The sequence below is a fragment of the Pleurocapsa sp. PCC 7319 genome, assembly GCF_000332195.1.
GTDB lineage: Bacteria > Cyanobacteriota > Cyanobacteriia > Cyanobacteriales > Xenococcaceae > Waterburya.
Genome location: NZ_KB235924.1, coordinates 20,167 through 77,837 on the forward strand (window position 1 = coordinate 20,167; position 57,671 = coordinate 77,837).

The 57,671-nt window shown below is 40.5% G+C and carries 38 protein-coding genes and 1 pseudogene (1 of these 39 running past the window's edge); 18 read left to right on the forward strand and 21 right to left on the reverse strand.

The genetic code is table 11. The features are described from left to right. Positions 1 to 164: 164 nt before the first annotated feature. The 3 genes and pseudogenes from PLEUR7319_RS41120 to PLEUR7319_RS0133240 all read left to right on the forward strand — a co-directional run. A pseudogene (locus PLEUR7319_RS41120) lies at positions 165 to 386 on the forward strand (ABC transporter ATP-binding protein); the annotation flags it as partial. Continuing rightward, positions 373 to 1,074: an urea ABC transporter ATP-binding subunit UrtE gene (gene urtE, locus PLEUR7319_RS0133235; protein WP_019509562.1), complete on the forward strand. Its 702-nt coding sequence runs from the start codon at positions 373 to 375 to the stop codon at positions 1,072 to 1,074. The pseudogene PLEUR7319_RS41120 and the gene urtE, both read left to right, overlap by 14 nt. Positions 1,075 to 1,129: 55 nt before the next feature. Next, positions 1,130 to 2,095: a sll0787 family AIR synthase-like protein gene (locus tag PLEUR7319_RS0133240; RefSeq protein ID WP_019509563.1), complete on the forward strand. Its 966-nt coding sequence runs from the start codon at positions 1,130 to 1,132 to the stop codon at positions 2,093 to 2,095. 92 nt (positions 2,096 to 2,187) lie between these two features. On the opposite strand, the gene PLEUR7319_RS0133245 is transcribed toward PLEUR7319_RS0133240, so the two are convergent. Further along, complete coding sequence (locus tag PLEUR7319_RS0133245) at positions 2,188 to 2,475, reverse strand: MSMEG_0570 family nitrogen starvation response protein (RefSeq protein ID WP_019509564.1); 288 nt, start codon at positions 2,473 to 2,475, stop codon at positions 2,188 to 2,190. Positions 2,476 to 2,517: 42 nt separating this feature from the next. Continuing rightward, positions 2,518 to 3,735: an MSMEG_0565 family glycosyltransferase gene (locus tag PLEUR7319_RS0133250; RefSeq protein ID WP_019509565.1), complete on the reverse strand. Its 1,218-nt coding sequence runs from the start codon at positions 3,733 to 3,735 to the stop codon at positions 2,518 to 2,520. Between the two features lie 179 nt (positions 3,736 to 3,914). Here PLEUR7319_RS0133250 and PLEUR7319_RS0133255 point away from each other — a divergent pair, with 179 nt between their 5' ends. Further along, positions 3,915 to 5,030, forward strand: coding sequence for a LuxR C-terminal-related transcriptional regulator (locus PLEUR7319_RS0133255; RefSeq protein WP_019509566.1), 1,116 nt, complete (start codon positions 3,915 to 3,917; stop codon positions 5,028 to 5,030). A 353-nt stretch (positions 5,031 to 5,383) separates the two neighbouring features. On the opposite strand, the gene PLEUR7319_RS0133260 is transcribed toward PLEUR7319_RS0133255, so the two are convergent. From PLEUR7319_RS0133260 to PLEUR7319_RS0133270, 3 genes are all read right to left on the reverse strand, one after another. Next, the gene (locus tag PLEUR7319_RS0133260; RefSeq protein ID WP_019509568.1) at positions 5,384 to 5,581 is read right to left on the reverse strand and encodes a hypothetical protein; all 198 of its coding nucleotides are present in this window, start codon (positions 5,579 to 5,581) and stop codon (positions 5,384 to 5,386) included. A gap of 567 nt (positions 5,582 to 6,148) precedes the next feature. Next, positions 6,149 to 7,057 carry a 30S ribosomal protein S6--L-glutamate ligase gene (gene rimK, locus PLEUR7319_RS0133265; protein WP_019509569.1) on the reverse strand — a complete coding sequence of 303 codons (909 nt, stop codon included), beginning with the start codon at positions 7,055 to 7,057 and terminating at the stop codon, positions 6,149 to 6,151. Positions 7,058 to 7,090: 33 nt separating this feature from the next. After that, on the reverse strand, positions 7,091 to 7,570 hold the full coding sequence (locus tag PLEUR7319_RS0133270; RefSeq protein WP_019509570.1) for a RimK/LysX family protein: 480 nt from the start codon (positions 7,568 to 7,570) through the stop codon (positions 7,091 to 7,093). Positions 7,571 to 7,627: 57 nt separating this feature from the next. On the opposite strand from PLEUR7319_RS0133270, the gene PLEUR7319_RS43020 reads away from it, so the two are divergent. Together PLEUR7319_RS43020 and PLEUR7319_RS0133280 are read left to right on the forward strand one after the other, a co-directional pair. Next, the gene (locus tag PLEUR7319_RS43020) at positions 7,628 to 7,816 is read left to right on the forward strand and encodes a hypothetical protein (protein ID WP_144054519.1); all 189 of its coding nucleotides are present in this window, start codon (positions 7,628 to 7,630) and stop codon (positions 7,814 to 7,816) included. 27 nt (positions 7,817 to 7,843) lie between these two features. Beyond that, positions 7,844 to 8,629, forward strand: a complete 786-nt coding sequence (locus PLEUR7319_RS0133280) for an RNA-guided endonuclease TnpB family protein (RefSeq protein WP_019509572.1) — start codon at positions 7,844 to 7,846, stop codon at positions 8,627 to 8,629. An 88-nt stretch (positions 8,630 to 8,717) separates the two neighbouring features. Here the strand turns inward: PLEUR7319_RS0133280 and PLEUR7319_RS37530 are convergent, their stop codons facing one another. From PLEUR7319_RS37530 to PLEUR7319_RS0133345, 13 genes are all read right to left on the reverse strand, one after another. Then, positions 8,718 to 9,965, reverse strand: a complete 1,248-nt coding sequence (locus PLEUR7319_RS37530) for a WD40 repeat domain-containing protein (RefSeq protein ID WP_019509573.1) — start codon at positions 9,963 to 9,965, stop codon at positions 8,718 to 8,720. 166 nt (positions 9,966 to 10,131) lie between these two features. Continuing rightward, positions 10,132 to 10,668: a ferric reductase-like transmembrane domain-containing protein gene (locus PLEUR7319_RS0133290; protein WP_019509574.1), complete on the reverse strand. Its 537-nt coding sequence runs from the start codon at positions 10,666 to 10,668 to the stop codon at positions 10,132 to 10,134. A gap of 95 nt (positions 10,669 to 10,763) precedes the next feature. Beyond that, complete coding sequence (locus tag PLEUR7319_RS0133295) at positions 10,764 to 12,854, reverse strand: DUF6851 domain-containing protein (RefSeq protein WP_019509575.1); 2,091 nt, start codon at positions 12,852 to 12,854, stop codon at positions 10,764 to 10,766. A gap of 508 nt (positions 12,855 to 13,362) precedes the next feature. Then, positions 13,363 to 14,220 carry an alpha/beta hydrolase gene (locus tag PLEUR7319_RS0133300; protein ID WP_019509576.1) on the reverse strand — a complete coding sequence of 286 codons (858 nt, stop codon included), beginning with the start codon at positions 14,218 to 14,220 and terminating at the stop codon, positions 13,363 to 13,365. Between the two features lie 317 nt (positions 14,221 to 14,537). Further along, positions 14,538 to 17,984 (reverse strand): FG-GAP-like repeat-containing protein, encoded by a 3,447-nt coding sequence (locus PLEUR7319_RS0133305; protein WP_019509577.1) that lies wholly within the window; start codon positions 17,982 to 17,984, stop codon positions 14,538 to 14,540. A gap of 30 nt (positions 17,985 to 18,014) precedes the next feature. Further along, positions 18,015 to 20,132: a calcium-binding protein gene (locus PLEUR7319_RS0133310; RefSeq protein WP_019509578.1), complete on the reverse strand. Its 2,118-nt coding sequence runs from the start codon at positions 20,130 to 20,132 to the stop codon at positions 18,015 to 18,017. Between the two features lie 81 nt (positions 20,133 to 20,213). Then, entirely contained in the window at positions 20,214 to 22,355 is a 2,142-nt protein-coding gene (locus PLEUR7319_RS0133315; RefSeq protein ID WP_019509579.1) for a calcium-binding protein, read from the reverse strand. Positions 22,356 to 22,496: 141 nt separating this feature from the next. Next, a complete protein-coding gene (locus tag PLEUR7319_RS0133320; RefSeq protein WP_019509580.1) occupies positions 22,497 to 23,477 on the reverse strand; it encodes a DUF6208 family protein in 981 nt (326 codons plus the stop codon). 39 nt (positions 23,478 to 23,516) lie between these two features. Next, positions 23,517 to 30,191, reverse strand: coding sequence for a type I polyketide synthase (locus PLEUR7319_RS0133325; protein WP_019509581.1), 6,675 nt, complete (start codon positions 30,189 to 30,191; stop codon positions 23,517 to 23,519). Next, positions 30,192 to 33,647, reverse strand: coding sequence for a type I polyketide synthase (locus tag PLEUR7319_RS0133330; protein ID WP_019509582.1), 3,456 nt, complete (start codon positions 33,645 to 33,647; stop codon positions 30,192 to 30,194). It abuts the gene before it with no gap. A gap of 63 nt (positions 33,648 to 33,710) precedes the next feature. Next, positions 33,711 to 37,736: an AMP-binding protein gene (locus PLEUR7319_RS37535; RefSeq protein WP_019509583.1), complete on the reverse strand. Its 4,026-nt coding sequence runs from the start codon at positions 37,734 to 37,736 to the stop codon at positions 33,711 to 33,713. A 196-nt stretch (positions 37,737 to 37,932) separates the two neighbouring features. Next, complete coding sequence (locus tag PLEUR7319_RS43025) at positions 37,933 to 38,112, reverse strand: hypothetical protein (protein WP_019509584.1); 180 nt, start codon at positions 38,110 to 38,112, stop codon at positions 37,933 to 37,935. A gap of 234 nt (positions 38,113 to 38,346) precedes the next feature. After that, the gene (locus PLEUR7319_RS0133345; protein ID WP_019509585.1) at positions 38,347 to 38,865 is read right to left on the reverse strand and encodes a hypothetical protein; all 519 of its coding nucleotides are present in this window, start codon (positions 38,863 to 38,865) and stop codon (positions 38,347 to 38,349) included. A gap of 667 nt (positions 38,866 to 39,532) precedes the next feature. Here PLEUR7319_RS0133345 and PLEUR7319_RS37540 point away from each other — a divergent pair. The 12 genes from PLEUR7319_RS37540 to PLEUR7319_RS0133400 all read left to right on the forward strand — a co-directional run bounded on the left by PLEUR7319_RS37540 (position 39,533) and on the right by PLEUR7319_RS0133400 (position 54,651). Further along, positions 39,533 to 40,195: a hypothetical protein gene (locus tag PLEUR7319_RS37540; RefSeq protein ID WP_019509586.1), complete on the forward strand. Its 663-nt coding sequence runs from the start codon at positions 39,533 to 39,535 to the stop codon at positions 40,193 to 40,195. A 59-nt stretch (positions 40,196 to 40,254) separates the two neighbouring features. Further along, the gene (locus PLEUR7319_RS41130; RefSeq protein WP_063822291.1) at positions 40,255 to 41,061 is read left to right on the forward strand and encodes a DUF4388 domain-containing protein; all 807 of its coding nucleotides are present in this window, start codon (positions 40,255 to 40,257) and stop codon (positions 41,059 to 41,061) included. Next, positions 41,055 to 41,519, forward strand: coding sequence for a response regulator (locus tag PLEUR7319_RS41135; protein ID WP_063822292.1), 465 nt, complete (start codon positions 41,055 to 41,057; stop codon positions 41,517 to 41,519). Before PLEUR7319_RS41130 ends, PLEUR7319_RS41135 begins: the two co-directional genes overlap by 7 nt. Before the next feature lie 44 nt (positions 41,520 to 41,563). Further along, positions 41,564 to 41,842: a Mo-dependent nitrogenase C-terminal domain-containing protein gene (locus PLEUR7319_RS39825; RefSeq protein WP_026102942.1), complete on the forward strand. Its 279-nt coding sequence runs from the start codon at positions 41,564 to 41,566 to the stop codon at positions 41,840 to 41,842. Positions 41,843 to 41,946: 104 nt separating this feature from the next. After that, on the forward strand, positions 41,947 to 42,336 hold the full coding sequence (locus PLEUR7319_RS0133365; RefSeq protein WP_019509588.1) for a response regulator transcription factor: 390 nt from the start codon (positions 41,947 to 41,949) through the stop codon (positions 42,334 to 42,336). Then, complete coding sequence (locus PLEUR7319_RS37550) at positions 42,336 to 42,884, forward strand: chemotaxis protein CheW (RefSeq protein WP_019509589.1); 549 nt, start codon at positions 42,336 to 42,338, stop codon at positions 42,882 to 42,884. Before PLEUR7319_RS0133365 ends, PLEUR7319_RS37550 begins: the two co-directional genes overlap by 1 nt. Positions 42,885 to 43,092: 208 nt before the next feature. Then, a complete protein-coding gene (locus PLEUR7319_RS37555) occupies positions 43,093 to 45,894 on the forward strand; it encodes a methyl-accepting chemotaxis protein (protein WP_019509590.1) in 2,802 nt (933 codons plus the stop codon). A 160-nt stretch (positions 45,895 to 46,054) separates the two neighbouring features. Next, positions 46,055 to 46,255 carry a hypothetical protein gene (locus tag PLEUR7319_RS0133380; protein ID WP_019509591.1) on the forward strand — a complete coding sequence of 67 codons (201 nt, stop codon included), beginning with the start codon at positions 46,055 to 46,057 and terminating at the stop codon, positions 46,253 to 46,255. A gap of 499 nt (positions 46,256 to 46,754) precedes the next feature. Then, positions 46,755 to 50,021, forward strand: coding sequence for a hybrid sensor histidine kinase/response regulator (locus PLEUR7319_RS0133385; protein WP_019509592.1), 3,267 nt, complete (start codon positions 46,755 to 46,757; stop codon positions 50,019 to 50,021). A gap of 125 nt (positions 50,022 to 50,146) precedes the next feature. Further along, the gene (gene clpX, locus PLEUR7319_RS0133390; RefSeq protein WP_019509593.1) at positions 50,147 to 51,454 is read left to right on the forward strand and encodes an ATP-dependent protease ATP-binding subunit ClpX; all 1,308 of its coding nucleotides are present in this window, start codon (positions 50,147 to 50,149) and stop codon (positions 51,452 to 51,454) included. 280 nt (positions 51,455 to 51,734) lie between these two features. Then, positions 51,735 to 52,337, forward strand: coding sequence for a DUF1003 domain-containing protein (locus tag PLEUR7319_RS0133395; RefSeq protein WP_019509594.1), 603 nt, complete (start codon positions 51,735 to 51,737; stop codon positions 52,335 to 52,337). Between the two features lie 955 nt (positions 52,338 to 53,292). After that, positions 53,293 to 54,651: a DUF2382 domain-containing protein gene (locus tag PLEUR7319_RS0133400; RefSeq protein ID WP_019509595.1), complete on the forward strand. Its 1,359-nt coding sequence runs from the start codon at positions 53,293 to 53,295 to the stop codon at positions 54,649 to 54,651. Positions 54,652 to 54,914: 263 nt separating this feature from the next. On the opposite strand, the gene PLEUR7319_RS0133410 is transcribed toward PLEUR7319_RS0133400, so the two are convergent. From PLEUR7319_RS0133410 to PLEUR7319_RS0133420, 3 genes are all read right to left on the reverse strand, one after another. Further along, positions 54,915 to 55,559, reverse strand: coding sequence for a cyclase family protein (locus PLEUR7319_RS0133410; protein ID WP_019509597.1), 645 nt, complete (start codon positions 55,557 to 55,559; stop codon positions 54,915 to 54,917). A gap of 26 nt (positions 55,560 to 55,585) precedes the next feature. Further along, positions 55,586 to 56,653, reverse strand: a complete 1,068-nt coding sequence (locus tag PLEUR7319_RS0133415; protein WP_019509598.1) for a potassium channel family protein — start codon at positions 56,651 to 56,653, stop codon at positions 55,586 to 55,588. A 334-nt stretch (positions 56,654 to 56,987) separates the two neighbouring features. After that, on the reverse strand, positions 56,988 to 57,671 hold the end of the coding sequence (locus PLEUR7319_RS0133420) for a catalase (RefSeq protein ID WP_019509599.1). The gene runs 795 nt beyond the window's last position; the window shows 684 of its 1,479 coding nt (coding positions 796-1,479); the start codon falls outside the window, past its right edge; the stop codon is at positions 56,988 to 56,990.

Genomic DNA, 57,671 nt, shown 5'->3' on the forward strand with positions numbered 1-57,671 from the left:
CATTTTTCGGTTATTAAATTTTTGGTCTGATTCATTCACCACTCAAAATCTGCTCAATTATTTTGCTCTATCGAGAGGGCAGATTTCTCGAAATGGATAAAATTGTTAGCGAATATTGTTACACAACTTATATACCCTTCAAAAGATGCCGTGAAAAGTCAGCAGAAGAAACATATGCTACGGGAGAAATTATTAAAACTTTGGCACAAAATCATGCAGTAGTAGCAATTGAACATGATATGGAATTTGTTAAACAAATCGCTGAGAGAATTGTCGTATTGCATCAAGGGGAAAAGCTCGCTGAAGGTTCAGTACAGGAAATTCAAAATAATCGCCAGGTAATTGAAGTTTATTTAGGAAGAGAAAAAATCGATGTCGCTGCTTGAACTTAATAATCTCACCGCTGGATATGGACAAACTCCTGTCTTGTTTAATGTTGACATGACCATTAATAAAGGAGATATGGTTGGTCTTTTGGGACGTAATGGAGTGGGTAAAACTACTCTACTACGCAGCATTATTGGCTTAAATAAGCTCAGCAAAGGAAGTCTTTCTTTTAATAATAAAAATATTACTAAAACTCCTACCTATAAGCGATCGCGTTCTGGCATAGCTTACATTCCCCAGGGAAGAGAAATTATTCCCTATCTTTCGGTATTAGATAATCTCAAGTTGGGCTTTTCTGCGAGCGGAAAAAGTAGTAAAAGAATCCCTTCGGAAATCTTTGAATTCTTCCCGATGCTTAAAGAACACTTACCCCGTCAGGGAGGATTACTTAGTGGCGGACAACAACAACAACTAGCGATCGCGCGCGGCTTAATGTGCAATCCTAAAATTATGCTTCTGGATGAGCCCACCGAAGGTATTCAGCCCTCTATTGTCCAAGAAATTGAGGATGCTTTAAGGAGAATTAATCAAGAAAAAGGGATTACAGTAATTGTAGTAGAACAGAAAATTGATTTTATCCGACAGCTAGCCAAGAGGTTTTTTATTATGGATAAAGGGGCGATCGTCGCTAAAGGAACAACTTCTGAATTAACTGATTCTTTAGTACATCGGTATTTAACAGTTTAATGAATCAAATACTGTATATGTTATTTGAGAAATCACTATAGTTATCTCAAAATATATGAGCGATCGCCCTGCAATCAATCTCGAACAGCTAGCAGCAAAACTCAAACAATCATTAGGGATAATTCAAAAGCAAGATATCCAGGTTGTCAGTCAAATTTTAGGTTTACAAGCAAATAATCAGATTCGAGTTGGAGATGATTGCGCTGCTATCCCCGATGGAGATGGTTATTTACTGTTGGCGGCCGAAGGTATGTGGCACGTATTGGTAAAGGAAGATCCTTGGTTTGCGGGGTGGTGTGCAGTAATGGTCAACGTAAGCGATATTGCAGCAATGGGAGGACGAGCGATCGCTATTGTGGACACAATTTGGACAGAGAATACTACCAAAGCTATACCATTACTAGAAGGAATGAAAGCTGCTGCTCAAGCTTTTAATGTGCCAGTTGTAGGAGGACATACAAATTTTAAAAGTGGCTACAATGCTTTAAGTGTATCTATTTTAGGACGTGCGCAAAAGTTAATCAGTAGTTTTGCAGCCCAACCTGGAGATTTATTAGTTGCTGTCGTAGATCTTCAGGGAGAGATGCACCCGAAATTTCCTTTTTGGAATGCTGCAACCAAGGCCGCTCCCAATAGATTACAGGAAAATATAAAAATTCTTCCTTACTTGGCGGAGAATAATTTATGTAATGCAGGAAAAGATATCAGTATGGGGGGAATTGTTGGCACATTATTAATGTTAATTGAAGCTTCTCAATGCGGAGCAATTTTAAATTTAGATAGTATTATTGGTCCTGATAAAATAGCTTTTGATATTTGGCTTTTATGCTTTCCTAGTTATGGATTTTTGCTATCAATTCATCCCCAGCATATAGATATAGTGAAGAGACAATTTGCAGAAAAATCAATCTCTTGTAATGTAGTAGGAGAAATCACTCTAGGCTCTGAGTTAATACTTAAATCTAAAAAGCAATCCTATATATTTTGGAATTTCAATACAAATAAATTTTTCCAATTATAATTGATTGTTGATTAGAGCAAATGTTCTAATTAATAAGTTGATATTTGGTAAAACTGTTACCATCGGTTGAACTTCGCCGTATTTTTAAATCATCACTCCGTAAAATCTATAAACAGTACTTTGGGTTGGGAAAGTTTTTTGTATTCAGCTGCTTTAGATTCTATTTGTTTGAGCTGTCCCAAGGCTCTACTACAGGGAAAACCATAGGCTTCTTGAACGCGATCGCTGGCAATATTTAGGGCGGTACGAGATTGGGCAACAAACTCAGTTAATTCGTATGTTTCACCAGGTGTAAAGTATTTTTTTACGACTAAAGAGGGAGAATAGCAGCTTTGTTGTGTACCATCTGGCCATTGGATATTAAAGTTTATTTCAGGCATGGTTTTTAAAAGATGAAGGATAAGGGATGAGAGGAGAAATAGTTAATTGTTGGGGAAAAGTTTAAGGTAGTGCTTTAAATGGAGTTGTGCTGATTGTTGCCAGGAGTATTGAGCAGGAATGGCTACGCTATTTTCGATTAGTTTTTGAGTAAGGTTTTTATTTAATATATCAAGCATAGCGATCGCGATCGCTTGACTGGAGTTAGAATCTACAAGCAAAGCTGACTTATGGCTGAGAAATTCAGTGAAGGGAAGAATATTGGAGGTAATTATCGGTAATCCTGATGCGATCGCTTCAAGTAATACTAGCCCCCATCCTTCTTTCACAGATGGAAAGACAAAGGCATCAACACAGCGATATAAAACTGGAATATCTCGATCTGCCATCACTCCAGGTAAAATTAGAGACTCTCCAATCTTAATTTTATTTTGTTGAGCAAGATCAAAGAATTTTAGGCGATAGGGTTCGTAATCAAACAAAGTTTCCCCACCAGCGATAATTAGCTGAGCTTGAGGATGAGTTTTCAATACTTGAATAAAAGCCTGTAATAGTTTTAAGGAGTTTTTTCGGGGTTCAATTCCACCTATGGTTAAATAAACAGGATTGCCACTAATTCCCAGTTGCTGTTTTAATCTCGACTCTTGACCATTAAACTTACTAGAAAATTTACTAGTATCAACGCCATTAATAATTATTGGTGCCTCTACTTGATATTGTTTTATTAGTTGCTGCTGCCAATATCGAGAAACACATAAACATAAGTCTGGCTCTACAATGGAACGATCGTGACACTCTTGTAGATAAGGACTATTAAATTCATCGATGTGATGTACAGTGCGGATAAAATGAGGAATCATTCCCCGTTCGCGTAGGACTTGTAAGGCATTAGCGCTAATGCAGTCTTGAGAATGATAAATATCGTACTGCTCTGATTCTTGGTTTAAATAAGCAATAAACTCCTGGATTCTTTGCTTTATTAGTTTATCAACTGGATCTAAATTTTTGTTATCTATTTCACTGTTGAGATAATTCTGTTTTCTCTGTAACAATAATTGGTGATCTGCTGCTGGTTTCGTAGGAATTAATCTACTAGGACAACTTAGAGGGCGATAAAAGCCAATATTATCTTTATTCAAAGCATAGATGCAAACTTGATGTCCTTCTGCTTGCAATGCTTCAGCTAATTCTATTGTATGGATTACTCCACCTCTAGGTTTTGTCGAGTAAGTAAATAGAGCAATATTTAATGATTTCTTCATGCGATATTTTTGTAGAGCTCAAACCTCGCTTTATCTTTAAAATGAGCATTAAAAATAAATTAAGAGTGTAGCTATTAATTGTCCCTGAATAATTGTCGATTGATTTGTAACTTTAAATACAGGATAAAAATGTTACTTGCACCTCAATAAACTTACTGAGCTAATTATTTATTTCTCTTGTGTTTAATGACAATAATGACCTAATCAATCCAACTCGACTATTATTTGAACTACAAAACATTGAGTGCCTAAATCAAAGTTTGTCTGGCTGTCTTCAAGCTGAAGCGATCGCAACTAAGATCACAGATGGTTTAGTGGATAGATTCAACTGTTCTTTTGTGCGTATTTGGCTAGTAGAAAACGATTGTACTGCACTAAGGCTAGTAGCATCCTCTGGGTTGTACACTCGTTTGGATGGTGATTTTGCTAGAGTACCAATGGGTGCTTATAAAGTAGGGAAAATTGCCCAGCATTGTATTCCATTTTTGAGCAATCAATTAGCAGAAGAATCTTGGGTAAAGGATCGTCAGTGGGCGATAAAGAACAAGATTTGTGGCTTTGCCGGTTTACCTCTAGCTATTGCAGGTAAGGCAATTGGGGTGCTAGCTGTATTTAGTCATCAACCAATGGAAGCCGAGTTTTTAGAAGCATTAAGAATACTTTGTAGTTCGGTAGCTGTAGCTTTAAATAATGCTCAAATATATCAACAGAAATCCCAAGCGCAAGTGAATAGCCTTAACTCAGAATTATCGATCTGTACTCCTCTTTCCGAGCAAATATCAATTGTCTTGACGAATGTTCGTTTAATCTTGGTTGGCACAGAAAAACCTTTAAATACTTCTCATAACTACATTTTATTAAAAACTGCAGAAACTCTCAAAGTTAACAACTGTAGCTATTGTCGTTTAACTTATGAGAGCGATCACCTCTATTTAGAAGCAATGTTAGTCTTAGATCCCCATATAGAACCAGAAGCTATCTTTAGCGATATGAATTTTGCTATTAATAACCTTGATGGTCAATTACATACTGATTTTTCCGCCAATAATATAATGCAAATTAAACTATCTCTTCCCTATGAACCTCAACCCAAAACTCATCCCAATCTTTCTCATCGAGAACAGGAAGTCATCCAACTTTTAGCAGAGGGCTTACGCGATCGCGAAATTGCCCAAAAACTATATATTAGCGATCGCACTGTCAAGTTTCACATTAACAACGTCGTAACTAAATTAAATGCCCGCACTCGTATCCAAGCCATACACAAAGCATATTCTCAGGGTCATTTAAATTAAAAATCGGCGTAGTTCAAAAATGGGGTATTTTGGGTAAAATTTGAGTCCCGTTAACTACATTCTTAGATTCTATGATAGAAAGGCAAAAACTGTATTAAAATATCGGCTCAAAGAGCGATCGCTAGTGGCTATCAAGTTACCGTGGTGCCAGATGGGGTAGCTGCCTACAGGTGCGAAGACTTTTTCAAGTCACTGAATACTTTAGCTTCAAAAGATGTTGCGGTTGTAGAAACAGCAAAAATGAGATGTTTTCCAACTGGAATCACATCTCATTTCGCACTAATGCTAATTGCTGAGAATTGATTTGCATTTGCTTTTGATTGATTCAATTTTCGATTAGGTTAATTAAGCTCTTAGCTCATAGCTGCATTAGAGCGGTCATAGATATTACCAAAACTATTAATGGTTTTACCTTGAATATGGGTATGAAATTTGGGATCGACGTCCACGCCAATTTCCGCAGCAGTACGAGCCAACATCGATTTTTCCCGGTTCATTACCATTTTATGATGACGCATTAACAAAGAGCGAGCTTGAGTTTGAATAGACATTTTTATTTTTCCTTATTATCTCTACAATAAATATATCATAAATTCTGTATAAATGAATACTTTTTGAGATTTATAGAGAATAACAAAAAAGAGCAAAAATCTCTGAGATAGACTATGCGATTACGCCCACAGCCCCTCCAGGGGCAACGCATCTGGTTGAGCTATTACAACCTAGCTACGTTCATAGTAAAATCAGATCATGAGACAATTACGCGGATTTAAGTACAGATTTTACCCGACCTCGGCGAGCAGAACCAGTGCGTTGGCGGTCGGACAGACTGTGACTGCTTCTGGACTAGGCACTGGCGGGGAGATAGATCTTCTATCTCTAGCTATCCTGGGATGAATGAAGAATCCCCCGCATTCTATGCGTGGGGAGTGTCAATTTCTGAACTTAGTTTCATGATTCAGTTGTTTTTAACAGGCTGAATTGTTTTCTGATGATTATTTTTAGTCTAAACCACAGTTATTGACTGACCTTCGTTTAAATCAAAAGCTAAGAGCTAAGAGCTGAGAGCTAAAAACTGAGAATCACCCTTTCGTTTACGGCGGTGGGCAGTCAATGTTTTAGTACTTGATTAGTTCTTTGGTATCATCAGTTTTGGAAGCATTTTGCACCACATATTCAATAATTTTTCCTGCCACATCGACTTTAGTAGCTTTTTCAATTCCCTGCAAACCTGGAGAAGAATTTACCTCCATGACTACAGGACCATGATTAGAACGGAGTAAATCTACCCCTGCCACATTTAATCCCATGGCTGTAGCTGCTTTAATTGCCGTTGTTCTTTCTTCGATAGAAAGCTTGATTTTTTCTGCTTCACCACCACGATGTAAATTAGAACGAAATTCTCCTTTTACCCCTTGACGTTTCATAGCAGCGACTACTTCATTTCCAATCACAAAGCAACGTAAATCTGCCCCTCCAGCTTCCTTAATATATTCTTGCACTAAAATATTGGCATCCAAGCCTCGAAATGCCTCAATTACTGACTTGGCAGCTTGATAAGTTTCTGCTAAAACTACCCCTATTCCTTGAGTTCCTTCTAAAAGTTTAATCACTAATGGTGCTCCTCCCACTGTCTCAATTAAACCATCTATATCTTGGGTGGCATGAGCAAAGCCAGTTACGGGTAGGCCAACTCCTTCTCGAGCGAGAATTTGTAAACAGCGTAGCTTATCGCGACTGCGGGAAATAGCTTGAGATTCATTGGCACTGAAAACGTTCATAACTTCAAACTGACGTACCACAGCAGTACCGTAAAAGGTTCTAGATGCGCCGATGCGAGGAATAATAGCGTCGAAATTTTCTAGCGGATTACCATTAAAAATAATACTAGGTTTACTAGAAGTAATATTCATATAGCAACGTAAATAGGGAATTACTCGCATTTGATGTCCTTGTTCTTTCCCTGCTTCTGCCAATCTTCTGGTGGAATATAGAGAAGCATCTTGGGACAAAATGGCAATTTTCATTGGTATTATTTCCTAAATAGAAATTTAACTATATTAATATTGATTTACAGAATATGGGTTAGCATATTCACTTTGCAAAAAGGATTTACCAGGATTAACTAAAAAGCGATTGCGTACCGCTTGTCTTCCTAACAACATCCTAAACCCCATAACATCACGATTGGTTAAAGTTAATTCCACTTGCCATTGATGCTCTCCTAATTTGATTGGAGTCAAAATTACTGGTCTAATTTGGGCTTGTCCCCCAGAATTACGAACTTTACGATATTCGAGTAATTCTGCTTCAGCCAAGATAGTTTGTTGGTTGTTGTGTTGAATGGGATGAATTTGAAAGCGAATCATCGATCTATCTTGCAATTTAAATTCTTGGCAATGGAAGGCATGTAGTGCAGAAGAACGTGCTCCTGTATCAATTTTGGCTTTAACATGATCGACATTTAGCTCTGGCAATGATAGTATTTCTCGCCAACCAATAATTGGTAATTGTTGAGTTCTATCTTTAGCTTTTTTCATATTTAGCATTCAAAGCAATATTAGATTCTCGATTGTAATTTTGTTTCCATAGAAAATGTGAATGACTACGACCAATGTGACTATAAGCTAGTCTTAACAATTGTACTTCGAGCATTGCCAGAGCCAGTCGCATTATCCCAACACAATTTTATTGACGCTAATGAAGCGATCTTGTCAGGAAAGATTACCGAATACGAGCGTAAAGCCCCTCGAGTAAGCGAGTCGATAACTACGCAGTTTTGTTAGTATTTGATTCATGATACAATATTAACCATGAAGACCTACAAATTTAAGTTATACCAACATAAAAAAAATAAATATTTGCATTATTCAATTAATGCTAGTGCCAGTATTTATAATCACTGTATAGCGTTGCACAAACGCTACTACAAAATGTTTGGCAAGCATTTAAATCAGTATCGTCTCATGAAGCATATAGCCAAGTTAAGAAAGCGTATAAGATACTGGCAACAGCTAGGTTTACAAGCAGTACAAGATATAATTCAACATATTGAGAAGGCGTACAAATTATTCTTCAAGCAGCATCAAAAAGGAACTAGACCTCCCAACTTTAAAAAGCGTAGAAAGTATAAATCTTTCACTTTAAAACAAGCTAGCTACAAATTTTTATCGGAAAACAAGCGTAGAATTAATAAGCAAGTATTCAAGTTTTCTCTTTCTCAAAAAATAGAAGGTAAAATTAAAACCTTGACTGTTAAAAGAAATAATTTAGGCGAACTGTTTTTGCTGGTAGTAACTGATTATCAACCAGAACATATTCCAGTCGTGACGGGTAAAATCGCAGGTTGGGATTTTGGCTTAAAGACATTTTTAACTAATAGTGATGGCAAGAGTATTGAATCTCCACTATTTTTTAACCAATTAAGGAATAAATTAAAAGCTGCTAATCGTTCTTTGTCTAGGAAGAAAAAAGGTTCTCATAATTGGTATCGAGCTAAAGACCATCTCAATCGAGTTTATGAGGAAATATCTAACAAGCGTCGCGATTGGTTCTGGAAACTATCTAATCAGTTAACAGATAAAGTCAATCGAACTTAAGAATCGTGCAAAACTCAGAGAGAATAGGCAGTTGAAATTACTAACGATGTAAATATATAAGATTCAGATTTTCATCTCTTGGCTCAAACTAATTAATCAAACTAGCAATAGACCAAAGCTTGACAGTTTTATCAGCACTGGCACTGATCAGAATTTTTCCATCCTGACTAAATCGCAGACACCAAATAGCTTTTCTGTGTCCTCGAAAGGTTTGCCGCAATTGATAGTTTTTTACCCGCCAGAGTTTAATAGTTTGGTCATAACCACTGCTGACTAAAGTTTTACCATCGGGGCTAAAAGTGAGACAAAAAATTGCCTTAGAATGTCCTTGAGCAATATGCAATTGTTTGCCGGTAGATGAGTCCCAAATTCTGATATTTCGGTCTTTACCGCCACTAGCTATAGTTTTGCCATCCGGACTAAAAGCAACTGACCAAACAGTACCAGAATGACCTTCAAGAGTTTGTATTTCTTTGCCTGTAGTAAGTTGCCAAAGCTTAATCTGACCGTTATTACTACTAGTAGCTAAAATTTGTCCATCGGGACTGATAGCACCAGAGATAATCGGATTTCTACCCCTCAGAGTGAATTTTTTTTGACCCGTACTAAGATTCCAGACAGCAACTGTTTGGTCATAACTACCACTGACTAAAGTTTTGCCATCGGGACTAAAGCGAATAAATTTGACATCGTCGCTGTGTCCTTTAAAAATCTTTGTGAGTCTTCCCGTAGCTAAATCCCACAGCTTGATCCGATTATCCCAGCTACCACTAGCTAAGATTCGACCATTCGGACTGATAGCCAAAGATGCCACTGCATCTCCATGGGCTTGAATATTTCTGATTAAAGAGCCAGTATCAAGATCCCAAAGCTTAATCATGCCGTCATAACTAGCACTAGCCAGAATATCTAATTGTGAGCTAAGGGAAAAAACCCAAGACGAATGACCTCTAAGAGTTTGAACAGGTCGCATATCAGAGTCAAATAAAGATATATCTTGACCACCCATAAGATCGACAATCTGATCTTCTCGTTGATTGCGATTGGCTCTGCCACCGTCCAGAGGGCGATTACCCGCAGGTCTTGCACTCGAATGGGTGTACGCTTCGCGATTGGCTTCGCTACCGCTATAGCGATCGCCGATTCTCCTCAAGTCGGACAAAGACTTCAGCCCCGTGTCGCCTGATGGCACAGTTCCACCACCAGATAATTTCTGAGCAACTGAAGTAAAGAGAAAGTAACTAACCGAAGCAGCGATTATTGTAATGAGGGAGATAACTAGTGGCGTTGTTTTTAGCCAAACTAAGTCTTGGTTTGGTTTGAGCTTTTTGACCATGGTAGTCCTTCGGAAATGAGGTGTGGGAATCTAAGATTGAGGATTGCTTCAGGGGTTTGATTAGTCTATTAGAGGAAGCAGAGGGAACTCATAAGAGTTGGGAGTAGAAATTGTTCTTAATTCTAGGTAACATCAATGTAGCAAGTAAAAATCGCCAACTAGACTCTTATCTCTTACCCGTCTTCACAGATTGATGAGTGTGTAACATCAGCTTCTGCTCCACCCGTTTTCGCTGAAGAAACAGGGCAATGATAATGATTAATTGCAACAATCCAATTGGGGTTAAAAAGCTCCAGTGCGAACTCATTTTGTCCCAAACGTGCCAAGTAAGCAAAAACATTGCTAAATAGGTTAGCGAGTGCAATTTTTTCCAATTTCGTTTGAGCTTTTTAATACTCCAATTATTAGAAGTAATCGCCAAGAGAGTAAAAACGATAAAGGTGGCTACACCCTGGATATAGATCCAGTAGGTTTGTAGGTCAAAAAAATCAAAGTTTCTTTTTAGAACTAATAAGTAGCCGTGAAAAAAAGCCAAAGCAAAAGCCAGCAAACCAATTTGACGACGATATTTTAGTAACAGCTTGACAACATCACTTCTTTTGATTTGAGGAAAAACAATTCTGAGCATACTCGGTAGCAAAGTAGCAATATAGCTACTCAATGCTAAAAATCCGAGGAAATTAGCTAAGGGTGCAGTATCCATGGGAACACCTATAATTTAAGCTAACTGATATGTAAGTTAGATGAGGATTTGCTTACACTTCAATCAACAATTAACAATTAACAAACAGGAAAGGCTTAAGCAAACATAAAGCTAGCATCGGTCTGTAAATCGCCGGCTTGAGTATTTTGAAGTATGGCCAGGTCAGAATCGGCAAAGGCGATCGCTGTATCATTTCCTACTTGTGAAAATGTCAACTCTTCGGTAGAGCTTATTCCTAGACCACCGACCCCAATTACATCAGTATCTAGAGCAAAGTCGGTGATAACATTAGCTTCAGCGATCGCCTCTCCTGTGGTAATCCAGAAAGCATCGGCTCCTGCCCCACCAGTAACTAGGTTGTCTCCCCCATCACTAAGATAAAATGTATCGTCTCCATCTCCTCCTAAAGCGCGATCACCATAGCCTAAAATCAAAGTGTCATTGCCTGATTCGCCATAAAGATGATTGTTACCGCTACCAGTAGTGGTATCAATCAGATCGTCCCCTGCGCCAGCAAAAAGTATATTGCGATCGCCGTTAAAGTCATCATCAAAATCGGCAGCATCATATAGATCATCTTCAGGCGTACCAAAAATTGACTGATGAGCAATTTCTGACTCTGTTTCTGCTCCACCTTGAATAAAATACTGTGTTTCTGACCAAACTGCTTGACCAACTTCTCGACCAAGCTGGCGACCATTAAGATCTCCATCCTCAAAGTGAATGCCACCATAAATTCGCGAAAGACCAGCCTCATCCGCAGCTTCGGAAAAAGTATCCCATTCTAAGGTTACTGTTTCTTCCGGAGTAATCCCCTCCTCGAAGCGAGATTCTCCAGGTTCAAAGGTAACACTGCCACCAAAGTCATCAGAGCCAGTAAAAAGTTGTAAAATTTCTGCTCCTGCAGCACTAAAAGCACTGTGACCAGAAGTATATTCGGCAAAAGGAGGAGAAGGATGATCACCAGGAGTTTGATATGTTAGAAAATCTGTGGCTAAAATAGTTTGCGTTCCTTCCCCTGGACCAGCCCAGGCTTCAATCGCATAACCACCTAAATCTTCATCAAATTCTCCAATTAAACCCAACTCACCTAATTCTCGTACTGTCCGAACCGGACGAGCATAATCGTAGTAGGTTTTTGCTTCCCAGGTAGCAACACCAGCATCAAAAACAGCATTACCTAAGCCAAAAAATAACTGCGCGTCTTCATCTAGAGTATTATCATCTCTGGCAGAAACAAACTCCCCAAAACTCATCCAAGTTCCTGGAGGAAAAGAAGTCCCGCCTGGATCTTCCCAAAACTCAGCAATCAACTTTTGTTCGTCCGTCAGACCAGCACTAAAATCGATAACTTGCTCTGTCTGTTCAATAAATTCAGGATTGATTACATCGCCGATCAAATCTCTAGTAATAGGCAAAACTTCTCCCGTATCTTCGAGAGTAATTGTTTGCTCATCTAAATCGACATCTCCTTCTACTAGCAAAAATGGTTCTGGGGCTTCGGGGCGAAATTGCTCGCCAGACTCCAAAGCAAAAGGGGTAATATCACCCCAATGAGGGGTAAGAAAATTTTGAATCGTATTTTCTTGTCCTGGTTCAGCATCAATAGGTACTAATTCTGGTGTCCAGCGTTCAATTTCAATCGGGTCACCAATAGGATTAAATGGTTCATAACCACTAATATCGGAATAGGGAGCGCCAGGAGTTCCGTTCGGATCATCTCCTGTTTGGTTAGAACCATCTTGGGAGCGAAATTCTAGTAGAGCTTCAGCCGAAACATTTCCAATTCCCGCAGCGGTAGCTGTGTCTGTAGTTGTATTGTTGGGGTCTAATCCAAGTTCCGCCATTAACTCGTCAAAAATCTCTGTTTGCTCAGGGAATAATTCCGTTAAGACGCGGTAGGCTGCAAAGCTCATTGCCTCTGATTTATTAGCTTCAGTAATCTCTGTTTCAGGACGCTGTAAATCATCTCCTAGTTGAGTTGCGATCGCAGTAGGATCGTAAGCTGCCCAGGCATCAAATATAGCAGTATGCACCATACCATAAGCACGAGAAGCTACAGTTGGTCCTGGGGCACTTTCAATAACTGCTTGCTGTACTGCCCGATCCCATTGGACTGAAATACTTGGTGTAGGGTCATTAACAGTAACTAATTGGTTATGGGAATTAAGTATATTGGTGTTCATTGAGACATTCTCCTTAAAACTAAAGTTAATACGTTCTAAATAGTTAGGGCTATCGTCTAAAAGAAGAGGGTTTTGCCAATTCCATAAGGCAAAATTAAATATTTGAGGTTATTTTTTTACTGAAGTCGCTCTCTAAAAGCTAAATACAGTAAACTTTTGTTGATTAATCTTCCAAGTCTTGTGGTGGATATTTCTTGTGTTGCACAATCAAAGATTTTGGGTTTGCAACAATCAAAAATAAGGTGTTGGAATGAGTTAAGCAAATAAGAAAACATTGCTAGACTGTAGGTCACTCACTTGAGTATTGAGTAAGTGAGCCAAATCAAAATTAGAGAAGAAAATAATTACGTCATTGTCAACTTGACTGAACTCAAGGTCATCAATTGAAGTCGCACCTATACCTGCAACTCCAATTACATTGGTATCTAATTAAAAAGTTGAAGCTGTTAGTAGTGTTAATAATTATTAGCTATGCTACACAGTTACTATCATTTTTTGCGGCAAAACCTCATAAATGATTTTTTTCTAGCCATTTTAAAATTTCATCAGCCCCTTGCTCCCAGCCATCACAAACAAATAGATCGTGAGCCTTATTAGCAATAAAAACTGGAGATGATTGATATAAATCGGCTAAAATTTCCACCGACTTTTTGGGAGCAATGGGATCGCGATCTCCAACTATAATTGCAACTGGTGTCTTGCCAGTTCCTCTTTGAATAGGAGGAAGTTGCTGGACATCTTGGAATACTCGGTCTGATTCTGGCTGTTCCACAAATCTTTGCACAAAAGGCTTAAGCTTTAGCCGATTGTCTGTTTTGGTAAACAGAATGCGAAAGTGAGGCTCGAAGTGACCGTACATCTTTTCGCTTTTGCCAGAAATCATCATTTTCAAGCTTTTGACAGGGAAATTTTTCATGCTCCAAATCATAAAAGCGGAAAATGCAGTTTTAACATCCCCAAAACTCATCAATATTGCACCAGGAAGCTCATAGTCCTGAATATATAGCCGAGTCAGGATCGAACCTATTGAATGACCAATCACAACTGGATACGTCTCAGTTAAGGATTTGACAAATTTGATCGCCCTAACCACATCTTGAAAATAATCTTGTAAGCTCGCCTGGTTAACGGTTTCTTTACCTTGACTCTGACCATGTCCCCGCAAGTTTAAGGCAAAAACATCGTATCCTTGGTGATTAAAGAAGGAAGCGTAATTTTCCGCAAACATCCACGCCCCACCACTAAAACAGTGAATAAACAACAGTGGATATGGTTTATTCAGTTTACTCGCTGGAAAATTAAGAATTTCTAACTCAGGTTGTTCGGTAGTACCAGAAATTCGCTGGCTAAAATTATTGGTATTCATTTTTCAAAACTATTTCCTCAGAGTATTTCTATACTGATATTTTGTGCCGTATTTGGAAGACTGTAAAACGGCTTTGTAACCCTAAGTATTAATCTTCGTTGCCATTACCGCTAATTATTTTCTTTATTAGGTAGTTTCAGTACAAGGCACAAATACTAATAACAGCCTCTATGGCTTTCAAATTCTAACCCGCTGATGGAGATTCCTCACTCTGGCGCCAAGTCCTCTAAAATAACACCATCTTGAGCATCAGTTGATTCTTGCAGAAATGATGATTCAGTATTCATAATTCCCCTCATTTTTAAAATTGTGGACTTCTACGCAAAGACAAAGTTACCGTTAGTTTGTAGGACATTCACGTTAGTATTCAACAGCATTCCTAAGTCAATACCAGAAAAGGCGATAATGGAATTATCTCCGACTTGACTAAAGTCAAGTTCATTAATAGAGGCTGCGCCTAGACCACCAATACCAATAACATCCTCATCTATTGCTAAGTCTGTGATGATGTTGGCAGCAGTGGGAAATTCGCCATTAGCAATCCAGAAGGCATCTGCTCCCGCACCACCTGTTAGTAAATTTTCACCACCACCAACGCTCAAGAAAGTATCATCCCCATCGGTACCGAGAAAATCCTCGCCATTGCCAGTCACAAAGATCTCGTTAGTATCTGGTTGAAGCTTTTCTGTCTCAGCAAAAACCATTGTCATCTCGGGCTGTTCTTCGGTAAAGAGAGGCTCGCCAGCTAATGCACTTGTAGGAGAGTAGGTATCAGTTATAACTTGTACATTATCAATTAAGCCGTCTTCTACCGTGACAAAATGAACGCTGTCAAATCTTGTGGGAAAGTCGTTTTCCCTAGCAGAGTTGACTAGATTGAAAACAACCGCAGCCCGGTCTCCATCAGCAACAGTATTTTCGATATTGAAAACCCTCGGTTCCAAAAACTCAAAAGCTGTTCCGAAAAACTGTAGTACTCCTTCAGGACCTTCTACTAGTTGAGCAGTGGGCAACACAGATGGATCGCCATCTAAGATAAAGGTCGCATCTTTTGCCAAAGCTTCTCCAAATCCTTCGATATTCTGTTCGCCTATTAGAGGATAAGCACTTTCGACTACTTCCAGTGTTTCGGCTGAGTCTGCGTCAGGATTAACGCTTAAGGGTACTCCTTCCAAGAGATTTCTCTCGTCAAGGGCAATAGCTTCTGAAGATGGGGTTTGACCAGCAAAAGCTTCTGCTACGGAAAAGGTGTTATAAAGTACACGTACTGATTCAATCTCGGTCGAGTCGTCTTCAGAGTCTTCTACTTCGACAATGTATGCCATATCGATGTCGAAAGGCAATCCAGTTTCCTTGACCGTAGCTTCTACATTGACACGAGCTATTATCTGGTTACCATCTTGGATCAGATCCAGAGTTTCAAACTTAGAAATCTCTATGGATTTTTGGGTTACATCAAAAAAGTCACCGACACTCTTGCTGATTCCTTCTCGCCCAAACCAAGAGCCAGCAAAGGGAATGATCTCAGTATTTGTTGTTGTGTTCGGACTAACTGGCGCTGTGTTGCCACTGACCTCCCAATTGACATTGGTAGTCTGCAACTCCAGAAAGGTTTCTCGATCACCTGTTTCTAAAGCCTCAAACAAATCCTTAACAATCTCAAGCTCGGCAGTCTCAGATTCAAGGATTTCTGGTATTTCAGGTTGATCTTCGGTGTTCTGTTGCTGATTTTCGACAAAGGCTCTCACCGCACTGTCAAAAAACTTCTCTGCTTCTGTCTCAGTCAAAACCTTTTCCTCTAGCAATTCAGAGATTGCTTCACTGACCTGGGCTTCGTATTCTTGCTGACTCTCAAACTCACCATCGAAACTGACGGGAATTTCTGGAAATACAATCCGGTCAAATTCTTCAACATCGTAGAGACGATTGCGCACTCCACCGGACCAAAGTACCTCAACCATACCACTTTCTGCCGAACCGAGACCAAAATTAGCTGCTAAACTATCTTGAGAGAGAAAGCTAGAACCACCGAGAATCGGCTGTATCAATGTTTGACTATTCTCGGGAGTAAAAAAGACTATGGAGCCGATGCCGTCACGATTGACACTTCCATCACTGATGAGATCAGCTGTACCTATCAATTCTACTTGCACTGAGCCGTTGCTATTATCACCGCTGTTGATTTCCACTGCCAAAGTGCCATCGGTTGCTTCCAACCCACTCCAGACAAATTCCTCTGTCTCGAAAAAGTTACCAATGGGTTCGAAAGTGGGTCCAAACAAGCCCGCTTCATCAAATGGTGAGTCGTAAGCGACTGAATAAGGGAAAAGTGGTAATGGTTCGGGAAAGTCAAAGTCAGATGCAGAAACAATATCGGTAAACCCGTCTTGATTGAGGTCTCCCACAGCGACTCCTTTGTCACTTCGTCGTCCATGGTCGGCAGCAGTTACCAATGTCTCCCGATCAAAGCTGAAATTAGCGTTACCATCATTTTGCAACAGTGTCCCTGTAGAAATATCAATGTAGGGACCAAATTCATAGCCGCCATAAGAAACAATGTCGGTATCCCCATCGTTATCATAGTCAGTTGTTGAGGTTCCCCAACCAAAGGGAGTAGCTACTAGCTCTCCCACGCCAGGGTCGCTGAAGGTTCCATTATCTTGCCCCAAAAACCACCGTGAGGACCTCTGACCCAGTGGAATAGGATTTCCAAAGAAGGCTGAGGCATAGTCACCGAAATTGCTGCCAAAGATGTCCAGATTTCCGTCAGCATTAAAGTCTCCAAAAGAGAGCCCCATCCAACCGCCAATTTTATCTAGGTTAACTTCTACATTGACATCAGTGAAATTACCCCTGCCATCGTTTTCGAACACATGCAATAATCCTCGATCAACCCCATCTGGACTTTCATCTTCACCAGGAATCGCTCCTTGGTCATCTGCCTGAATGATATCCACGTCTCCATCTAGGTCATAGTCGACCATGGCGATCGCCCAGGTAATAGAGGCTGCACTTTCTGGTGCACTGTCCGATAAACCAGCTAGATTCTCAATGCCAGAGGTGGCACTGACATCCACAAACTGATTATTTCCTTGATTAAGCAGCAGTTGGTTATGCTCATCGGAAGCGGAAAAAGGTTCGGACCAAATTGGTGCTAAAGTGTTCCAATCAAAGGAATTGGCAATAACAATATCGAGCAATCCATCGCCGTTGACATCACCCATCGAAGCAGAACTAGAATATCGATTATCTCCCCCAAGACCACTGGTTTCAGTAATATCAATGAAAGTGCCATCGCCCTGGTTCTCTAGCAGCCGATTGGGCTCTCCAGCTCCTAGAACCAGCAGGTCGTGGTCACCATCATTGTCAATGTCTCCGAAAGAAACTCCGGTGCTGTCTTGCTCGGTCAGGGCGACCCCAGAAGCTTCTGCTACATCTACAAAGCTTAACTGACCTGTTTCTTCTAGTTGATTAGAGTATAGACTGTTAGAAGTCTCAGGTCCATTAGTGACAAAAATATCCAGGTCACCATCCCCATCGTAATCGAGAATTCCCACCCCAGGTGTACCCCTCGAAAACAACGGCGTTCTGTTGATGTCATCTAAGGTATAGGTTGGCAGTTGTCTGAGTTCATCAAAAATGGTCTCTCGCTCTGGTGATTCCGCCCGAGTATAGGTGATTCCTAACTCGGGCGCCAAATCCTCAAAATTAACAACATCTTGAGTCCCAGTCGGTTCTTGCGGCAGTGATGATTTAGTGGTCATAATTTCCCTCATTCTGATTATTGTCGACTTCTAGGCAAAGACAAAATTTCCGTTGGTTTGCAGGTCACTCACTTGAGTATTGAGCACCACCGCTAAGTCAAAATTGGAGAAAGCAATCACCGCGTTATCCCCAACTTGGCTCAAGTCCAGATCCTCAACCGAAGCTGCTCCTAGACCAGCAACACCTATGACATCTTCCTCTAGTGCAAAATCGGTAATGGTATTAGCAGCAGTGAGAAGTTCGCCATCGGCAATCCAGAAGGCATCTGCTCCGGCCCCACCAGTAAGAAGATTGTCACCTCCTTCGTTGATAAAGAAGGCATCATCACCATCACCTCCCAAAAAGCGATCGCTAGTACCCGCAAAGAAGGTATCGTTGCCATCTTCCCCGTAAAGCCAATTATCACCAGTACCCAAACTACTATCGAGAATGTCATCCCCATCCCCGCCAAAAAGGCGATCGCCTTTGCCAGCTAGGAGTTCATCATTATGATCCTTGCCATAGAGCAGATTATTACCTAACCCAGCAGAGGCATCAAGAAGGTCGTTACCTGGACCACCATTGACAAGATCATTCTGACTCAACAAGACTTCATCAATGCCCGTACCGCTAAATATGCGATTCTGTCCTACAGTAGAAGGAAATAGGGGCGCACTAGCTTGGCTAGCATCGACAAAATCTGCTCCTGCACCAGTAAAAACTGTATCTCGATTGCCGTCGAAGTTATCACGGGGGTCAGCTGCATCGAAGAGATCATCCTCTAAAGTTCCGAAGACTAGTTCCGTTTCTGCTTCAGTTACTGCCTGTCTCGCTGGCCAAGGAACATTGGCGTGAGTGGTTAACTCTCTCGGCTCTGGAAGCCGATAGTTATTTGTAGTTGTGTCAAAGACAAGACCATCTGGACTGAGAGTTGGGTACAACGTGTTCCACCCCTCCATAGTATTGGGGCGAGAATCGAGATACGTGGGTTTCGGATCTGGTTCAACACTCAAGGTCACATTGAAGAGATCGCCATTACGGATATTTTCCACAATATCGTCCCAGGTCATCGCTTCAGATAAAGGCAGACCTCCTTCTGTATAGTAGATTCCCACCTCCTCTGGTCTGTTGAGATTGTACGGTACAACAGAAGCGTAAACTCCTGCGGTACCACGCTCGTCAAGAAGTTGGTCATAGGTATACTCAAATTGAACTTGGGCTGTTCCGTCAGGATTACCTTCAAAGATGGGAGAGCCTATTGCTTGAGATGTGGGCAATAGAAGTGCCGTGTCCAAGACCCCATCGCCATTGACATCAGTAGGAGAACTATCTGTTGGCGGTTCCTCAAAAATATCAAATTCACTACCGATAAGATCCCCTGTTGCACCGTCATACCAGATGTTGGTTTCTGCGGTGCCAAATTCACCGACGATCCAGACCTGCCACTTAGCATCTTCAACAGTAATTGGTTGTTGGTTGAAAGGAGTTGAAACATCCTCTGGACGGGTAAAAGTCTCTCGGTAAGGCAAACCATCTATATCCAAATCCAGAGTCACTTTATTCTCTGACTTGGAGTAAGTTAGTATTGTTTCCGCAGAACCCGTTTGCATCTCTGGTGTAATAATCTGTAGTTCATCGAGGATTTCTAGAGAGGAATTCATTGGTAAACGAATCCGTCCTTCCTCTTCTGGTAAAAAGAAGGTTGCTAGATGGGTAAAAGTTTCAGAAAGGCTTAGATCGCTCAATTCTGGACTAAAAGAGCGATATTCTTCTAGGTCAACGAAGGAGGAAAACTGGAGTCCGGCATTTAGACCAATATCTTGGAGATGGAGTAAAGCTTCGGAATTACTGAGGTCAGACAGTTCTGGGTTGACTTCCTTATATAATTCCAAGTCTATAAACTGGGAAAATGTTTGACCTGCTTCGATACCCTTCTCCAGCAGTTGTTCTAGGGCTTGGTCATTGGTTAATTCGGATAGTTCTGGGTTGGCAACCCTTTTATAGTAGTCCAGGTCGATCAGGGGTGTAAATCGCAGTCCTTGTTCTAGACCCACTGCTTGAAAGTGTTCCAGTCCACTAGCAAATTCTCCGTTGGCAACTGCGGTTGCTGCCTCTGGGTTAACTTCTAAATAATAGCTTTCGTTAAAGACTTGTTCTAGTGATAACATAATTACCTTTTCTTGAATAACAGAATTACTTTGACCCTTGGCTCACCATTGATTTAAGGGTTATGACAATAAATTTTTTGTTTAGGCGAAGACAAAAGTACCGTTAGCTTGCAAGTCACTCACTTGAGTATTGAGTATTACTGCGAGGTCAAAATTAGACAAAGCAATCACCGCGTCATCCCCGACTTGACTAAACTCAAGCTCATCAACAGATGCTGTTCCTAAACCAGCAACACCAATGACATCTTCATCTATTGCAAAATCGGTAATGGTATTAGCAGCAGTGAGAAGTTCGCCATTCGCAATCCAGAAGGCATCTGCTCCTCCACCCCCTGTAAGAAAATTGTCCCCTCCGTCGTTGATAAAGAAGGCATCATCACCATCCCCTCCCAGAAAGCGATCGCTATTACTAGCAAAGAAGGTATCGTTTCCATCTTCTCCATAAAGCCGATTATCACCAGTGCCCAGACTACTATCGAGAATGTCATCCCCATCCCCGCCAAAAAGGTGATCGCCTATTCCAGCTAGGAGTTCATCATCACCATCATTGCCGTAGAGACGATTATGACCCAAGCCAGCAGAGGCATCAAGGAAGTCATTATCTGGACCGCCATTAACATGATCGCGCCGTCCAGCGATAACTTCATCATTGTCTGTACCGCTGAAGATGCGATTGCGCCCTGCGGTGGCAGGAAATAGGGGCGCACGGGCTTGGCTAGCATCTATAAAATCTACACCTGCACCAGCAAAAACTGTATCTCGATTGCCGTCGAACTCATCACTAGGGTCAGCCGCATCGAAGACATCATCCTCCAAAGTTCCGAAAACTTGTTCAGTCTCTCCTTCTATTGCTATTGCTCCTGCTGGGAATGGAGGGTTTTGGTGAATTTGTAGATCTGAAGGGGTTTGAGGTCTGTAGATGCCGGCTCCGATATCAGCAAGTACACCTTCTGGAGTGAGGAACGGATAAAAAGCATCCCAGGCGATCATTGTATTATCGCGGGAGTCTAAAAACCCAGGTTTTGGATCCGGCTCTAGACTGAATGCTAGATTCATGCCGCCAGTATCGAATCCCACCTCGTCATTGCGTATGCTCTCCAAAATCTCATCAAAGCTCATTGCTTCAGATACTGGAACATTGCCCTGAGTATAGTAGAGACCGAATTCTTCTGGTCTGTCTAGATTATACGGCAATCCAGTAACGTAAGCTCCTCCAGTACCTCGATCATCAAGGATCTGATCGTAGTCATAAGTAAACTCTATCTGAAGTGTTCCGTCTAGATTACCTTCAAAAATCGGCGTTCCAACCATTTGAGCCGTCTGAGTACTTAAAAACGGGATGTCCTCAACTCCATCACCATTTACATCTACAGGATTGTTAGGGTCAGGTTGCTCCTCAGGCAGATCAAACTCACTAGCAATGAGATCTTTAGTTACTCCGTCATACCAAAAATAAGTCTCTTGGTCGAACCAGTTGCCGATAAACCACATTTGCCATTTGCCGTCTTCTACGGAAACTGGTTGCTGGTTAAAAGGTGTGGAAACATCGTCAGGACGGGTAATATCAAGCTGGTAAGGCAGTCCTTCAACATCAACTGCCAAAGTGATTGTGTTAGCTGACTTGGAGTAAGTAATTGTCGCCTCTGCTGAACCCGCCAGCATCTCGGGAGTAACAATGTCAACTTCGCCAGGAATCGAAAGACGTCCTGCTTCTAACGGGAAACGAATCCTCCCTTCATTTTCAGGCGCTCCAAAGGTGGAGAGATCGGAAAAGGCATCGGAGAGGCTTTGGGTCGATAGCTCTGGATTGAAAGATCGATATTCTTCAAGATCGACAAACTGAGAGAATTGCAGTCCAGCTTCCAGACCAGTGTTTTGCAGGTGAAGCAAAGCTTCGGAATTGCTGAGGTCAGATAGATCTGGGTTCGCTTCTTTATAGAACTCTAAATCGACAAACTGGGAGAAAATACGACCGTCTTCAATTCCCTGGTTCAAAAGATGATCCAAAGCTTGACGACTGGTAAAATCCGATAGCTCTGGGTTAGCAGCTATTTTATAGTAGTCTAAGTTGATCAAAGGTGAAAACCTTAGCCCTTCATCGATACCTACTGCCTGAAAATGTTCTAAACCATTAGCAAATTCTCCATTTTCTATGGCTTCAGCTGCTTCTGAATTAGTTTCTAAGTAATAGCTTTCATTGAAAACTTCATTGACTGATAACACAAATAAACCTTCCTTTAGTTACAAAAATTTTCTTACTGAGTCTGATGAAACTCATGTGATAGTTCTTCGGCTCTACTGGCAACAATTAATAACTTGAAAGTTTGGTGTCATTTCCGAAAATTTAAGCTGCCGTTTTTGTGTTTAGGAATAACTATTAACGGCGATCGCCTCAGAGTTTGCCATCAGAACTTTGATTTCAACCCATTCACTGACAAATTGTTCTTGTATTGCTGGTTTTTGTCGAATGCGTAATAGGTAAAAGCCAGCAGTTTCTAACGGATTTGTGACATGATTCGTTTCCTTAATTTGATAAAATGAACTAGCAAAACTGGCGCGATCATACATAGTGATATAGACTTCATAATTCTGAAAAATGATGGGGTTTAAAGTCAGTTTTAGCGATTCTTGTTTTTCCAGTAAGCCATAGTAATAAACAAGTGCTGGATCGCCTACGGGTAAAAATTCTTTTTTGATCAATGATTCCGGTAGCCATTTCCGCAAGCGAAACATCGGAAATAGATAGTAATGAAGACAGAAATAGAACCAATTTTCTTGTTTTCTTAATTCGTAATAGAAATTGTTAATATCTTCAGGAATAGTTTTAGAATGAACAATTTCCACACCGTCTACTTTGACAGCAGGCAGTTTAACTTGCTCCTGCCAGTTGTAGTATCTCAAGCCGAGAAGATATTTTCCCGATGGTAACTCTATTGACTCCCATTGATTGTCATATTTTGAATCTCCATAACCGAGCCGAATAACAGTTTGGTAATCGGGAAATTTATAAACCACGATTGTCCAGGATTTTGCTGATTTTTCTGCGGCTTCGACCAATAAATCCAGGGATTTGTTGACTTTAAATGGTCCTACTGTGGCAATAATGGCATGAGTATTTAGACGAGGACCAAATGTCATCCAAAACGGCAACGTAATGGGAGTTTTTAAGATGTCTTTAGATAAGGGAAGCCACTTAAGGTTTTGTTGGTCGCTTCTGGATAAGCGGAAATTATATAAATTTCTGATCGCGAATTTCATCAACTTAAAGAAAACAAAAGAGAAGAGAGCGAGGGGAATTTCCCACAGCAATTCTGCATTAGCAAAAATGCGATTAAATCTAATCATGACTAGAACCTCGTTATTACTTATACTTAATTAGCTTGATTAATTAGTAGTCAACGACTGCTGACTGATGGTTGAATTCGAGTCCATTGCTTTAGTAATAACTGCTGCTAAAGCATCAGGATGATCGATATGTAGGTTATGTCCTCCCGACATAACTATTCTTTGAGCTGTGGGCATTGCTGCCGTCAGTTCTGATAAATCGTACTGCCGATTAAAATTACTGCGATCGCCATAAACTAAAGTAATAGGTACTCTAATTTGCGATAGCAACTCCAGATATTGAACAGGGGTTAATGGAAACCCACAAGAATTCATGAGAGTGCGAGTACGCAATAAAGGATCCCATCGCCAACGCACTCCATCACCAAAAGGTTCAGTAATACGTTGAGCAAGTTGTAGGGATAATGCTGCTGACATAGTAGGAGCAGCTGTTCTTAGTCTGCTAGCAGCAGTAGCAACATCGGGGAATATTGGATGTTTGGGAGCAGAAGCTAGATAATCTAAGTGAGTAGTTAGTTGCTTTACAATCTCTTGGTCTTTAGGACTAGAAGGTAACACCGTCTCTACTAAAACTAAAGAATTTATTTTGGGCGATCGCGTACTAGCTAACATGGCTGCTACAATTGAACCCAGAGAATGACCAACTAAGGTAAAGGGTCTATCGCTACGTTTTCTAGCTAAGAGATCGATATCTGCTAAGAGATCGATGAAAGATACATTTCCTCCCTCTAAATGATCGGAGCGTCCGTGTCCTCTGAGATCGGGAGCAACTACCCAATAACCCATTTTTACCAGAGGTAGGGCAACTTCTGACCAAACTGCACCTTGTTCGAGAATGCCATGAAGCAAGAGTACTAATGGTTTATCTTTGTCACCCCATTCACAGATACAAAGACGATGACCTCGAATATCTACAAACGACTCCCGCATTGCTAAGAACTCAGAGCAGGATGTATCTAGTGAAGTTTTATTTTCTTCTAATACTAGGTTGAGCTTTGATTGCACCTGAGTATTATCGACTGCTGGCAATTCATATTGGAGTTGTTTTGCAATCTCGATGGTAGATTCTTGTAAAGGATAGGGTAACTGAATTGTCTTCCAAGTTTCTGCTAGTTTATGATCGAGTTGATTGTGTTTAGTAAAATTTGGATCGCCAATAGGCATAGATTTGGCGTGAATCCCATCAGTCATCCGTTTACCTTCATATGGCTGCATCAAGTTTTCTTCAAAAGGAATCTGGAGAAACTTACATAAACCCTCCATAACCATTTGCGGTTGTTGTACCAATTCTTCATAATGCACTTGGTGATAATGGTTTGGCTCTACTGAGTGCTGGAAAAAATCGAGAATATTGTGATTGTTAGTTGCCCAAATCTTCTCTGCTACCTGATGAGGATGAGAATTTTGAGAATCGATTAGTTTATCCATCCGCATCCGCGCAAAAGATTCGACCGCAGCATAGGGATGGCGAGTAAGATAAATATATTTTGCTCCCTCAAACATTTGTTCTGCCCTGGCTAAAGTCTCTCGACTCATCCCATAAGTAGGGGATTTATCTACTAGTTGACGATTGCCTGCTAATTGCTGGAGAACTTGGTAAACCTGCTGAATAGAATAATTCTGGGATACCATTTCATCGAGAATAGCTTGACTGGCTGAGGAATCTATCTCCATAATTTCCATCAAGGCTCGTTGTAATCCTTCGCCAAAATAGGAAAGAGCTAGTTCTTCCTGACGCTCCGTCATGTTATTAAATGGTAGTAAATGTAATTCTGGAGGAGAAAATAATTCAGAATGACCAGCCAACATAACTCGTAACAGAGTTGAACCTGAGCGAGGACTAGAAAGAATAAAAACAGGAGGCTTACTATTAGGTTGTTGAGGAAGATTATGAACAACGGCTTTAAAATTAGCAAGGGCTTGTTCTGGAGAAATAGTATCTAGTTCTGGCTTAATTAATAAATCACCATGGATCTGCTCAAACTCTGATAAAAGATATGGAGCTAAAATTTTAATTCGGGGACGTTCATAGAATTCGCGAGGATATAACATTAATTGGAGATGCTCTTGGAATTGATTAATAGCCTCCATAACCATTAAGGAATCCATACCGCGATCAATTAAATTATCTTCTGTGGATAATTCTTTGGCATCTAATTGTAATACTTGGGCAATTTGCTCTTGTAAATAGGCAACTAAAATTGATTCTCGCTCTTGAGAAGATACATTCAGTAATACTTGGAATATTTTGGTTTCTGATGTTTCTGATTCACCTTTTTCGGTTGATTGTTTAACCTCACCCGCTATTGATTTAAGATAAGCTGGTAGAGCGGTTTTGGGAAATTGTTTGAGCCAGTTTGTCCAATCAAGGGAAAATATACCAACTTGAGTCATATTTTGACCTAAAACTTGCTCTAAAGCCTGTAGAGAGTATGCTGGCTTCATTAATTCTAATCCTTTAGCTCTCATTCGAGATCGATCGCGGTCATCCATTCTCGCGGTCATACCTACTTCCCCCCAAGGACCCCAGTTAATAGTGGTACTTGGTAATCCTTGTTGCTGACGATAGAAAGAGAGAGCATCCAGGAAGGCATTAGCAGCGGCATAATTTCCTTGTCCTGGTGAACCCAAAAAAGAAGTAGCCGAAGAAAAGAGAACAAAGAAATCCAAAGACAAATCCTGAGTCAAACTATGTAAGTACCAAGCTCCTTTTACTTTGGGAGCCATCACCTCAGTAAAACACTGCCAATTTTGACTGACTAAAACACCATCCCGCAGCACTCCCGCAGTATGGATGATACCCCGGAGTGGCGGTAGATTAGTTTTGATTTTTGCTAGTACTCTGAGTAAATCATCTTCACTAGATGTATCAGCTTGAGCCAAACTAACCTCAGCTCCCTGCTCTTCTAGTTGAGCCAAGACTTGCTGCTGCTCAGAATTAGGCTGACGACGAGCCAACAAAACCAAAGATTTTGCTCCCAAATCTACCAAGTATTGAGCAACTTTAAGACCCAAAGCTCCAAAACCACCAGTAACTAAGTAAGTACCATTTTCTTGTAAAGATAAACCAGAGAAGTTAGCTGATTTTTTTTGTCTGACTAAACGACGGACATAACGCTGACTATCTCGAAAAGCCAGATTATCCTCTCCCTCAGAATCTTTAATTTCTCTGACTATAGAAGTAACACTAATAGTACTATTTTGAGAGTCTAAATCCAATAATCCTCCCCAAAATTCTGGATGCTCATCAGCGATAACTTTACCCAGACCCCACAAAGAAGATTGAGCTATAGCTGGAGACTCAGAGCCTACTACCGTTGCCTTTTGCGTTACCAACCACAACTTAGGCAAATTTACTCTCTGGTACTTAGCCAAAGCCTGAACTAGATAGAGAGTACTACCACAACTATGTAACTGAGCGGATTCTAAACTAGAAATATTTAACTCTGCCGATGTCGGTATATCTAAACTCCAGAGATGAATTATTCTAGTCAAAGTTAAATCACTAAATTCTGCTAAAAGATGCTCAAACTGTTCAGGCTGAGCAGGATTTAGCTGCCAAACTCCTGCCGACACTTTGTCATAAGTTTGAGCGGCATAAGCCAAAATACAAGCTTGCCCTCGTTGCTCCAGCCGTTCTGCCATAGCTTGACCAACACCAGTGCGATCGCTCATGATTAACCAAGTACCTGTCTGATCACTTTCTGGTTGATTCTGCTCTAGTCGGGGTTGAGGTTGCCAAGCCAATTCATAAAACCAATCTTGGACAGCAGCTACTCTTACTTGTTGTTGGTGCTGTTGGGCTAAAATTTGGAGTATTTTTGGCAATAACTCTACTTCGGAAGCGGAGAAATTAGTTTTATTTACCAACTGGTGCGCTAAATTATCCGTATCTCCTTGCTGGAGTAGATTCACAATCGCAGTACCATGATTTTCCTGGTTAATTTTCGCTTGGGGTTTGCTTTGCTCAAACCAGTAAGACTGACGTTGGAAAGGATAAGTAGGTAGCTCGATCTTATGACGATCATAATCGCGATCAAACCCCGCCCAATCTATAGATATTCCCTGAATGTATAGTTGTGCTAAGCTCTGGAGCATTTGTTGCCAATCATCTTGTCCGGGACGGAGACTAGGCAACCAAGTACCTTCTCCTGGTAAGCAACTACGTCCCATTCCCAGTAAAGTAGGTTTAGCTCCAATCTCGATAAATAGCTTATAACCCTGATCGTGCAATGTTTGCATTCCTACAGCAAATTTAACTGGCTCCAGGATATGACGACACCAATATTCTGAGGTAGCTATGTCTTTCGTGCCTATTGATCCCGTGACATTAGCTATGAGATCCATCTGGGGTAGTTTATAGTTAATCTCTGCAGCTACTTGACGAAAATCTGCCAACATCGGCTGCATCAAAGAAGAGTGGAAAGCATGAGAAACTTTAAGGGCTTTACTCTCAATTTCCGCTACAGTTAAACTTGCTAAAATCTGCTCCATAACCTCAGCTTGACCAGAAATAACAATATTTTCCGGAGCATTAATCCCTGCAATTGTGACTTGACCTTCATACCCTTGAATAACTTCTTTGACCTTACTTTCAGAAGCAAAGACAGCCACCATTTTTCCCGAAGGAGGTAAAGCTTGCATCAAACGTCCTCGTTGAGCAATCAACTTCAGACCATCTTCTAGGGTAAATACACCAGCAATTGTAGCTGCTACATATTCCCCGACACTATGACCCATGACAATATCAGGTTGAATGCCCCAAGATTGCCATAATTGTGCCAAAGCGTATTCCACCGCAAAGATAGCAGGTTGAGTGTACCGAGTTTGATTGATCACCGAAGATCGATCCTCCTCAGAAGGATAGAGTATCTCTAGTAAAGGTATATCCAAATAAGACTTTAAAATTTCTCCACAGCGATCAATGGTCTTTTTAAAAGTAGGCTGAGTTTGGTAAAGTTGATCTCCCATTCCTGGATATTGAGAACCTTGACCAGTAAATAGGAAGGCTATTTTTTGATTTTGTCCCTTATTTACTTTTCTCTGATACAAACCAGTAGTTGTCTTACCTGAAGCATAACTAACAAGTTTTTTCTCTATTTGCTCCACCGAATTACCGATCACACTAAGACGATGCTCAAAATGCGATCGCCCTGTATTAGCCGTAAAACAAATATTTTCTGGGGACTTATCTTGGTTTTTAGCTAGGAAGCTACTGTATCGCTGGGTTAACTCCATCAAAGCTGCCTCATTTTTGGCAGATAGGGTTAATAGGTGTAATGGGCGATTTGGTGCAGATAGACAATTGTCAGTCAAGGAGGATTTCGCAATCGTGGAGCTTGATTCTTCTACAATAATGTGTGCATTAGTGCCACTCATGCCAAAAGAACTAACACCAGCCAGACGGCGTTCTCCTTGAGACAAAGCCCAAGGAATTAAGTGATGAGGAATATTAAAAGAGAGATTTTGCCAGTCAATTACGGGATTAAGTTGAGCTATAGGCTGCTGAGGGGGTATTTGCCCTTTTTGCATTGCCAAGACCACCTTAATTAAACTGGCCATTCCTGCGGCTGCTTCTAGATGACCAATATTAGCTTTAACCGAACCTAAAGTGACCTCTTGTCCCTTACTTAATACTGCTCCCAAAGCTTCAACTTCGATGGGATCTCCCAAAGCAGTACCCGTTCCATGAACTTCTACATAACTAATTTCTTTAGGCTGGACTTTTCCATTGGCCAAAGCAGAGCGAATTAACTGTTGCTGTGCCAATCCATTCGGAACAGTCAGCCCACTACTGGAACCATCATGATTAATAGCTACTCCTCGAATCTGGGCTAAAATGCGATCGCCATCCACAATAGCATCCTGAAGACGTTTGAGGATAACCACACCGCAACCTTCTCCTCTTCCATAACCATCGGCATTGGCTGCAAAGGTTTTACAACGACCATCGGCAGCCAATGCCCGCATCCGTGAGAGAACAATACTAGTTTGGGGTGAAAGCATCAAATTAACTCCACCGACAACTGCCAAGCCACATTCTCTAGCTCTCAAACTCTGACAAGCTAAATGCACCGATACTAAAGAAGAAGAACAGGCAGTATCTACTGCTAGAGTTGGACCTTGTAAACCTAAAATATAGGAAAGACGACCCGCCGCTACACTAGAAGTATTGCCAGTAAAGAAATGTGCCCCTAGTTGACTAATATCTTGAGACTGGGTTTGTAATTCTCCATAGTCTGCCGTATTAATGCCTATAAATACCCCTGTAGAGCTACCTCTAAGGTGATCGGGGTCAATACCCGCATATTCCAATGCTTCCCAACTAACTTCTAGTAATAATCTTTGTTGGGGATCCATACTGCTAACTTCCCGAGGAGTTAAACCAAAAAAGTGAGGATCGAATTCATTTACCTTACTGTCTAAAAAGCCACCCCAGCGGGTATACATTTTGCCAGAAGTATCAGGATTGGGGTCGTAGTACTGATTAATATCCCAGCGATCGCGAGGTACTTCTTCAATCCCATCTTGCCCATCTTTTAGTAATTGCCAGAAAGATTCAGGATCGTTAGCTCCACCAGGAAAACGACAACCCATACCAACAATAGCGATCGCCTCATGTTGAGCTGCCTCCATTGCTTTGAGTTTGACTTGCATTTTTTCCAAAGCCAAAAAAGCTTGTTTTAAAGGGGAGTTGTTTGCAGTGTTACTCATTTAAGCTTGCCCCGATAATGTTTGTAATTTTTCCATTAGCAAAGCTTCCATCTCAATTTCTGAAAGCTGATCTAATTCAGTCTCCCGGGAAGTTAACTCAGAATTATCAACCTCTAAGATGGTATTGGTATCTTCTGGAGTTTCTACTAGAATTATTTGAGTCACCAAATATTTAGCCAAAGCTGCGATGTTGGGATAGTTAAAGGTAATAGTTGTGGGCAAAGAAGATCCTAGACTGATTTCGAGTCGATTTTTCAACTCGACTGCCATTAACGAATCCATCCCCAGTTGAAAAAATCCTTGATGCAATTCAGGTAGTTGCTCTTCATCCAGACCTAACACAGAGGCAACTTCTTGTTGAATATAGATAGTTAATAAATCCAAGCGTTGATGCGGTAAAGCTTGTTCTAATTGTTGCCTTAGCTTGGGTGATTGAGATCCTAAGTTAACTTCTTTGGCTGGGACTTCTTTTAGCGCCAGATTTTGCTTAGCTAAGACATCTAAAACTTTTGAGAGTTTTTTTGGTTCCTGTGCTGAAAAATCGCCGCTTTTTGTTAATTGCTGGATTAAGTCTTGATTGTTATTTTGATTTAGTAAAGAAGTAAGAGGATTTAAACTTTCAAGATACGGTGTTGGAGAGTATTTTTCTACCCAATAGTGCTGACGTTGAAAAGGATAAGTAGGTAACTCGACTTTCAAGCGGGAATAATCGCGATCAAAACCTGACCAATCTATCGCTACTCCTTGAACATATAAATGCGCCAAGCTATGGAGCATTTGTTGCCATTCATCTTTTCCTGGGCGTAAACTAGGCAACCAAGTGTAGGCTGAAGAATTTGTTGGTGCTTGAGTAGTTAAAAATGAGTGAGCCATGCCCAACAAAATTGGTTTAGAGCCAATTTCGAGAAATATTTGATATTTCTGTTGCGTTAAAGTGTTTATTCCCTGAGCAAAGCGCACCGGCTGAAGAATATGGCGACACCAATATTCTGGAGTCACCACTTCGGTAGTAGCTAATTTGCCTGTGAGATTGGAAATCAGATTCAGTTTGGGTGGGGCATAATTAATTGTTTGGGCAACCTGCTTAAACTCCGCCAACATTGGTTGCATTAAAGGAGAGTGGAAAGCATGGGAAACATTTAATTTTTTAGTTTTGATCCCCTCTGTTTCCAAGTCCATAACTACAGCTTTGATCGCTGCTTCCTCACCAGAAATAACAGTACTAATACCGTTAATAGCTGCAATCGATACTTCTGGCACATAAGGTGTGATTGGCACAGCCACTGTCCTTCGGGAGATCGCCTGTTGAACTCTTGACTCTGAAGCGAGGACCGATACCATTGCTCCTCCTGAGGGTAATTGCTGTATCAAATGTCCTCTGGCAATCACTAACTTTAAAGCATCTTCGAGGGTAAATACTTCTGCAATAGTCGCAGCGACATACTCCCCAAGACTATGTCCGATCACTACTGAAGGCTCAATTCCCCATGATTGCCACAGTCTAGCTAAAGCATATTCCACCGCAAAGATAGCAGGTTGAGCGTACTTGGTTTGATCAATCATTGTTGATCGCTTCTCTATTTCCGCTGGAGAATAAAGAATATCTAGTAAAGATATATCTAGATAGGGTTTAATTATTTCCCCACAGCGATTAATGGTCTTTTTAAAAGTAGGCTGAGTTTGGTAGAGTTGATACCCCATTCCTTGATACTGAGAACCTTGTCCAGTAAAGAGAAAAGCAATTTTTTTATTACTACTTTTATTTACTGTTCCGCTGATTAACCCTGTAACCTGTTGTTGAGAAGTGAAAGCAGTTAGCTGTTTTTTAAATTGCCAATTAGATTTACTGACTAAGCTTAAACAACAGTCGAAATGCGATCGCCCTGTATTGGCAGTAAAACAAATATCTGCCAAAGATGCTTCTGAATTAGACTCTAAGAACTGTAGATAATCTTGGCTCATCTGCCGTAAAGCAGCTTCATTCTTGGCTGATAAAGTAAGCAGATGACGAGGACGCTCTATTGAATCTTTAGCTTTGACCACTGTAGGTTGAGGGGCTTGTTCTAAAATCACATGAACATTAGTGCCACTCATTCCAAAAGAACTAACACCAGCTAATCTTGTTCCTGCCTTGGCTGACCAAGAAATTGGTTCTGTTGGGACAACTAAGGGATATTTATGCCAAGGAATGTAAGGATTTGGTTCATTGAGATGTAAATGTGGCGGAATTTCTTGATTTTGCAAAGATAAGACCACTTTCATCACCCCAGCAATACCGGCTGCGGTTTCCAAATGACCAAAATTAGTTTTAACTGAACCGATCATCAAAGGATCATCAGTAGAACGTCCTTTCCCCAAAACCCGACCCAAAGCAGAAACTTCTATCGGATCGCCTAAAGATGTCCCGGTACCATGAGCTTCCACATATTGAATTTGATGAGGCTTGACTTTAGCATGAGCTAGAGCCTGGCGTAATAATGTTTCTTGTGCCGAACCATTGGGGGCAGTCAAGCCATTACTACGTCCATCATGATTAGCTGCCGAACCTCTAATTACTGCCTGAATGCGATCGCCATCAGCTAAAGCATCAGAGAGTCGTTTGAGTAAGACTATTCCACAACCTTCTCCTCGCACATAGCCATTAGCAGCAGCATCAAAAGTCTTACATCTACCGTCAGCAGATAAAGCCTTGAGCTTACAGAAACCAATTGTAGTTCCTGGTTCCAGCATCAAATTTACACCTCCTGCTAAAGCCAAATTAGACTCTTTAGTTCGCAGACTTTGACAAGCTAAATGAATACCTAAAAGTGCCGAAGAACAAGTGGTATCCAACTGCATGGTTGGACCCTGTAACCCCAGAAAATAAGCGATCCTTCCTGCTGCCACACTGCGAAAATTCCCTAAACTATCGTAAGCAGAGATGCGTGCAGTATCTGTCGACTTAACATTAAATTTGGCATAGTCATCAAAACAAACTCCCATAAACACACTTGTCTGAGTTCCTTTGAGACTATGAGGAGCGATACCTGCGTTTTCTAAAGTTTCCCAAGTCACCTCCAGTAACAATCGTTGTTGGGGATCCATACTGTGAGCTTCCCGTGGAGAAATTTCAAAAAATTGCGGATCGAATTCCGCGACATTTTTGAGAAAAGCGCCGTAGCGAGTATACATCTTACCCGGAGTTTCTGGATCGGGATCGTAGTAAGCATCCACATCCCAACGGTCTGAGGGAATTTCACTAATAGCATCGACTCCGTTGCGTAACAGCTCCCAATAAGCTTGAGGATTATTAGCCCCCCCAGGAAAACGGCAACCCATACCGACAATAGCGATCGGTTCAGTAATTCCCTTTTCAAGCGCATCTAGTTCTGCGTGCATTCTTTTTAGTTCTAGCAGAGCATTTTTTAACAGCGATCGATGCTCAGTATGTTCTGGATTAGTTTGATTGTGATTCATTTACTAGTACCTCAAATATAGGGTTTAGCTAGTTGAGATTTGGGGTTGAGGTAGAAAAAAGTCTTAATTAGAATTTCTTTGGCGAACGACAGCAATTTGTTCGTTAAGTAATTGAGCCATTTCCGCCTCTGATATTTCTTCTAAGTCCTCTGTCATTGTCTGCGAATTAGACAATGGCATTAAATCAGGTTCTACTATTTCTTGGTCAGCTTGAGAATTTGCTAATAGTTGATTAAGTTCACTAGCTAAATGTTGGGCTAAAGACTTAATGGTAGGGAAGTTCCAAACAATAGTGGCTTCTATAGGTGATTGCAACCAATCTTCAATTTCTTGGGCTAAATTTACTGCCATTACCGAATCCAAACCATAGTCAGCAAAAGATTGACTCGGATCGAGTGATGACATTGGTATTCTCCATTCTTTGTGCAGTAAGTTAATCATCCAGTTTTGGATCGATTCAACAGTGTAAATGGAATTATTCTCTATAGGTGCAATAGTTTGGGAGTCGTTTACTGAATCTGAAGAGCTATTATTACTTAATTTCTTTATTTCCCGATCTAAACTTATATCTGCGTTATCGAATATCACCTGAGGACGCAATTGATTATCTGGCTCCCGTTCTAGTCTTAAATATTCATCTAATCCTTGATCTTCTCCTGCCAGAGTTTGTTCTAAATCTCCAATAGTCTGAGTATAATTACCAATAATTGAGCTGGTAACTTCTCCATTCGCTAATATTGCTTCTCTAGGACCTCCCCACAAAGCTGTTTGACACTTATGCTCAAAACTAAGCTCTGCCCATTCCCTTGCTCGAAGCAAACGCTCTGAGGTATTCTGTCTGCAAGCTTCTTGGAGAACAGCCAGTAAAATAGCCGAGGTGGCAATTTCTCCTGCTAGGGTAGCAGCCCAACGCATAGATGTAGTGCGATCAGAGAAAGCAGATTGCTTATCTAAATGACGTTCTTGGATTTGAGCCACAATAGTTTGTAGGTCCCGAGCTAGATCTGGAGCATCCAATATGTGAGAGAGAAATCGGTGTAATTCATCACTCTGATTGAGAGTCCGAGAACCCAAATACATATTAAGCGTTTCTGTCGGACCTTCAAAAATTCGACATACTCTCGCATCTCGTAAAAGTTGAGGTGCAATATTATTTTCGAGATAACCTCTTCCTCCTAAAAGTTGTATTAGGCTGTCCGTAGCTTGCCAGAAAAACTCTGCTCCCGCAATTTTACAAACAATGTACGGTTCGACAGGTAAAACATGACCGCGATCGAGTAATCTAGTCATCCTGGCAATTAATGTCTCTAAGCCGGCAATCTGGGCGTTGAGTTCTCCTAATCGCGCTAAAGTGACAGGATTATCTAATAATCGTCCGGTAGAAATAGATCGACGAGAGGCATAACGTAGCATCAGTTGAGCGCAGCGTTTCATTCCACCCAAACCAAAGGCACCGATAATTAAACGACCATACATCATGGCATCTTGAGCAGCATTCATACCCTGACCAACTTCACCTAAAAGTTGATTTGCCGTTACTCTGGCACCTTCAAGATAAATAGTATTTTGAATCATGCCTCGCATTCCCAAAGTCATACACTCAGGACCTTGACGTAATCCTGGCGTGTCTTGACGCACCGCAAAACCACTAATTCCTTTTGGTTGACCTTGATGGTCTAAAGTTTGAGCAAAGATATTAATCACTCCAGCCCAAGCTGCTAAACCACTCCAATACTTAGTTCCTTTTAAGCGCCAGACTCCTTCTCCTTCGGGAGTAGCGGTAGTAGCGATCCCTCGAGGATTGGAGCCAGCACCAGGTTCCGAAACCGCAAATGCAGCCAGTTCTCGACCTGTAGCTAGTTGAGGAATCAATTCTTGTTGTAATGAACTCCGACCATACTTAAGGATCGGACGAGTTCCCAAAATATTATGATTGAACACAACTAATGCTAGGGATTGGTCGATCGCGCCCAACTGTTCCATAATCCGCATCGTATCGGAATTATTAAGGGCTAAACCTCCTTGGGACTCGGGAACTTGCAATCCTAATAGCCCACGATTACCCAAATCAAGCACAATATAGGGAGGTATACACCTGCGTTCATCTATTAGACGAGAATTAACTCGCTCATTAGCATAACTACGCAACCATTGAATTAATTCATCCGTTTTCGCTTTACTATTTTTAGCTGAGTTGTTAGTAGCTGGCTCTACTTTTTGTGCTTGAAGAGAAGTGACATGATTAAGAGAATGATACCTATTATTACTTGCTCCATTTTTTTGTTTCAATTCTAAAGATTGCTCTCTGTTATCAGCATTTCTCAAATTGGCTATAGGAGATTGCCAACTGGCGATCACACTTAAATTTCCATTGAGCCAATCTCGTCGACAAGCACTACGTTGAATCTTACCGCTGGAGGTTTTGGGAATGGTGCCGGTTTTTAGTAAATTAACGGCGTAGACAGGGATTTCATGTTCTTCGGCTACTAATTTACAGATAGTTTCCATCACTCGATCTGGATCTATTTTCTGTGAATGACCCCGCTCAATTTCCTGAACTATTATTAGTCGCTCTTCTCCATCCACCTCTGCGGAAAAAGCAGCTCCATTTTCCGGTCTTAAGGATGAGTTGGATTCCTGTACTGTCCATTCAATATCTTGGGGATAGTGATTAGTACCGCGAATGATAATTACATCCTTAATCCGGCTACTGATAAATAGTTCTTCCTCATAGATAAATCCCAAATCGCCAGTACGCATAAAGGGACCTTCCCCAGTATCGGCAATGAAGGCGCGAAAAGTAGCATCTGTTTCTGTTTCACGCTGCCAATAGCCCTGAGCTACACTGGGGTCAGAAACCCAAATTTCACCTACTTCATCGAAGTCACATCTAGTCAAAGTTTGGGGGTTAACAATCGCCACCTGAGTATCACAGACTAACCCTCCACAACTTACTAACCGTCGTACTACTGGCTCGGAGTTATCTGCTTTTTGTATTCGACCTTTTTCTAAAGCACTTGGTTGAAGATTAAGAATAACTGGTGCTTCAGTTGACGTGCTGGTCGAAACTAATAAAGTTGCCTCAGCTAGTCCGTAAGCAGGACTCATTGTCTGAGGACGAAAACCACACGAGGCAAAAGTTTGGATAAAACTTTCTAAAACTTTGGGGTTAATGGGTTCTGCTGCATTACCTGCTACTTGCCAATTACTTAAATCTAGTTGTTCTCTTTGTTTTGGCGTAATTCGACGCACACATTGTTCGTAGGCAAAATTGGGCGCTTGACTGTGGGTAGCTCGATAGTGAGACATCGCCTGGAGCCAATGAAACGGTCGCCGAATAAAACTAAAGGGAGACATATAGTAGCAAGGAGTACCATTGTACAGTGGTTCGAGTAGTCCTTCTACCAGCCCATAATCGTGAAAATAGGGCATCCAGGTAACTGTTACACTATCTTCATTGTATCCGCATGCTTTTTGTAAATTGGCACAGTGAAATAGAATGTTTTGATGGCTTATTGCTACGCCCTTTGGTGTCGAAGTAGAACCAGAAGTGTATTGTAGATATGCTAAAGCATTACTAGCTATATTTGGCTCTTGCCAACCCCGAGCCGATTCTAAATCTATTTCTTCGGTAGCTAGCCAGTGCATTGCCTCAAATTCTGGAGTTTGCTTTGACTGTTCCTCAACTAAGGAAATAATCCCTCTCGTGGTAAGTACAAAGGAGGCTTGAGCATCTTTGGCGATCGCCTGTAGTCGAGGTAAAGTTCGCTTGAGTCTACTAGCTTCTGGAGCAGGAGCGGGAATGGCGATCGCTCCTGCATACATGCAACCAAAGAAAGCAGCTATAACTTCTAAACTTTGAGGATAAAGCAAGAGAATTCGTGCACCTTGCACTTGAAACTTTTGTAATTGCGCTGCGATCGCTCTTGCTTGACGATCTAGCTCTTTATAACTCAAAGCATCACCTTCTACATTTCCATTAGTCATAAAAATGTAAGCTTGCTTGTCTTTTTGTTGATTTGCTCGATAGCGCAAAAGTTCAATCAGTGTAGAATATTGAGTATTTAAATTGGGCAAAAATTGCATCATTATACCTAGATTTTTTGAGCACATGTGTCAAGTTTTACTCAAAGTAACTATATTTTTAAATAATTACCTTAAAAAACTTCTTGATAATTTTAAATTTAAATTTTTTTTACTTCTAAAACTAAATATTCGATAAAAAAACTCTTGTTAGTTAGACTTTACTTATTTTTAGAACTTTACCTACCTACAAATAACTAAATTATGGACTTCTGGCTCTTGATATAGAATAAAATATTAGTAGTGGCTGCACAATAATATGCTTTTCTAAAACATATTCACTATAGTCAGCTAAATTGTCAATACCTAAAAAACTCAACCAAATTTCAGTTACTAGCCATAGGGATATTTTCAGTAATAGCTTTTTCCATTGCACCTTCATTAGCTTCAATCTCCTTAAATCATTACTAACCTGAGTAATAGGTGATGCGTAACTAATTTTGCCTATATATATTAGCTACAAACTAGTGGTTTGTTTCTTACAAATAATTGTAAGTAAATTTAATTAATTACAATTATTTTGTTTTTGATTTGATTCAAATTATAAAGTTTATGTTTCTATTAACTCAAAAGTTTTATGTATAGAATACAGTTTTAAATTTTTGATTTCTACTTATTACCTCATTTCTAATTGCCGTAGTAGCCTTGACAATGATACTTCATCTAATTTTACTAAGGTTGTAGTGATGACTCTTATTGCATCTATATAGCTCAAATAAATTTCATATTTTTCTCGTTTATCGGTAGGAATTTTGTCAAAGGCAACTCCTTTACCCCAACGATGAATAGTATTAGGTTTAATTTTTAAGAGGCTAGCAATCAAATTAATACACTGTTCTCGATAACCATGTTCTGACTCCATGGCTAAAATTTGCCCCTCTGTGAAACGAGATTTACCATTTTTCTTAGTAGCTTCTAATCCAAACCAACGACGACAAAATCTTCTAGGGTGCATTCCCTGTTTTTGGTTAATACTAGTTTGTAAAATCTTGGAAGAAAGACTGATTAACTGTTTATCTCTTTTTTGATTACAAGAGTATAGTTTATCTTGAAAACCAAACTTATTTTCTACTAAATTATTGTTTTGATTAGAGCTAACTAAACTACTTACCGGAATATTTGTCTTATAAATCATTTAATTACTTCTCCAGATGTTAATTATTGATTGAGTGTTGTTATAAATAGCAATTAGGCGGAATAAAAAACTGCTAATTACTTTCAAGCATCTGGTTTTTTATTTCATTAATAAAAGTGTTGTTTAATACTTCTAGTTAGCTTTCTGGAATAAATGGCGTAACTCTGCATTTTGTTACATTACTCAATAATCCGCTTGATTTCACATCTCTCTCAGAAAAAGTAACAAGCCGATCAATTAGGGAAGACTTCATTTTAAAACCGTAGTTCTCAAACGGGATAATTTTTAAAAGATTTTGGATTGCGGTACGCGTACCGTGGGTCAATTTTTCCCGTCTCCCTATTTCCTCATGTTGATAATTTCTTAAAGTCCAAGAGAAGAAAACTGATAGAACAAGGAATCGACAGAAAAGTTTAGTAACGAGTTTGTAACCTTTGGTCAGTTAGGGTGAGGAGGAGTAAAAAAGGCTCGAGGCTCAGGAGTTGGTCAACCAAACTAATTAGTAGTCTGAACAAAAGTCGGAGTCTCGAGAAGTAAAAAAGGTAGTGCCAAAGAGTGTTACCGACAATTCTAAACTAAAGCCTAAAACAACAGTATTATTCACCAGAATAACTTTTAACCAAGAAAATAAGCCGAAAAAAGCAGCCAATCAACCAAGAAATGTTCGATGAATAAGATAATAACTTTTAATCATAACCAAAACCATCAAAGTCAAACAGCCAGTGTGCTCAATTATCAGCCAAGTCCAGAGCTGAGTCCAGAAGTCGAAGGCACCGCCGAGGTACATAGCCTAGCAGCAGTGATCGGGAATGTGTATCTGGGAGAGAGAGTAATGGTAGCGCCAGGAGCCTCAATTAGAGGAGAACGGGAGCGACTAGTGTGGGTGAGTCAAGAGGTGCAAATAAGAGATGGAGTAATAGTACAGGGAGTAGACACAGGACATCATCAAGAACTGATGGGGGAGCCGGTAGTAGAGGTAAATGGACATTACTATGGAGTGTATATCGATAGAGGAGTGACTCTAGCCCATCAATGTCAGATATGCGGACCAGCAAGTATCGGAGCAGAGACCTATGTGGGGATGCAATCACTAATCTTTAGAGCGACAGTAGGAAGTAATTGCGTGGTGGAGCCCAAAGCGTTGGTGATGGGAGTGAATATAGCAGATGACCGCTACGTACCAGCAGGAGCCTTAATCACAACTCAAGCAGCCGCCGATGATTTGCCGGGAATCAGCCCCAGATACTCTTCTCGCCGTCGACAGCCGATGGTAGCCCAGGGGAGAAAATTCAACGCCAAAGTGATTAGCTCAGAAAACCAGGTAGCTTAAAGCCGAAAATTGTACCGCCGTCTAGTTAATCCATTAACCATTGATTGTCCAACAGAGAAATGAATAAAAAAGCTTCTGCCAAATCGACAAATTTACGAGCCCTCAAAGGGCAAGCCCTATCAGGAAATAAGTTTGATTTACCAACCCAAGGCGAGTTATTTGAAACCCTCAAACAACTGAGATTTGATGGTCGAGTAGAGTTAAGAGAGTCCAAAGGAGACCGTTGGACGATCTATCTGCATCTGGGTCGAGTAGTGTATGCCACAGGAGGAACACATCCGGTCAAAAGATGGCAGAGAAACATCATCACGTATTTGCCAGAGCTGACAGCGCAACTGGCGGGGGAAACATCAGACCTGTCGCACATGACGGCAGAAAACTGCAATCGGTGTTGGCAGTATCAACTACTGTATGACTGGGTCAAACAAGGAAAAATAAATCGACAACAGGCAACCAAGATCATCTGGTCGACAGTAGTCGAGGTGCTGTTTGATATTACCCAAGCGGGAAACATTAGCTACGAATTGCAGCCGGGAGAATCATCGGCTCAGGGAATAATCCTGATCGATGGGACTCGGATAGTAGCAGAGGTGAGGCGTCAGTGGGCATCATGGCAAGAAGCTCAAGCCACAGATTTTAGTCCCAATCTCGCACCGGTGATTAGAAAACCAGAGGAGTTACAACAAAGTACCTCAGCGAACTTATTTGAGATGCTGAACCAGATGTTAAGCAAGGAGCAAACGCTAAGAGATCTGGCGTTTAACATGAAGCGAGAGACCCTATCGTTTACCCGGTCTTTATTGCCCTACTTACAGTCAGGGTTAGTCGAGTTAATCAATATACCAGACCTGCCGAACCAATGTTAGGAGTATCCTCAGAGGTGAAGTTGCAGCCACCATTAATTGCCTGTGTAGACGATAGCCCGTTAATCTGTAGTTCCTTAGAAAAATTTATGACGGGAGCAGGGTATCGTTTTGTGGGAATCAACGACCCGTTAAGAGCGTTTAGTATCCTGATGGCCCTCAAGCCAGATCTAATCTTTCTGGATTTAATGATGCCCAATATCAACGGTTACGAACTGTGCAATAAACTGCGTCAAATATCGATCTTCCAGAATACGCCGATCATCATCCTGACGGGGAATGATGGCATGGTAGACCGAGTCAAAACCAAGTTGGTAGGAGCCTCAGACTTCCTGAGTAAGGCGAATGTGGATAAGCAGGCAGTCAAAGAGACAATGAGAAAACATCTTCGGCACTGCACCCTGAGCCAGCTGACAGGGAGTACGGCAAGAGACTTAAATTCGCGTCAACAAGTAGCTTAGAGGGTGCCAAAACTGTAACCAATCAACCAAGTAGAGCCAAAACCATGAATAATTTTCCGATTATCTTATTCTTCTTACAGCGATTACAAAAAAGACTAGAGAGAATAGAAATCAGTAGTCCTAGTCTAGCCAGATGGATTTGCCGAGTGATACCGGCAAGTTGTCCGTTTGAACGGGAAATCAAACTGGGTTCGTATACCCTGCTATCGATTCCGCCACTGTGTAAGTTGAATCCCTTTTATGACCAACTGATGCTGCTGAGGTTCAAATCATTAACCTATCTGGCAGAAGAATGTCATGAAGATTTAACCCTCTACTGTTAATTGGCTGTGGCTGGCTCTTGGCTAAAGATATCGAGCCAGTCAGATTTAAAATCTCATTTAGGATCGCTCCCATATTATCAATTCCTTTACCTGTAATAAAGCTCATGAATACAGCCCTGATTATCGAAGATTGTCTAGTAGACCGCAAAGTGTTGGAATTGGGTTTACATCAAAGTGGTTTTGAGGTGCTCACAGCTCAAAGCGAAGAAGAAGCCCAAGAACAACTGCGACAATACCAACCCGATGTAATTTTTCTCGATGTTTTACTACCAGGTCGGAGTGGATTTGAAATCTGTAGACAGTTCAAAAATGACCCCAGAACCAATCAGATACCGATCATCTTTTGTTCGAGCAAAGGAACGGAGTTAGATAAATTTTGGGGACTGAAGCAGGGAGCAGATGCCTATATCACCAAGCCAGTGGCATCACAAGAAATAGCCAGGATCTTGAGAGAAGTAATCAACCCAGAGAATTTAACTCAGGAGGTGTCATAATGTCAGCGGAAATATTGGCCACAGGGGTGAAGGAGTCAGAAAACAAATCCCTGGCTCCAGCTTCGAGCAGGGGGCAATTTTTGCGATTACATCTGGGGGGAGAAACAGTCAGCTTACTGCCGGCAGAGCAAGTGATGCAAGTATTGACGGTGGCCACGGAGTTAGTGGTGCCGATGCCCCACATGGCCAGCTGGATCATGGGGGCGTACAATCATCGGGGAGAAATCCTGTTGCTGGCAGATTTAAGTCATTTAATGGGGTTGGGACTGATCTCGCAACAAGCCAGGTCAGTAGCCAATTACACGACAATTGTGGTTCAGGTAGGACCAGAAAATGCCGCCAATCGGCTACTGGGATTAGTCGTGGACCAGGTCAAACGCACCGAACAGTGTGAATTGAATTCAATTCAGGCAGCAACGGCAGAGGGCAATAGTGAGATGGGACAACTGTTGCAGGGTTACTGCTCGCCATCAGCCAGTGAAGTGTTGCCAGTGGTGGACCTGGAGCTGGTTTGGCAAAAGATTGTCGAAGACCCCATCAGTGGTTGAGGTGGGTCAGAACGATAACGGGTGAACGAAAAAAGGTGTGGGAGTTAAATAAGACAAACGCTTGAAGTAACGAGTAAAAAGTAACGAGTAACGAAAATTTAAATTTTGGCCACCGTAAATTTCGCTCACCCAACGATAAATCAGCCAGTTCACACTTAATTCTCAACTGAGTCAAATATTCTACACACATCTAGTCTGAATTATTCTAATGATTACTAATTTATTTATTCAAGATTCATCAGGAGTTAGAAATAAAATTACTCAAGCCAAAAATGCCTCGAAGGTGCTCAAATCAGTGGCGGCTTCGGAATTACCACTAAAGGAGCGCATCTTCCGCTCGTGGACGGGGTTAGATTTGCGACGCAAAGCCACCTTAATTGCCCTAGCAATTGGCATCGTACCGATCGCCACGGTGGGGGGGGTAGCCCATCATTTAGCGACCCAATCGTTGATGAAACAGATCGTCAGCGATCAAGAGAGTACCACCTTGGAGATCAGACAAAAAGTCAGTCTGTTTACCAATCATTTGATTAGTGATATCGATTCCATTGCCAGCTCGCCACTATATACAGATTCGGGAATCAACCAAGTGGCATCAGTATCGCAGAAGATTGCCCATTTAGATAACTACATAGATACCCATCGGCATCAATATGACAGCATTGCCATGTTTGATACTAATGGTAATTTGATGTTTCAATCAAAATCGCCACGACCGTTAGACTCAACAGAAAATTATAGTAACCGGGAATATTTTCAGCGAGCGATTGAATCCCAGTCAGTGGCGGTGAATACACCAGAGATCAATTCGGCAGCATCAGTGAACAATAGTCTCGATATAGCCGCCCCGATTAAGGATGAAGAGACGGGAGCGGTGATTGGGGTACTGGCAGCTCGAATGCCGTTAACCAATTGGCAGCATATCTTTCAACCATCTCTGTTGCGGGGATTAGAACACAAGCTAGTCGATAGCAATGGACAAGTATTTGCGGCAGATGAAAGAGAGTTACTCGGTCGAGATGCGGGGATGGATTTTAAAGACCTACCGGAGCTGATGGCGCAGGTACAAGAGAAACTGAGCAATGGAGGCAAAGCAACAAGTATCATCGGTACCAGGGTGATGTTTGATAATAATGACCGAGACGATTCGATCGTCAGTGTGGCCTCGATCCCGCAAATAGAGGGCGTAATGGGTTCAGGTTGGCAGCTGGCGGTATCCACGCCAGTAGATGAAGCCTTTGCGCCGCTGAATCAATTACGTTTAACCTTACTGCTGGGGACGACGGGAGCAGCCTTGTTGATTGGGGGTCTGGCAGCTCTGCTGGCTCATCAAGCCACCTTACCGATTGTGGCCGCAGCCGGAGCAGTCAAGAAGATTGGACGGGGTGATTGGGATACCCAGCTGGAAGTGACCGGTTCCGATGAGTTAGCGACCCTGGGGAGTAACATCAATAAGATGGCAGTACAGCTCAAGTCGCTGATTGTACAGAAGGATAAAGCAGCCAGACGCTCCCAACTACTCAAAGATTTGACCCTCAAACTAGCAGGAGCAGTCGATTCACGAGCGGTGTTTCAGTTAGCAGTCGAAGAAATCATCCCGATCCTCAAGGTAGACCGGGCGATCATCTATCGTCATCAACGGGATGAGCAAGGAGAGATTGTCGCCGAAGCAGTCAAATCAGACCGGGTGGCGAGATTACAGACCAAGGTAGCCCAACTCAACTATCTGCATCAATATCTGATGGAGGATGACTCCGAACAGGTAAGAGTGGTCAATAATATTTACCAAGCCAAATTCAAGCTGCCTCATTTAAGAGAACTCGAAGCATTTGAAGTCAAATCAGAGTTATCAGCACCGCTATTTGTGGGACAACAGTTTCAAGGATTTTTGGTAATCCAGCAATGTGACCGTTCACGAACCTGGAGACAGGGAGAGATTGACTTTTTTGCCCAACTAGCATCTCAAGTGATGTTAGCCAAAGAGAGAACGGACTTGTTACTGGAGCAAAAAAGCCTCAAGGAACAACTGCAACAACAGGCGATGGAGTTATTGATGGAGGTCGACCCGATTAGCAAAGGAGATTTAACCATCAGAGCGACTATTAGAGAGGGAGAGATTGGCACGATAGCTGACTCCTACAATGCGACGGTAGAAAACCTAAGGCAAATAGTGACCCAGGTGCAACAATCGGTGACCCAAATAGCGAGCACCACGTCGAACAATGGGGAGATCGCCCAATCCCTATCTTCCAGTGCTACGGAACAATCAGAAGCGATCGCCTCGGCACTGAAACAAATCAAGACGATGACCGAATCGATTCAAAATGTGGCAGCCCATGCCGAATTAGTGGAAAAATCGTTCCAAGAAGTAACCAATACAGTAACGGTGGGCAATTTAGGCATGGAGCGGACGGTAGAAGGAATCTTTGCCATCCGAGAAACCGTAGCTGATACCGCCAAAAAAGTGAAACGGTTGGGAGAATCATCCCTAAAGATTTCTAAGGTAGTCAACCTGATTAATAGTTTTGCCGACCGGACCAATCTGTTAGCGTTAAATGCATCCTTGGAGGCCAATCGCGCCGGTCAAGATGGACAGAACTTTGCCATCGTGGCTGAGGAAGTGCAAACCTTAGCCAAACAGTCCGCCGAAGCGACCACGGAGATTGAAAAACTAGTAGCCAGTATCCAGCTAGATACCAAAGAAGTATCGACAGCGATGGAACAGGGCACAGAGCAAGTGGTAGCGGGGACCAAGTTGGTCAATGAAACCCGTCAAAAGTTAAATCAGATTGCCTCATCGAGTACGGTAGTGGGAGATCGGCTCAAGCAGATTGCCCAAGAAACAGTTCAGCAGTCACGAGCCAGTCAGCAAATCAATAATACTATTGCTGAAGTAGCCCAAATCGCCAGCCAAACTTCAAGTGATGCGATCGCCGTTTCTGACTCGACCAAACAGCTGTTGAAGATCACCGATCAACTTCAGACCAGCGCTCAAAAGTTCAAAGTTTAATTGCTACTTACTATTTCTCAAGAGATGAATTGTGGGCTTTAGCTGTGAGTTTTTAGCTAGTACTAGCTCTGATTCATCTCCTAGTCCTAATCTTTTGATTGGCGATTGACGGTTATGGGAGCAGCACTAATCACTCAGTTAATTATTTAAAGCCCAAAATATGAATTCCGAAGCTAGACCAGTAAAACAGTTAAACCTCCATTTTTCCCAATTAGAGCAGGGGATTGAAAGTACTTCTCTGGCAAATCGAAGTCGGCGAAACCAGCGATGGCAACTCAAGTTGTTGCGAATGTTCTGGGAATACCGTCATCGTCGTTTTTCTGCTGTTAGCATTCAAGTAGATCGGCGATCTGCTTTTTGAATAATTGCATTAGCACAATTGATAACTATTTCTTATCTATACACTTTTTGTTTCTAGTTTGTTACTTTTGATTCTTTAATATGATGTCATGCTAAAAAGCTCAAGTAATTTACTAGGAGATATAGTAAAGCAGCTTAGAATTATATTTTAAAAAAATATAAAACTTCTAGGATAGATTTAGTCAACCTTAACTAAGTCTAATAGTTATCAACAATAATCAGGATGTTAGATTACATCAAAAATATATTAATTAACGCTAAATTTTCCGTTGCTAAATTAAAGTTAAGTCATGAGTACAAAAGTTAGGAAAGCAAAACAATTTCACCCCAATTTTCGAAAATTAAGACCTGATTTTAATCGTACTCAAAGCAAAAGTATAGAACACAGTAATTTATTGTTGGTAATTTTGCTACAGCTATCAATGGCATCAATTTTCCTTCATGCTTATTTTCTCCATTAGAGCAACTAGCAGTCATTAGTTCTAAATTATTATTACATCATGATAGATTCAGAAAATCGCGCTCACGCTTACGAATTCTTTCTCGAAGAAGTTCCAGAGTTATTACAAATCTTGGAAACAGGTTTGCTCAATCTACAGCAAAGTTGTAATCCTGGCAAAATTCATGATCTAATGCGAGCAGCTCATTCTCTCAAAGGAGGAGCTGCTACTGTAGGACTTAATGCTATCAAAACCATTGCTCATCGCTTAGAAACTATTTTCAAAGCCTTATCTGTCGAAAATAAAATTGATACCGAGCTAGAAACTTTATTGTTAAAAGCTTATGACTGTCTACAATTACCATTAAATCAACAAATAACTACTGGAAGTTTTGATTCAGAATTGGCTTTGAGCAACGCTGATTCAACCCTGACTCAAATTGAAACTAGACTAGGAGATGCCTTACAAGCAGCAGAAAACTATGTTCCTAGCTCTGATGATTTGGGTATTGATATAGTTTCTAGTCTGTTCGAAGTTGATATCGCTCAAGGGATTGACCATATAGCTAAGGTTATTGCCGAGCCGCAAAACTTTGACTTAGTGGCAGAAATACGGACTCAAGCCGAGGTGTTTAGTGGTTTTGCTGAAATGCTAAACTTATCGGGCTTTGGTGCGATCTCTACTGCAACTATAACTGCTCTTGATGCCAATCCCAGTGCCGCTTTAGAGATAGCTACTCTAGCTTTAGATGATTTTCTGAATGCTAAAGAGCAAGTTTTAGCCGGCGATCGCAAGAGTGGTGGTAGTCCCTCAGAAACTCTGTTAGCATTCGGTCAAAAAGAGCGCTCGCCAGTAGAAAAGACAGAGCATCAAGCAGTTGCTTCTTCTAATCTCAGCTCTCTACAGATGGAAGCGGAAGTAATTTTTGAACCAGAAGAATTAGATTTTACTGACGATCCTGGACTCTCTAGTTTGGTATTTGTGGGTTCAAATTCCTCGCTAATACCTTGTGAAAGTTTTTTAGAAGAAGAGGATTTAGTATTCACTGCGGAAGAAGAAGAGGCATTTTTCTCCGAACAAGAAACATTAGTTTTCTCCGAAGAAGAAGAAGAGGCATTTTTCTCTGAAGAAGAGGATTTAGTATTCACTGCGGAAGAAGAAGAGGCATTTTTCTCCGAACAAGAAACAGCAACTACTGATCAAGAACCACTTTTCTCGGAGCAAGATACTCTAGTCTTTTCTGAAGAAGAAGAAGAACCACTGTTCCCCGAACATCATCAACAAGCACAAATTGTCACGGAACAAGACCCAGAAACAACATCTTCCACAGAGTCAGAGGAACTAGAGACAGTTAACTCTTCTACTCAACTCAACCCTGCTGCTAATTTTAAAATTCGAGTTGATTCTCATCGCTTAGATAAAATTAATAATTTTGTGGGCGAATTAGTAATTAATCGGAATAGCCAAGCTTTACATCAAGAACAACTACAAACAATTTTAAGTAAACTCCAGAATAGATTAGAACAATTTCAACGTTTAACCTATCAATTTCAGGAAATATCCGACCGAATTTCGATCGCACCAAGTCATCATAACCCACACCAAACTGCATCCTTAGGCGATTTTGATGCTTTGGAAATGGATAATTATGGCAAAGTATATTCCCTAACCCAGGAGATAGTGGAAGAGACGATGCAGTTTGAGGAGGCAGTAGACGATATTGTTCTCTACAAAAGACAGTCAGAAGATACCCTCAAGCAACAGCAAAAAACACTGTCCCAATTGGGAGAAGAACTGATGTGGGCGCGAATGATGTCTCTGGATCAGATACTGGGTACTTTTCCGCGAGCGATACGAGATTTATCAGTTAAGTACCAAAAACCAGTCAATCTAAACATGAGTGGGACAGAAGTTCTAGTTGATAAAGGTATCTTAGAAAAACTTCATGACCCCTTATTGCATCTAATGCGAAACGCTTTCGATCATGGTATTGAACTACCAGAAGAAAGACTGCAACAAGGAAAATCAGAAGCTGGTCAAATTGATATTTGTGCTTATCATCAAGGTAATCGTACGTTAATTGAGATTAGAGATGATGGTCGAGGTATAGAGGTCGAGAATATTGCTAGAAAGGCAATTGATCGCGGTTGGTTATCAGTCAAGCAATTGGCAGAGATTAATCAAGATAAACTGCTCGACTTTATTTTTGAACCAGGATTTTCGACCACTGACAAGGTTAGCGAACTTTCGGGTCGGGGTGTGGGACTAGATGTAGTTCGTTCTCAGTTAGAAGCAATTAAAGGAAGTGTTACTTTAAGCTCCACCCCAGGTGAAGGAACAACTTTTACTTTAAGCTTACCTTTAACTCAAACGATCAGTCCGATGATGGTCTGTTCAGCACATTCTTCAGCAGTTGCTATACCTGCGGTTAACGTTCGTGAGATTATATTACCTCAGGAGGAAAAAATAAATTTCTCAGGAAATCAACGGATGTTATCTTGGCGCGATCAACTGCTACCAGTATACCGTTTGAGTGATTTATTAGAGTATAGGTATCCTAGTCCAATTCGCTTTCGGAGTCGAACATTTGGCAATGTATCGAGTTCACAAATGTCATCTCTACCTCTATTAGTCATTAGTCAGGGGGAACAACAATTTGCCCTGGAAGTTGAAGGCTTGAATACAGAGCAAGAACTAGTAATCAAACCCATAACTGTGGCGATCGCTACTCCCAAGTATATTTACGGCTATGCCGTTTTAGGAGATGGCTGTTTAATTCCGGCGATCGCCCCCACTACTTTGTTAGCTTTTGACCGGGAGCGAAAATCTGCTAATCAAGATCAGCACAGAAGTTTAGCTGCTCAAGATACTCTGAAGCAGCAAGATTCAGTTCCCACTGCCTTAGCTGTTGATGACTCAGCAATGATGCGTAGATTACTAACTCGTACCTTGCAGAAGGTTGGTTATCGCGTATTAACAGCCAAAGATGGTTGGGAAGCGCTAGAACTTTTACAACAAAGTACTCCAGTACAGCTGATTGTTAGCGATCTCGAAATGCCCAATCTCAATGGTTTAGAGTTACTAAATCGCCTAAGACAAGATGCTCAGCTCTCTCAAATTCCTGTGGCGATGCTGACTTCTCGTAGTAATGATAAACATCGCTCTTTAGCCATGACTTTAGGAGCTAGAACTTATCTAACTAAACCGTATATTGAGCAGGAATTCCTGGCCGAACTACAAAAAATTATTGACATTGATGAGCAGAATTCCCCTCAAGCCAAAGGCTTACTTCTGTCACATCGACCTTTAGGCGTCTCTGTTGCCTAAAACTGTACAGATTTGACTTAGTTACTTGACTTACCCATCTTATAGAGAGAATCTCTATTCCCTTAAACTTTCAGCTTGTTTCCCAATTTAGTTCCACCTAGCTATTTAATATTTCAAAAATAAAAATGACTATAGAACCTATTCAATTAAACTGTTCCTTCTGTGGCAAGTCTCAAGATCTAGTTAACAAACTCATTACCAGCGATAGTGTTTGTATTTGCAATGAATGTGTTGAATCATGTAGTGAATTGTTAATTGACAGTCAACCAGATGAGAGTAACCAAAATAGTAAGCAAAATTGGCTAGATCATCCCTTACCTAAACCCAAAAAGCTGGTGGAGTACTTGGACGAACATATCATCGGTCAAGAAGACGCCAAAAAAGTTTTGTCCGTGGCGGTTTACAATCATTACAAACGTCTTCGACATAAAGCGGCTCAAGAAGAATCATCATCTACTGATGAAGGGCTCGAATTACAAAAATCAAATATTTTGTTGGTTGGTCCTACTGGATCGGGTAAAACTTTACTGACTCAAACATTGGCTAAAGTACTAGATGTACCTTTTGCGGTTGCTGATGCTACTACTCTAACCGAGTCAGGTTATGTGGGTGAAGATGTCGAAGGTATCCTCTTACGTCTTTTACAGGCAGCAGAATTAGATATCACTGAAGCAGAGCGAGGTATTATCTATATAGATGAAATCGATAAAATTACTTGTAAAAGTGAAAATCCTTCAATAAGTCGTGATGTATCTGGAGAAGGGGTACAACAAGCTTTATTGAAAATTATTGAAGGAACCATTGCTCATGTACCTCCTCAAGGAGGCAGAAAACATCCTAATCAAGAATGTATTCCTGTAGATACTAGTAATATTCTCTTTATTTGTGGTGGTGCTTTTGTCGGATTAGAAAAAATTATTTCTCGTCGTAGCAACTCAAAATCTATTGGTTTCGTCTCATCTAAAGTCTCATCTAAAAAAGTCAAGTTAGAATCTCGAGCTAAAGATAATTTGTTGCAGGATCTGGAACTAGAAGACATAGTCAAATTTGGCATTATCCCAGAATTGGTGGGACGATTACCTGTGGTTACTACCTTAGAACCTCTATCAGAAGAAGCTTTGTTTACCATATTGACCAAGCCGCGTAATTCTCTGGTCAAACAATATCAGGAGTTAATGCGTATGGACAACGTTAGATTAGAGTTTGAATCTGAAGCTCTACGAAGCATCGCTCAAGAAGCTTATCGGCGTAAAACAGGTGCCAGAGCTTTACGAGGACTGATTGAAGAGTTGATGTTAGATATCATGTATGAAGTTCCATCTAGACCAGATCTTACTCACTGTTTAATTACTCAAGAAATGGTAGATCAGCATTCTACTGCTGAATTATTACACTATCCTTCTACTCTATCTTTACACAGAACTGTTAGCTAATCTAAATGAGAAATATTTCTATAGCTCATGAAAAAGTAGAGTTTACCTAGAATAGATCGAAAACAGAACTTGGATAATAGCGTTAGTTACATATCACCAGTTTCATAGGGAAGCAAAAACTGATTCTAATCCCTCAATTAAATCAAGTTGAGGGAATACTATTTCAATATTTCTCTTATAAAAGCTAAAAGTGATAAGATTTCTTTCTGGAGACAGAAGTAGTTGAACTTAGATTAATTTAAAGTGCAGATATAATTTTTTTAAACAGAATGTTGAGCGCATGGTTGCTTCAAAATCATCTCCTATAATTCCCCCCTCAGCACAATCTATTTATATCGATGGTGAAAAATATCCTTTATCCGAACAGGTTGTCAAAAACATTGAGAAGATAATTGGATTTCAAGCCAAACAGGAACAAAAGTTACCTTTGCGCGATCGTCTTATCGAGAAAATAGCTTCTTTTTTTGGTAAATCGGAATTTTTATATTTACAGCTATTATTTTTTACCAGTTGGAGTTTATGTAGTCATTTAGCACCAGAATTATTACCTTTTGGTTTACCCAAGTTCGATCTACAAGAGATGGGAATAGATATCACTGCATTACTCATTGCTACAGGAGTCTTGGTACAACAAACCCGTCAAGATAAATTAGCCGAACAACGATCGCATTTGATTTTACAAATTAACCTTTTGACCGAACAAAAAATTGCCAAATTAATTGAGTTAATTGAAGAATTACGAGAAGATATACCAAATATACGTGATCGCTATGATTGGGAAGCGCAAATTATGCAACAAGCAACCGATCCTCAAATTGTCTTGGATATTCTACAAGAAAATTTAGAACAGGCTGAAACAGAATCACTTCAGTCAGATTCTTGACACTCCCCGTTAAGCCACTGACTACGCTATCGCTATTTTGTCGCTTACAATCTCTAACTATTAACCGATTAATTCCCTAAGAATCAACTTGGGATTTGGGCAGTAGTGAGTCTTCAAAAATCGACAATTATCTCTTTAAGAGAGGCAACTTCTCAAACAAGCAACCCCTCTTCATATTCATTCCTACTGGGCTTTCGGATTACGATTATGATCCATTTTCCATTGTATTAAACCATAAAATCCACAAACCACCGTAATCACCTCTAAAGCGGTGATTATTACTAATACTACATCGTGTTTCATTTTCTTCCTATTCTGTGTGAAGTAAGTATAAGATCCTTCTCAAATTATCTTTCTTGTTATTATCTTGGTGATTAGACCATTGCAAGAAAGGTTTTACTCTCGTTAGTAGAATTTTCTACTCATTAATCTTAGATCTTATACTAATGTTATGAATGATTTAGTACTTGGGTATACCTATTATAACTTTTTTGTAATAAGTTGATTCGCCAAGAATTGTCTATTTTTAAAATAAAAAGCGATCGCCTATGATTAAAAGCGACCGCTTAATACACTAATAAGTCTAATCAAAATATATCATTCAAAAAGTGTCAAAAAGGATACGACCGACATCATAAATAAAATGAAAAAAATCAACGTCATTATCGAGAAGATCTAGTAAAAAATTACTATTGATGATCGCAAATACTATAGATAAACTCCCCACAATCTATCCAATTTTTCAGCTAGCTTTATTAGATTTAAGAGTTAGTTCCCAAATAATTAGAAAACTTTAGCTTAGTAATTTTATACTCAAAAATCTTATATTTGTAATCGTTTAATACTATGACTTTAGCTGTATTTAATATTATCTATATCTACCTCATAAGTTAGATGAAACTTAAACGAATAACTAATAACCTAAGAATAATAATGCAATGAGGAATAATCAATTATGGCTTTAGCAAAAATCGCCGATTTATACCCTAACTATCAAGAAGATATATTTGGTGGCGGTGATATCAAAAGCTTTTCTGTTTACGATTACACCAACGATAAAATTGGTTCTGTTCACGACATTATAGTAGATGATACAGGTAGATTTCGCTATCTAGTTATTGATACTGGTTTTTGGATCTTTGGTAAAAAGGTTTTGTTGCCAGTTGGTAGGGCTAGTATTGATTACAGTCAAGAACGTGTATATGCCAGTGGTTTAACTAAAGAGCAAGCGGAAAACTTACCAGAATATGATAGTGATATGACTATCGACTATGACTACGAAGAAAAAGTTAGAATGACTTATCGTGGTAAAGATTACGATACTAACAGTCCCGTTTACTCCCAACAAGCAAACGCATATAATAGCGGGGTTTATAGTGATGGTCGGAACGCACAACTATACGATTTGAACTCCAATAATCACGGTAATATTGTTAGATACGAGCAAAACTTGATTAATAATCGCGATCGCTTTAACCTCAAATCTGGAGTAAATCTTTATAAGATAGGAGATATTTACCCTGATTATCGTAATCTCTTTGATAACGATGACTTATTAAGTTATTCTCTCTACAGTAATAATGAAGAAAAGGTTGGTTCCGTGGAAGATATTTTAGTTGACCGAGATGGTCACTTCCGCTATTTAGTAGTTGACACTGGATTCTGGATTTTTGGCAAAAAAGTCTTGCTTCCTTTTGGGCGCGCTCGCATTGATCGTAATCAGAAAAGAGTATATGCTACTGGATTGACAAAAGAACAAGCAGAGCATTTACCTGAATATAACAGCGACATGACTGTAGATTATGACTATGAGGAAAATGTCAGAAATGTCTATCGTGATGAGTATTCGGGCGTCAGTACAAGTACTTCTTCTAGTTATGATTATGATCGAGAACCTAGTCTTTATTCACATCAAGAAACTGATGGTCGTCAAAGCCTTAAGCTTTACGAAGAACGTTTAGTAGCTAATAAAGAGCGTTTCCGTACCGGTACAGTAACGGTAGGGAAAAAAGTTGAGACTGAAACTGCTACTGTTTCGGTTCCGATAGAGAAAGAAAAAATCATCATCGAACGTAGCAATCCTACCGATTCTACTGCTGTTACTCCAGGTGCAACTGCATTTAATGAGGGAGAAGTAGCTCGAGTAGAAGTTTATGAAGAGTCAGCCGAAATCGAAAAACAGGCGTTTGTAAGAGAAGAAGTAAGTGTTCGTAAAGAAGTAGAAAAAGATACTGTATCTGCTCGTGAAACTATTCGTCGAGAAGAATTAGATATTGAGACCGATGGTGAAGGGTTAATTGACAATGATCGATAGGCTCGCGTGTTTCCTCTGGCTCTCTGAAAGACTGTTTGTAAGTTGTTGTAAACAAGCTCTTATGTCCAAGAGGTAAACCACGTTTCGTAAAACTTGGCTGTCAAGAGCTAGCAGTTGATGAATCGCCTTCCTTTTCTCTTTAATTTTGATGATGATGACTCAGAATTAGATCGATTTGGAAAGTATCAGAGACACATAATATTTCGTAAGGGCGAACCACCGTTCGCCCTTACAAACAATTTATCTGGCATACGCTTTAAGCTTCAGTGAAGAGGTTTTAAGATTGCTCTAGCTAAACCCCCATCACCATCTTTTAATTTAATTGGCAAACAAATTAACTCATATTCCCCTGGTTCTACTTGGGATAGATTTAACCCTTCAATTGCCCAAATACCTGAACCTAGTAGAGCATGATGTACTTCGACTACATTTCCTTGATAACCACCTACAGAAAGATAATCTACTCCTACAGTACGAACTTTTTTTTCCGCTAAGTAATGAGCTGCTTCGGTAGAAATATGTACAAAATCTTCAACAAAAGTATCTGATTTCAAAGCGCGATCGCTATTTTGAGTTTTAAATAAAATTCTTTCTCCTGCCGTTATATTATGAGGTTCGATTTCGGCAACTTTAATTTGTTTTGGATCTTCAATTTTAATCACTCTCGCTTTACCGATGGTCGCATCCAAAGGCATCTGATCAACACCCATACCACCTTTAATAAAATGGTTGATACCATCAACATGAGTACCTGTATGTGTCCCTATAGTTAATTTAGAAACATTGCACACATCTCCATGAGCCAGACATTGACTGGGTTCAATGCTCACAGGAGGATTATCAGGCCAATAAGGCATCCCTGGGTGAATGGTCAAAGAAATATCAATCCAATTATCAGATTCTTTCATCGGTTTAATAGTTAATAAAGTATATTTTAATACAAGACTCGTCTACCAATTTTTGTTTCGTCATCTAAACTGGTAGCCCTACTAGTTGTTTCACTAGATGCAATTGCATCCCAAGACCAGCCATCATTTCTGACTAAAGCCAATAGTAGTTTGCGTCTTTTATTGATGTGGTTTGTAGTTTCTTGAAACTGGCGATCGCTAACTGTAGGAATACTTTTATTTCTCAGCAATTCTAGAGGAGTCAAAGGAGGTTCGCTGTCACTGGGTTCTAGATATGCGGACTTGAGAGTTTTTAAAAAAGCCGCACAGGCACGTCGTGCAGGATTCAAGGCAGCAGGATCGGGTTGATAATTTTCGGGCACTCCATACTGTAAGATAGTCATTGCTTCATCAAATGCAGCAATACTCAAAGGAAGACTACGAGTTCTTTCTCGGCTATGAAAATAATGTAAAATTGGATAAGTTAAGTGTTTTTCGCCCAATTCAGAAATTAATGGGGTTAAACTAATTAAATGCTGATCTAAATTACCAAAATTTTTGTTATTCCAAGCCCTAGTTATAATTTCATCTGCTGTTCCACCTAAAGATGCTAGGTAAACTGACAAGATCCGTTTTTGAGTTACTGCGGACACCACAGGAAACAAATAAGCAATGGAAAGTGTAACTAAGAAAAAACCATTAGCTGCTGCCAAACCCGTTAATAAGTGCCAAATTGTACTTTGAGGTAAATAGTCACCACGACCTAAGGTAGTAATAGTATATGCCGTAAAATAAATTCTTCCCCAAGTACTGGCAGGTTCTTCATTGGAAGCATTAAGAATTGCATCTTGGTAAGAACAAAAAATTAGCGACCATGCTGTCCAAGTTAGTAGATACCATAATACTGCCATTCCTAGTATTAACAATAATCCCATTCCAGCTAACAGACGATGGTTATTGTTATGTCTGTGTACTTTAGTTGCATTATGCCATACCCAGGACGAAAAACGATTAGTTAAAAAACCTCCTCCCTTAACAGTTAGGGTAGTAGTTAGAACATCGGAAGAGACAACAGTTAGTAAGATAAAACCCAATGTCAATAAAAAGGCTGACATGATACTTCTTGAAAAAAGATCAAAATTTTTGAAAGATTTGAGTATCGCATTGAGTAACAAGTAGCAAGTATTGACTTACCTACTCACTACCTATTACTCATTGGTGACAAGTTAAAGCTATGTGTTGTTTGTCAACTGGTTTTTAGCTATCAGCTATCAGCTTTTAGCTCTTAGCTTTTGGGATACTTTCACGAATTCAAGCTTGACTATGGCGATCGCCATAAATATTGGCTCTAATCCATATTTAGTGTGAACTAAAATAAACGACACTATCTGTAGTAGTTGACTAAAACTATTTTGTTTTAATTTGTCAGCAATGCCTATTACTTGTTACCTAAACAGTTGCTGGTTTAGGTTCTGGTTTTGGAGGTTCAGAATTGGCGATCGCCTGTTCTACCTTGTCTGCTAATTCAGGATAAACATTGCGAAATAGCTGCATCTGGTCTTTAATAACTTCTTCGCTAGCTTTACCCAAGCTACCAGCGATATTGTTATACAAACGTTTTTTTTCGTCATTATCGAGCATATCGTAATACATTCGCGCCTGATCGTAATGATCCTCTTCATCTAGTTCGATCCGTGCTGCCATCCCAGAAACATGATAAGGTGGTGCTTCAGCATTTTGATCTGCCTGAGGATAACCTTCGTGAGAAGGATTATAGTTAATACGTCCACCTTTATTGCTGTCTGTACGCATCAAGCCATCACGGTAGGGATCGTTAACTTTAGTAGCATGAGGTTGATTAACAGGAATATTATCGTAATTAACGCTGAGACGATGACGATGGGCATCAGCATAGGACATAATTCGTGCCTGTAGCATCCGATCTGGCGACCAAGAAATTCCAGGAACAACGTTTCCCGGAGAAAATGCAGCCTGTTCTACTTCTGCAAAATAGTTTTCAGGATTACGGTTTAATTCAAATTTACCAACTCTCTGCAAGGGAAAATCTGCGTGAGGCCATATTTTAGTGAGGTCAAAGGGATTCCACTGGAAATTCTGTGCCTGTTTGTCAGT

Coding starts and splice junctions, on each gene's coding strand:
- PLEUR7319_RS41135 (WP_063822292.1), top strand. CDS start 41,055: ATGTTAGGAGTATCCTCAGAGGTGAAGTTGCAGCCACCATTAATTGCC.
- PLEUR7319_RS37530 (WP_019509573.1), bottom strand. CDS start 9,965: ATGGTCAAAAAGCTCAAACCAAACCAAGACTTAGTTTGGCTAAAAACA.
- rimK (WP_019509569.1), bottom strand. CDS start 7,057: ATGAAAATTGCCATTTTGTCCCAAGATGCTTCTCTATATTCCACCAGA.
- PLEUR7319_RS0133385 (WP_019509592.1), top strand. CDS start 46,755: ATGATAGATTCAGAAAATCGCGCTCACGCTTACGAATTCTTTCTCGAA.
- PLEUR7319_RS0133270 (WP_019509570.1), bottom strand. CDS start 7,570: ATGAAAAAAGCTAAAGATAGAACTCAACAATTACCAATTATTGGTTGG.
- PLEUR7319_RS0133380 (WP_019509591.1), top strand. CDS start 46,055: ATGAATTCCGAAGCTAGACCAGTAAAACAGTTAAACCTCCATTTTTCC.
- PLEUR7319_RS0133400 (WP_019509595.1), top strand. CDS start 53,293: ATGGCTTTAGCAAAAATCGCCGATTTATACCCTAACTATCAAGAAGAT.
- PLEUR7319_RS0133245 (WP_019509564.1), bottom strand. CDS start 2,475: ATGCCTGAAATAAACTTTAATATCCAATGGCCAGATGGTACACAACAA.
- PLEUR7319_RS39825 (WP_026102942.1), top strand. CDS start 41,564: ATGAATAATTTTCCGATTATCTTATTCTTCTTACAGCGATTACAAAAA.
- clpX (WP_019509593.1), top strand. CDS start 50,147: ATGACTATAGAACCTATTCAATTAAACTGTTCCTTCTGTGGCAAGTCT.
- urtE (WP_019509562.1), top strand. CDS start 373: ATGTCGCTGCTTGAACTTAATAATCTCACCGCTGGATATGGACAAACT.
- PLEUR7319_RS0133410 (WP_019509597.1), bottom strand. CDS start 55,559: ATGAAAGAATCTGATAATTGGATTGATATTTCTTTGACCATTCACCCA.
- PLEUR7319_RS37535 (WP_019509583.1), bottom strand. CDS start 37,736: ATGATGCAATTTTTGCCCAATTTAAATACTCAATATTCTACACTGATT.
- PLEUR7319_RS0133250 (WP_019509565.1), bottom strand. CDS start 3,735: ATGAAGAAATCATTAAATATTGCTCTATTTACTTACTCGACAAAACCT.
- PLEUR7319_RS0133305 (WP_019509577.1), bottom strand. CDS start 17,984: ATGACCACTAAATCATCACTGCCGCAAGAACCGACTGGGACTCAAGAT.
- PLEUR7319_RS37540 (WP_019509586.1), top strand. CDS start 39,533: ATGAATAAGATAATAACTTTTAATCATAACCAAAACCATCAAAGTCAA.
- PLEUR7319_RS0133280 (WP_019509572.1), top strand. CDS start 7,844: ATGAAGACCTACAAATTTAAGTTATACCAACATAAAAAAAATAAATAT.
- PLEUR7319_RS0133365 (WP_019509588.1), top strand. CDS start 41,947: ATGAATACAGCCCTGATTATCGAAGATTGTCTAGTAGACCGCAAAGTG.
- PLEUR7319_RS41130 (WP_063822291.1), top strand. CDS start 40,255: ATGAATAAAAAAGCTTCTGCCAAATCGACAAATTTACGAGCCCTCAAA.
- PLEUR7319_RS37555 (WP_019509590.1), top strand. CDS start 43,093: ATGATTACTAATTTATTTATTCAAGATTCATCAGGAGTTAGAAATAAA.
- PLEUR7319_RS0133325 (WP_019509581.1), bottom strand. CDS start 30,191: ATGAGTAACACTGCAAACAACTCCCCTTTAAAACAAGCTTTTTTGGCT.
- PLEUR7319_RS0133295 (WP_019509575.1), bottom strand. CDS start 12,854: ATGAACACCAATATACTTAATTCCCATAACCAATTAGTTACTGTTAAT.
- PLEUR7319_RS0133240 (WP_019509563.1), top strand. CDS start 1,130: ATGAGCGATCGCCCTGCAATCAATCTCGAACAGCTAGCAGCAAAACTC.
- PLEUR7319_RS0133300 (WP_019509576.1), bottom strand. CDS start 14,220: ATGAATACCAATAATTTTAGCCAGCGAATTTCTGGTACTACCGAACAA.
- PLEUR7319_RS0133310 (WP_019509578.1), bottom strand. CDS start 20,132: ATGTTATCACTAGAACAAGTCTTTAACGAAAGCTATTATTTAGAAGTT.
- PLEUR7319_RS0133395 (WP_019509594.1), top strand. CDS start 51,735: ATGGTTGCTTCAAAATCATCTCCTATAATTCCCCCCTCAGCACAATCT.
- PLEUR7319_RS0133415 (WP_019509598.1), bottom strand. CDS start 56,653: ATGTCAGCCTTTTTATTGACATTGGGTTTTATCTTACTAACTGTTGTC.
- PLEUR7319_RS37550 (WP_019509589.1), top strand. CDS start 42,336: ATGTCAGCGGAAATATTGGCCACAGGGGTGAAGGAGTCAGAAAACAAA.
- PLEUR7319_RS0133345 (WP_019509585.1), bottom strand. CDS start 38,865: ATGATTTATAAGACAAATATTCCGGTAAGTAGTTTAGTTAGCTCTAAT.
- PLEUR7319_RS0133290 (WP_019509574.1), bottom strand. CDS start 10,668: ATGGATACTGCACCCTTAGCTAATTTCCTCGGATTTTTAGCATTGAGT.
- PLEUR7319_RS43025 (WP_019509584.1), bottom strand. CDS start 38,112: ATGAAGGTGCAATGGAAAAAGCTATTACTGAAAATATCCCTATGGCTA.
- PLEUR7319_RS0133260 (WP_019509568.1), bottom strand. CDS start 5,581: ATGTCTATTCAAACTCAAGCTCGCTCTTTGTTAATGCGTCATCATAAA.
- PLEUR7319_RS0133330 (WP_019509582.1), bottom strand. CDS start 33,647: ATGAATCACAATCAAACTAATCCAGAACATACTGAGCATCGATCGCTG.
- PLEUR7319_RS0133320 (WP_019509580.1), bottom strand. CDS start 23,477: ATGATTAGATTTAATCGCATTTTTGCTAATGCAGAATTGCTGTGGGAA.